This is a genomic window from uncultured Methanobrevibacter sp., from assembly GCF_900314695.1.
GTDB lineage: Archaea > Methanobacteriota > Methanobacteria > Methanobacteriales > Methanobacteriaceae > Methanocatella.
Genome location: NZ_OMWD01000006.1, coordinates 1 through 57,671 on the forward strand (window position 1 = coordinate 1; position 57,671 = coordinate 57,671).

Genomic DNA, 57,671 nt, shown 5'->3' on the forward strand with positions numbered 1-57,671 from the left:
TCAGTAGAGTTGTTAACAGGAGGTGGATTATTGCCAGGAGTATCGGAAGTAGTATTAGCAACATTCACAATAGTAGCATTAGTAATATTAACCTGAGTATAAATCACTAATTGCTTAGTTTCACCATTAGCCAAATCACCAACAATCCAAAGACCAGTAACTGGGTCATAATTACCACTGGAAGTAATATAAATTAATCCAGCAGGCAACTTATCAGTAACTCTAGTATTAACAGCAGCATCAGGACCTTTATTAGTCACAGTAATAGTCCAAGTAATAACCTCACCAGTCTTAACAGACTTCTTAGAAACCTCTTTAACAATATTGTTGGTTTTGTTGGAATCAGGAGTGTCACTGGTTACATTAGCCACATTTAATATTGTGGTGTTAGTAATATTTACGATAGTAGTTATTACTAAACTTGCAGATTTACCATTAGCTAAGTCTCCAACAATCCAAAGACCAGTAATAGGATCATAATTACCGTTAGCACCATTATAGATTAAGCCAGCAGGCAACTTATCAGTAACTCTTACATTCTTAGCATCAGACGGACCATTGTTGGTTACAGTAATAGTCCATGTGATTGTTTCACCGAATTTAGGGTTTTTGTTAGATACGACTTTAACAATTTCCAAATCAGCATCATCGTTTACTTTAGTAGTATTGTTTCCAATGTTGTTGTCAGTATTGTTATCCGGAGTAGTGGAATTAACAACAGCAATGTTTTCAATAGTACCATTTGAAATATCTACAATAGTTCTGATTACCAATTTTACAGTATTACCTATTTCCATATCTCCAATTAACCAAATTCCTCTAGAATAATCATAGACACCAGGACCTTCATGACCAGTGTATCTTAATCCAGCAGGCAACTTATCAGTAACGTTTACAGCTTTTGCTTTGTCAGGACCATGGTTGGTAACGATAATAGTCCAGGTAATTTCATCACCGAATTTAGGAGTAGCATTGGATACCAATTTGACAACTTCCAAATCAGCAACATCATCAACAACAGTAGTATTGTTTGTATCATTCTTTCTGTCACCAGGAGTGTCACTGGTTACGTTTGCAACGTTAACAATAGTCTTGTTGACAATGTTTGCAATAGTGGAAATCACTAACTGTTTAGATTCGCCATTAGCCAAATCACCAATAATCCAAACACCGGTGTCAGGATCATAATTACCAACTTCAGCCTTATGACTATTGTAAATTAAACCAGCAGGCAACTTATCAATAACTCTAGTGTTAACAGATTTATCAGGACCATTGTTGGTAACAGTAACAGTCCAGATTACGGTTTCACCGGTTTTTACAGTTTGTTTTGAAACTTCTTTAACAACAACCAAATCAGCTCTAGGACCAACATCAGTAGTGTTGTTACCAGGAGTACTATTACCCGGAGTATCTGAAGTTGCATTAGCAACGTTTCTGATAGTTGCATTGGTAATGTTAACCTGAGTAGTAATTACTAAACTTGCAGAAGCACCATTAGCTAAGTCTCCAACAGTCCAAATACCAGTATTGTTATTATAATTACCATCGGACTTAATGAATATTAATCCAGTAGGTAATATATCAGTTACTCTGGTGTTTACAGCTGTGTCAGGACCTTTGTTGGTTACGGTAACAGTCCAGGTAATGACTTCACCAGTTTTTACAATTTGTTTTGAAACTTCTTTAACAACAACTAAATCAGCTCTAGGATCAACATCAGTAGTGTTGTTAGCTTCGTTGTTTGTTTTATTTGGGTCATATACGTCATTGGTAACATTTACAATGTTGACTAAAGTTTTGTTGGTCACATTAACCAAAGTGGTTAAGGTCAAGGTTTGTGATTCGCCTTTAGCCAAGGATTTGATGTACCAAGTCATGTCATTTTCATCAAATATTCCATTAGTTTTTGAATAACCGGTTAATACTAAACCAGCAGGCAATTTGTCTTTTACATACACTTCCAATGCAGTGTCAGGACCTTTGTTGGTAACAACGATAGTCCATGTAATTTTATCACCGAATTTAGGATTCTTATTGGATACCAATTTGATGATTTCCAAGTCCGCTTCAGGGTCTACATCAGTAGTGTTGTTAGCTTTGTTGTTTTCAGTATTGTTATCAGGAGTAGTGGAGTTTACTACAGCAACATTTGTAATAGTTGCATTGGTAATGTTCACTAAAGTCTTAATGTTCAATACAGCCTTAGCTCCATTGGTCAAGTTACCGATAACCCAATAACCAGTATCAGGATCATATTTTCCGTTTGAATCGTCACTTTGATAGGTTAATCCTTTAGGCAATTTATCAATTACATAAGCATCAACAGCAGTATTAGGACCATTGTTGGTTACAGTAACAGTCCATGTGATTATATCACCGAAGCGAGGATTTTTATTGGATACAAATTTAATAACTTCCAAATCAGCACTTGCATCTTTAGGAACTTCAATAGTGTCATTATCCTTGTTGTTAGATTCGTTAGTATCATTGGTATCTGTGGTAACTTCTGCAACATTTGTAATGTTTTGACCGGACACATTAACTAAAGTGGTAATTAATAATGTTACCTTATTATTAACAGGTAATTTTCCGATAGTCCAAATACCAGTAGAAGGATTATAAGCACCGTTACTGTTATCACTAATCCATACTAATCCACTAGGCAATATATCATGTACACGTGTATTAACTGCATCATCAGGACCGTGATTTAAAACAGTGATATTCCATACAACTTTATCTCCTTTTTTAGGAGTTGCATTGGATACAGTTTTGATTACTTCCAAATCAGTTTGGTGGCCTACATCGACAGATGCATTATCTTCATTGTTTGTTAAGTCAGGGTCAGGAGTCTGTGAAGTTACATTTACAATGTTGGTAATAAAAGCTTTTGATGCATTAACAGTAGTATTAATGTACAATGCTCTGATTCCGCCTTTTTCAATGTCACCAATATTCCATTTGCCTGTATTCGGATCGTATGTACCATTACCCTTATGGCTTACATAAGTTAAATTAGCAGGCAATATATCAGTAGCGACAGCATTTATAGCAGTATCAGGACCGTGATTTATTACGACAATAATCCAAGTTACATTATCGCCTTTTTGAGGACTTGTATTACTTACAACTTTATAAATAGCCAAATCAGCCATTGGGTCAACATCAGTAGTGTTATTAGCTTCGTTGTTTGAAGTGTCATTGTCCGGAGTAGTGGATGTTACAACAGCAACGTTAGTAATAGTTGCGTTAGTAATGTTTACTCTTGTTGTGATTGTCAAAGTTACGGTTGCATCAATTCCCAAATCACCAATCTGCCAGATTCCCTGAGTAGGGTCATATAATCCAGGACCCTTGTGAGATATATAAACTAATTCAGCAGGCAATTTATCGTTTACAACAACATTTCTTGCGTTGTTTGGACCTTTATTGTGAACAGTTACAGTCCAGTCAATCTCATCACCGTATTTAGGAGTCTTGTTGGATACGAGTTTTATAATTTCCAAATCAGCAATAGCCGGTACGTCAATTGTTTCGTTGTCATAGTTGTTTGTTAAATCAGTATCGTAGGTTGAAGTGGTAATGTTAACTTCGTTAGTGATTTTACCAGTATCAACAACTTGAGTTGTAATATTAAATGAATGTCTTACACCAACATTCAAAGTACCGATAGACCAAACACCAGTATTATGATAGAATATACCGATATCAGGTTCAGTATGTGAAACATACTTCAAACCAGATGGTAATATGTCTTTAACTACAACGTTTCCAGCCACATTAGGACCGTTATTGACAACTGTAATAGTCCAGACAACATTATCATATTTGTTTGGAGTGAAATTATTTACTTTTTTAACTACAGCAACATCAGCTTCAGGAGGGACATTAATTCCATCTTCATCCCTGTTATTAGTTATGTTAGTATCAACAGTGGTTGAATTTACTTCTACAACATTAATAATAGTTTTATCAGTTGCATTTACTTTAGTGTAAATTTCCATGTATTGACTTTCATTTACAGCCATATTTCCAATATCCCATCTTCCGTTAGTTCCTGCATGAGAAATTTGTCCTTTAGATATATATGGCCTTTTTGTTTGAACTAAATCAGTAGGCAAATAATCTATTAAAACGACATTTTCAGCAACATTTGGACCATAATTGGTAACAACAATATACCAAGTTATTTCATCACCATAGTAAGGAGTACTGTTAGATACCCTTTTAACAACGCCAACATCAGCTTCGGTTATAACTTGAGTAAAATCATCAGCATAATTGTTGCCTAAATCACGATCATTAGAAGAATATACTGTAGCGTTATTTGAAATTGATCCAGCGTAGATTGTTACCTCAGTATTAATAATTAATGTAATGGATTCACCGTCTTTTAGAGTACCAATATCCCATCTACCACTAACAGGATTATAGTTAACTCTTGTTGAATTCACGAATATTAATCCAGCAGGTAATTTATCAATTACGTATACATTGAATGCATCATTCGGACCTTTATTTGTTACGGTAATATTCCATGAGATTGTATCGCCGTGATAGGTTTTCCTGGTTGATACTATTTTTTCGATAGTCACATCAGGATTGAAATAAACTGTATCATTATCTTCATTGTTAGTTGGATTAGGGTCCGGAGTTGAAGAATTAACAATAGCTACATTGGTAATGTTATGAGCAGAAATAGTTACTCTGGTTGGAATGATTAAATTTACTATTTCACCAACATCCATATCACCAATTGTCCAAACACCACTAGCTCTATTATAATTTCCTTTAGACGCAATAGTAGTTCCATATATATCAAGGCCATTCGGCAATACATCATTAACATAAACACCCATTGCTTTACTTGGACCGTCATTTTTAACAATAATAGTCCAATTAACCAAATCATCTTTATTTACATATTCAGATGAAGCTTCCTTAAATATACGCAAATCAGCACTAGAAGTAACATTAACTGTAGCATTTACAGGAGGGTAATCCCAAACTCTAGCTGTATTGTTCCAGATACCATCTTTCAATGCAAGTGCCTTAATAGTAATTTTAGCATGAGTTCCAGCAGAAATGTTGGTAATTTCCCAAACCTGTTGATCAGGATAACCAATAAATTTAATCAAATCTGCACCCTCTACTTTGTATTCACCAGCATATCTAATTCCTTCAGGCAATACATCATCTACCCTAACGGTCTCATTATAGAGAGTTGAGCCGACATTATATATTCTAATATAATATTCAAAATATTCTCCAGCGGAAGTATTAGTAACACTAGCCTCTTTGGTGTAGTATAAATCTACATGAATAGTCTTGTTGTCCACATTGTTGGACATGTTCCAGTCCTTTTCATCACAAGTTACATTAACGACATTGTCAAAGGTACCGAGTTCTGTGGTTTTAACTGTCAATGTTAATGTTTCTGATCCTCCATGTGGTAAGAATCCTATATACCATTCATTGTTTATTGAATCATAACTACCTCTTGTAGCTGAAGCTGAAATAAATTTTAAGGATTTAGGAAGAATATCTTTTACTCTAACGTTTGTTGCATTTGTTCCAACACCATATACTCTGATAGTAAATATGGCATTTTCCCCTACAAAGTAAACATCCTTGTTACTTGTTTTTGTAACACTTACATCTACATGAGGCAATATTCTGAATGAAGTTCTATTTTCAATAGCTGTATAAATCGTATCGTCCGGGTGAGAAGCGGTTACATCATACACGCCAGGACGATATTGACCTTCGGACAAGTTTTCCTTTTTGATTGAAAGCAAAACATTACCATACATATCAGTTTTTCCTTCATATTCATAGACCTTGTTTCCCCCATGTGTGATATTTACCTTAATAACCTGATTGTCTTCGCGGGCATCCTGATAGAGATATAATCCACCATGGCTATTTTCGACTCCGTTAACAGGATGAGTTTCATTGATGGTTGTAGTTTTTTTACCAGTAGGATACAAGTCATTCGGCTTCATATAGTAGGTTACGTTATGGAAAGAGATATCCATAATAGACCTATCGTTATAAATAGCATTTATGAGATTGTCTCCACCAACAAGAGTGACATTAACTAATGTTTCCAAATTTTCATCCCAATAGGCTTCTTGAGGTTTAGATTCGGTAAACAAGAAATAACTCCATGCTTGATTATCTTCAAATGTATCGTCAATTAATGTCAAGTCTTCTCCCCTATTGTAGATTGCAGACCCATTACGTGCAGTATTGTGCTTGAATCTTGAATAGGAAATAGTATTGTTTGCACCATCAATATAAACAGCACCACCAAGTCCATAATCTGTATTGGTAGAACTTGGGATAGCATTATTGTAGGTAAAATCGGAATATAAAATTCTTGCATTGTCACCTATGGTATGAACTGCACCACCATGCCTTGAAGCATTGTTATTTGTGAATTTTGTGTTGTAAATGTAAGTGTCTTTACCTTCAACATAAATTCCAGCACCCCCATGGGAAGCAACATTTCCATTAAATATGGAATCAGAACAGTTGAAATAGTTACCTTCAATATATACTGTACCCATATCTGATTGGTGATTTGTGAAACTGGATCCATCTATGGAAGCGTGATTACCTTCCACATAGATTGCAGCACCCTTACCGTTGATAGCAAAGTTATCGTCAAATGTACAGTCAATTGCACTATTATAATGACCGGTAATGTGCACTGCTCCACCTTCTTCAGAACCTGTGTTGTTGTAGAAATAACAATTCTTCATAGTATTGTAATGACCTTGAGTATTATTACCATCTAAACCATGCCTAATACCTCCAACCATGAAAGCAGCACCTTGTTTAGCTGAATTGTTTATGAAATTACAATTTTCAACATTCAAATAATCCTGACTGGAACCTATTGCTCCACCCCATTCAGTAGCTTCACAATTAATAAAATTACAATTAATTATGTTACTATGATGATTTGAATTTGTATTAGTACCATGAACATATATAGCTCCACCAATACCTGCTCTACAATTTATAAAGTCAGAATTGGTAATGTTAACAGTATTACCTGATCTTCCTGCAACACAAATTGCACCAGAATGTCTAGTAGTAGTACAATTATTGAAAAGAGAATTATTAACTTCAGAATTGTACAGAACAAGCATTGCTCCATATTCAAAATAATCCGGATTATATGGATATCTAGAAGTTAAGTTAATGAATTTACATCCTTCAAATTTAGTATAATTAGCTGTACCAAAAGCCATAGGGAAAGACATATTTATAAAATTAACATCAGTAAAAGTAGAATTTTTAAAATTTATAGGCCAACCTGTAGCTGTATAATAAAAATTTTGGAAAGTAACATTAACTAATTTACAATTGTTTATACCAAATCCAGCACTCACCGTAGAGGAAGGATTTAGAACTCCATTAATAATAGTAATAGCCTTATTTGTTCCAAGATTTCCAGGATTAGTTCCATTATAAGTTTTACCACCCAAATCAATTGTATCTCCATCTTGTGCTTTTTCAATCTCAATATGAATATCATGGAAAGTTGTTCCGTTTGGAGTAAAAGTCTTATTAGCACCTAAAACATTATTATTGTTGGAAGCTCCTAACACAGGACCTCCTTTTTTACTCATTTTTAAAGATCCTTTTACGTTAGAATCAGTTACATTAATAATTTCATCTGAACTTGATGATATCTTTTCAACATTCGTATCATCAGCAGACGTCTCCGTATCTATTGTCTCAACTTCCTGAACTGTTGAATCAGGAACTGAAACAACCTGTTCATGTGGAACTAGAGTTAAATCGCTAGCGTCTGCAGTACCATTTTCAACTGCTGAAACAGATCCAACAGCAAAAATCATCGCAATCATTAAAGCGATTACTAAAAGTTTCGCATAAATTTTCATGTTTTACCTCATTTAAGTCTAAATAAATTTTTTATTTAAATTTTCCTGAGAAAAACCTGCATACGAATATTACTTATATATATTAAAATTAAGAATTGAATATGAAAGAAGTATACGATGTATACTAAAAAATATTATCTTTTTAATCATATATAAAGTTTTCTAAAAAATCAACAAAAATAGCTAAAATTGAAATTTTATTAAAATATATTTTTTAATAAAATATCCTGTATAATAAATAATATATTGAGTTAAAATAACTAATTTCTATCAGCCATATGAAAACCATTTACCGATCTAAAATAACTGATATGACACCATTGCCAAATTAAACCAAAACCCAAGCACAAAGAATCATTAACCCTAATAATTCAAAACGATTGAACCGATTTTAGTTATTTAATCCACATATATTTATTACAATTATTCTATCAGAAAAACCCCTGATAAAGGTCAAATTTCATTTCTTCTACAAAACCATCCCAATAAACTCAGACAGTCATTAATATATTCAACAGCAATTTACCATAAAACTACTTAAATTATTCAATCCACATATTATTTATCTTTGATATATTCAACAGCAATTTACCATAAATCTACTTTAATCCACATTATATTAATTTCAATTATTCTATCAGATAAACCCCTGATAAAGGTCAAATTTCATTTCTTCTACAAAACCATCCCAATAAACTCAGACAGTCATTAATATATTCAACAGCAATTACCATAAAACTATACATTACAACAAATTTTCACAAAAAGATCAGCAGCAGTCAAAATCACCACCAAAAAAAAGATTCGACACCAAAAAGTCACAAGAAATAGAAGCATTAAAACAAGGATTTAAATTAAAACAATAAGAAGTAGTTACAAAAAAGATTAAATTCTCATCACCAATAACTGAGTTATCGATGCTAAAAACAAAATCAGTTGTAATCTTATCTGCACAAATAATTACATCACCGTCTACATTATCGGCAAAATTATCCGCAAAGATAAATCTAATATCATTATTGATTAAAAGATTATTTTTTAATTCTAAAACTTTCGTTAAACTACGCTTGAAACTGTTCGTTTTAAAACAGCTAGCTTCCATATACACATCACTAACAACAATGAGATTGTTATAACTAATTTCAGAATTAACTAAAGAACCTTGATTAATAATACTAATATCATCTATTATTTGTTCACAACCACTATCCTCATTGACATCATTACAATTATTATGATTTATATTTTCAACAACGTTTTCACAATATAAATCAGTGATTTTTTCATCATCATTGTTTTCTTCAATGACATCATGAGTTTCAACTACAGAACATTCAGTTTGTTCTGGTATTATTATAATATTAGTATCTTCATCACTTTCCTCAATTTCAGATTGATCTTGAACTGGAGTATCTTGCGAACTCACTTCAATATCATCTGCAACTTCAGAACTAGGAGATACATCTACCTGAGCTTGATTCATTTCTTCAATTGAATCAGTCTCTTCGACAATGACTTCATCATTTGGATCTTCATATTCAATAAAGAAAGCTTCGCTAGAATCTTCCGCAGCAATAGCTGGAAGCAATACTAAAACTAACATAAATAAAATGGATAATTTTAATATTCTAGATTTGAAGTTCATTATCGACACCTTTCATATTTCATTCATTTTTTCTTATATAATATAATTAATATTGTAAAACAATATTTTTCTCACAGTTATTATTGATAATAATTTTCGCAACTACTTCAAATAATAACTGATGTTATGTAATTTTCTTATCATATATATACTTTACAACTAAACATTAAATTTAATATGAAATATACAAACAGTTATCTATTTGATATATTTTATCGAACAGTTCAACATTTAATGAAAAAATAGATATTTTCAAAATATTACAAAGTTAACTGGATATCATTCAATGTTTAAAAAAAATTACATAAAAATATTAAATGATTTCTAGAAATCTTAAAGTCAGAATTTTCTATCAGTAAAATATATTGTAAACAAAATTAATAATTAGCATAAAGTATATAGTAAGTCTATGAGTACTTTGGAAAAGATGAAAATCCTAACAGATTCAGCACAATATGACCTTTGTGACTATGTCAGCCACAATAAGAGTTCACAAGTCAATTTGCCAGGAATCTATGAAGCAATTGGGCATAACGGATGTAAAATACCCCTTTTCAAAACTCTTTTAACAAACAAATGTAAAAACGATTGCAAGTACTGTATCAACCAGTCAAAAAGAAATTTTACCCGTCTTGAACTGTCACCAGAGGAGCTTGCCAAGGCATTTCTTGGATATTATAATAGAGGATTGGTTAATGGTCTTTTTTTAAGTTCAGGCATAAGCGGTGATGTGGATGAAACAATGGAAAAACAGGTTGAAACAGTTAGTATCCTAAGAAAAAAATATGGATATGACGATTACATTCATCTTAAAGTCGTTCCGGGGGCAAGCAAGGATTCCATTAAAAGGGCAATGGCACTGGCAAATAGGGTAAGCATCAATATTGAAGCTGCAACACCATCCGGACTTGCGGAACTTTCATCGACAAAAGACTATAACAAGGATATACTGAAAAGATTATCCTGGATCAACAGTCTACAAAACAAAAGTACAACATATCCAAATTCTACTCACACTACTCAATTGATTGTCGGTGCGAACGGAGAAAGTGACAAGGAAATTCTTGAGAGAATGGAAAAAATATACAAAAAATCAGACTTGAAAAGAACATATTTTTCAGCATTCACCCCTATTGAAGAGACAGAATTTTCAAAAAAAGAGGCATGTTCAACCGATAGAACCGCTAAATTATATAATGCAGATAGCTTGCTTAACGATTATCATTATAATGTTAAGGAATTGATATTTGATGAAAATGACAAGTTATCTTTGACACAAGATCCAAAGATTCTAGCGGCAAAAAATATGGACATATTTCCTGTAGAAATCAACAGAGCACCACTAGTAGAACTTATAAGAGTTCCAGGAATTGGTGTAAAATCTGCACGGGAAATAATTTCTATTCGCAAAAAAATGCCTTTTACATCAGAACAGCAACTTAAAAAATTGGGTGTTGTAGTCGAAAGGGCAAAGCCTTATATAAAAATTGATGGGGAATATCAAACTACTTTTGATTTTTAAGTTTGTAATAGTTTATCTCAATATTTATAAGCCATTACCATTGAATTATTGAAAAAAGAATCAATAATTATTATATGAAAAAAATTATTATACATTGACATCTCAAAAATATACAATATATAATTTCAAGTGTAAAAATAACTATAATAAAATATATTGAATATGAAATTCAAAAAAATAAGTAATTATAAATCTTCAAACAATGCCCAGATTTCAGGATATTTTTTAGAAACAGCTTCCTCTATTAATATAGAAGCTTCCTTTGATATACTGAATTCAGGTTCTGTTTTTCTTAAATATCTAAAAACAGCTGAAGATCTTGATGACCAAAGAGTAATTCTCGGATTTTTATCAACTATTTGTTTAACTTCAGCTATGTGTTCTTCTTGGATTTTGACTTCTGGTGATGTCTGTACGCTTTCTTCGCTACGTATATCGCTATCGTTGTCTTCGGATGTTTTATTAACTTCGCTAATTTCAGTATCTTCATTTTGAGAAACCACCTCTTCAATTTCTTCTTCCTCTTCTTCTACTGATTCTTCTTCTTGAGATGCTTCTTTTTGGACTTCTTCCTTTTGAGATTCCATTTCCGCTTCTATCTGTTCAAAAATATTTTCCTTTTGAGGAGATTCTTCATTCTCTGAAGTTTTCACATCATTGCCGGAATCTTCATTTTCATTTAACATATCTTCAAGTGATTGAGGTGAATTACTATCAAAATCTTCATTATAGAAATCCGGAATTAATGAATCCAAACCTTTTCCAAGACCTTTTCTAGCCATCTAATCCTCTCCATCTCTTTTAAGAATCTCTTTTGCTAATTTTAAATAAGCTTTAGTACCAGTACTATCTGGATCATAAATTAAACAAGGTTTTCCAAAACTAGGGGCTTCAGCCAATCTGATATTCCTTGGAATAATTGTCTTAAACAATAAATCAGTACCACCAAAGTAATTTTTGAGTTCCTTATGTACATCTTTACTAAGTCTAGTTCTCTTATCATATAGAGTTAGGAGAATTCCTTTAATAGGTGTTGGACTTCTAAGTCTTTTTTCAACTAATTTTATTGTATTAATTAAATCAGCGACTCCTTCCAAAGCATAATACTCAGCTTGGATAGGTATCAAAACACTATCGGAAGCTACTAATGCATTGACAGTAATTACACCTAATGAAGGAGGTAAATCAATGAAAATGTAGTCAAATAAAGGTATGACATCTTTTAAGGTATCTTTTAATACAACATGGTAATTTTCACGTTTGGAAAGTTCCATTCCTGCACCACTAAGAGATATATTACTTGGGATAATAAACAAATTTTTTATAAACGTAGGAATTGTTGCTTTTTTAATACTAATATCTCCTATGATAGCATCATAAATTGTATTTTCTATCTTAGTTTTATCAATCCCAAAACTGGTTGTAGCATTAGCTTGAGGATCCATATCGACAACTAAAACAGATTTACCCATTACAGCTAGAGATGTTGCAGTATTTACAACAGTAGTTGTTTTTCCACAACCCCCTTTTTGATTCATAACCGCTATTACTTCACTCATTAAAGAATTCTCCTATATCTGATAAGTTTTAAGTTATCAGTTATGATTTATAACTTAAAAATTTAAAGTTCTAAAGAATAACGTTGAAGTTATCCAGTATATGTTAAAAGGATTAAGTTATTACTTTTAATTTAAAACTTAAAGGAAATAATTTATCAGTTCTAACTTCTAAGGGATAGGAATTAAGTTTTAAGTTAAAACTTCTAAATTATAAAAAATAAGTTTTAAGAAATAACTTATCATAACTAACTTTTAACAAATAAGTTATATTTTATAACTTCTATCTTATAAAGTATTTGTTTTCACAAATAAGTTTTCAGTTATTTGTTAACACTTTGAAGTTATTAGAGATAAGTAATAAGTTATAAGTTATAACAAACAAAAAAATAAAAATAAAAAAATAACAGAATTATGGCAAATTAAAACATAATTAAATCAATAAAATAAATTAAAAAACAAATATCTAATTTTAAAAATTATTAAAAAATTATAAAGAGATAAATAAAAAACAAAAATATTAAAAGAATGATTTCAAGTGTAAAGTTATAACTTATAACTAATATCAAAGAAAAAAAATAATGAAGGATTATTTAGCATCAAGCATATTTCCTTCAAAGTAACTTGCATAACCTTTTAAGTCCAACATTCCATGACCTGAGAAGTTTAAAACTATTGTTTTTTCTTCACCAGTTTCTTTGCATTTAATAGCTTCATCAATAGCAACTTTAATGGCATGAGTAGTTTCAGGAGCAGGCAATACACCTTCATTACGTGCAAAAGTAATTCCTGCTTCAAATACCTCTCTTTGATGAGCAGATCTAGGTTCAATATAACCTTCTTTAGTTAAAAGTGAAACTTGTGGAGACATACCGTGATATCTTAATCCTCCTGCATGAACTGAAGGAGCGACAAAATCATGGCCTAAAGTAAACATTTTAAGCATTGGAGTAAATCCGCTAACGTCACCGAAGTCATATTCATAACTTCCTTGAGTCAAAGTAGGACATGCACTAGGTTCAACAGCAATAAATTGGGTATCAGAATTACCATCAATCTTATCCTTGATGAATGGGAATAATGAACCGGCAAAGTTACTACCTCCGCCTGCACATGCAATCATGACATCAGGTTCCTCTTCAGCAATTTCCAATTGAGTTTTTAATTCCTGGCCGATGACAGTTTGATGTAGCATTACTTGATTTAAAACACTTCCTAAAGTGTATTTGACTTCATCATTAGCCAAAGCCTCTTCCATCGCTTCAGAAATTGCTACACCTAGTGAACCAGGATGGTCTGGATTTTCAGCCAGTATTTGACGTCCGATTTCGGTATTTTCACTTGGAGATGCATAAACATTACCGTTGTAAATGTTCATGATATTTTTCCTGTCAGGCTTTTGGTCAAAAGAAACTCTAACCATATAAACAGTACAATCCAAATCCAATAAATTACATGCAAGAGATAAAGCAGTACCCCATTGGCCCGCACCGGTTTCTGTAGTTAATCTTTCAACACCTTCCTTTTTAGCAAAATATGCTTGAGGAATAGCGGAGTTTAACTTATGGGAACCCGTAGGCGAAGTATCCTCCCGCTTGTAATAAATCTTAGCTGGAGTATTCAAATACTCTTCTAGATTTGTAGCTCTAAATAAAGGTGAAGGACGTCCCATTTTCATATAAAGTTCCCTGACTTCATTAGGGATTTTAATATATCTTTCTTGGGAAAATTCCTGCTCCAATCCGGCTTTGGTAAAAGCTTTTTGAAGGGAAGCAATTTGGTCTTTTCCTTCACTGTTTTTAGGCATTGGAAGTTCAACAGGCAAGTCAGCATTAATATTGTACCATTGTGTAGGCACATCGTCAGATGATAAAGTAATTTTATAATGTTTCATAATAATAGTTGTATTAATGTACTATTTAAATCTTTGTTGTACAAATATGTACACTTTAAATATTAATAATATAAAAAACAATTTAAAAAACATGAGAATTTTAGCTATTGATGTCGGAACCGGAACACAGGACATGATGATTTATGATACAGAAAAAGAACTGGAAAATTCCATAAAACTAGTTTTACCTTCCCCACACCTTTATATCTCCCAACAAATCAGGGAAATTGAAAATGACATCTATTTTAAAGGAGAAATTATGGGTGGAGGAAAAATCAAAAAAACCATATTGGAACACATGGAAAAAGGATACAAAGTAGTGATGGAATCCAAGTGTGCAAAAACAATACGTGATGATTTAAATCAAGTAAAATCATATGGAATTGAAATAGCTGATGATAATAAGGATTATAAGGACTATACAAAAATTACAATGGGCGACATCAACCTTACAAAATTAGCAAATTTTTTATTGGGCTATGATTTGGAATTTGACTTTGACAAGATTGCAATTGCAGTTCAAGACCATGGATACAATGAGAACATGGGCGACAGGGATTTCAGATTTGAAAAAATAAGAGAAAAAATCTCAAATCCTATTTCACCTCTTGAATTTGGTTTTACTGATGACCTTCCGGAATATTATACCAGAATGCAGGCAGTAAGAAGAACAATAAAAAATGAAGGAATAGAAGAAATTCCATTGCTGATGGATACAAAATTCGCGTCAATAGCTGGAATGTGTTACGATGAAATAGCTAAGGAATTAAACAGTTTTATTGTAATTGATATTGGAAACGGACATACTACAGCCGCATCTATTGAAGATGGAAAAATCCAAGGAGTATTTGAACATCACACTTCTAGTCTGACTGGAGAATCTCTGGAAAGATACATCAAAAGATTGGCTTCAGGTGAGATAACAAATAAAGAGGTTTACGATGACCATGGGCATGGAGCACACGTTTTAAATCCGATATCAAAAATCGAAAAGGTTATAGTAAGCGGACCTAAAAGAGAACTGATAGAAAAGACAAATCTTGACTGGCATCATGCAGCTCCAGGAGGAGACGTGATGATGACAGGTACAGTAGGATTAATAAAAACCATATTAGGATAGATAAAATGCTTAAAATGGACTCCCACATTCACAGTGAATATTCACCGGATTCAAACTCAAAAATCGATGATATTTTAAAAACTGCAAAAAAAGAAAATATCGACATAATAGCAATAAGCGATCACAATACCGTAGATGGAACAAGTGAAGTTTTAAGAAAAACAAGAAACACTGATATATTGGCAATTCCTTCCATAGAAGTTTCTTCAAGTATGGGCCATATTCTTGGATTTGGGTGTGAGGAAAACATACCTCGTGATTTAAGTCCTCAAGAAACAATAGATAAAATTCATGATTTGGGTGGTCTTGCAATAATACCACATCCATACTGTTTTTACAGACATGGCCTTCTTCATAAAACAGACTATAAAGATTTGAAAATTGATGCAATTGAAACAAAAAATGCCAGATTTATTGTAGGATACTGTAACAATAAAGCAAAAAATTTATCAATCAAAGAAAATATTCCTGCATTGGGAGCAAGTGATGCCCACTATTTTAAATTTGTCGGCGATTGCTATAGTTTAATAGATTGTGAAAAGGATATAGATGATGTTCTAAAGGCAATAAAAAAAAATTGTGTAGAGGCTCATGGAAAAGGAACATCAAATATTTATCTTTCAAAATATTTATTTGAAAAAAATGTTCTAAAGAAATTTGATTAAAAAGAGATTAATCACTCTTTTCAATTAAAATTTCTATTATAGAAACATTGGTTTTTTCATGGTTGTAGTTTTCAATTTCTTCTGTAGAAATTTGAATATCTGTAACATCAGATTCGGGAACGAATCTGTTACGAACAATTTCAGCGGCATCAACAGCACGACTTATGGCTTTTCCTCTAGCTCTTAAAGTAACGCTGTTGGAACCTTCATTGAACTGTGTGACCACCGCTAAAACATAATTCATTACAGGTTTACTACCAACAAAAATTGTATTATTTTCCATATTAAACTCACCATATAAATATTAGTGATTAATGTATATAAAATTTTACATAGAAATCAAAATATTGAATTAAACAACCTAAAATAAAAATTAAAAATGTTTAAAAAAGATACAGATAAAATATAGATTTGTAAAATCTAAAAAAAGAAAAAAAAATAAAATGAATATTGATTAATTTTTAAATATAAATTGATTTAATCAAGACCTTTGGATCAGAAGCAATTTATTTATAGAATCTAGAACCGCTAATATACTTGCCATTACTATATCCTGGTTTGTTGACCGTCCAGTTGATTTATTGCCATGAGAATCTGAACTGATAACGAAAACTTCAGCCAATGCATCAGTACCGCCTGTAATAGCTTCCAAATTATACTCTTCAAGTTCAACATCGATTGAATCCTGAATCAAATTTCTGATTGCATTTAATGCAGCATCAACAGGCCCGACACCTGTGCTTGCAGTTTCCTTTTCAACCCCATCTATTTCAAGTTTTACCGTTGCAGTAGGAGAAACGATTGCTCCGGAAGACAAACTTAAACCTTTAATGACTATTGGAGTTTCACGAGCGGAACCGAGTTCAGTGGTAGCAATAGCAATCAAATCATCATCTGTGACACATTTGCCGCTATCGCCCAAAGATTTGATTTCTTCGAAAACCTTACAAAACTGATCATCATTCAAATCAATATGGTATTCTTTTAATTTGGATTTTAAAGCGTTTGCTCCAGTGTGTTTTCCTAAAACTATACGTCTTGAATGGCCTACAAGTTCAGGTGACATTGGCTCATATGTATTGGCATTATTTAAAATTCCATGAACATGAATTCCTGATTCATGAGCAAATGCATTGTCACCAACAATCGGCTTATTGACTGGCATTTTAACACCAGTAAAACGGCCAACCAAATGAGATAAACTATATAATCTGGTAGTGTCCAAACCCAAATCTATACCGTAGGCTACTTTAAGGGTAATGACCAATTCTTCTAAGGAGCAGTTACCTGTTCTTTCACCCAAACCGTTGACGGTAACATGAGCCTGATTTGCACCGCATTCAATGGCTGTCAAAGAGTTTGCAGTTGCAAGACCGAAATCATTATGGAAATGTACACTGATAGGTGCTGAAAAGTTATTCCTAATATCAGTTATTAACTCCCGTGTAAAGACCGGAGTCAGAACCCCTACAGTATCCGGAACATCCAAAAAATCAGCACCGGCATCCACAACAGAATTGAAGACTTCAAATAAAAAATCTCTTTCAGTTCTTGTTGCATCCTCTGCAGAAAATTCAACAGTCAAACCATGGTCTTTGGCATATTCAACAGCATTTACAGCAGTTTCGATAATTGCCTGTTTAGACATCTTAAGCTTATAGTCACGATGCAATGGAGAAGTGCCTATAAAAGTGTGAACATAGTCCAAATCTGATTCAATAACTGCATCAATATCCCTTTCAAGAGAACGTGCCAAACCAACCAAAGTTGAATCCAAACTTAGAGAATTAATTCTTTTAGCAGATTCAATTTCGCCTTTGGAAGAAGCAGGGAATCCCACTTCAATTTTATCCACACCCAAATTATTGAGCTTTTGGGCTATTTGCATTTTCTCATCGACAGTAAGGGCCACCCCAGGGGTCTGTTCACCGTCCCTTAACGTTGTATCAAAAATATAAATTTTATCTGAAAGATTCATGTCTTCCTTTTTAATGGTTTCAATATTTTTCATTTAACATCCTCTAAAGATTTAAATCATTTTTTTAATTTTTTAACGACTACAACAGCAACAATTAATACAACAATCAAAACACCGATTGAATAGTATAATTGCATGGATCCTGGAACTTCATATTTTTCAATATTTAATGAATAGAAGTTGCCAGAATCATCACCGAAGAATAAACTGTTTCCATTAATTGCCGGTGAAGAGGTAATTTTAGAGTTGAATAAAAATGTTCCCGGATTATATGTGAACTCTTCCAAACCTGTGTATTTGTTCAATACATAAAAATTACCGTTATTTGAACCGAATGCAATTAAATTTTTCTTTAATGCTGGAGTTGATTGAATCTTATCTCCTGCATGATGACTCCATTTGACAGTTCCATCACGAGTGTCAATACATGTAAGATTTCCCTCATCAGAACCTACAAAGACACTGTTATCATTTTCATCAATGGTTGGAGAAGAGATAATCTTATTGTTTAAATCTACCTTCCAGTTTAAGGCCCCATCGGATTCATTCAAACAGTATAGATTTCCATCAGTGGAACCGAAAATTATTGTTTCGTTTACATAACTAGGTGAAGACAAAATTTCATCACCTGTTGTGTAATCCCAATTCTTTTCTTTGTCTGTTCCAACACTATATAATTTACCGTTATTTGAACCGATATAGATAGAATCATTGACAACAATTGGAGATGACTTGAATTTTCCATCCAATTTTTTATTTAAAACAACTTTACCGTTGTCTTTGTCAAGGCCATATAAATGTCCGTCATCACATCCAAAATAGACAACGTCATCATAGAAAAATGGGGTTGACTGGACATCATTGCAATCATATTCCCATGAAACTTTATGGGTGTTAATATTTACGGCTTTGATTCCATCTTCACATCCAATATATAACCTATTGGAATGGACAATAGGGGATGAATTGGTCTTTGACTTTAAATCAAGTTTCCATTCTTCATGACCTTTTTCCATATTAATAGCTTTTAACATTCCATCATCGGAAACCACATAAATGTAGTCCTTATAAATCGCCGGAGAACAATGGACAGGAGATTCCATATTAAAAGTCCAAAGATTAGTTACAAAACCTGATTCTCCATCCCTGTAAGCTGAATGGTCAACATCTCCAGCAAATGAATCCCAATTTTCAGCAGCGATTGGAGACAGACATAAAACACAAATGATTAAAGCAATTAGCAATTTTTTATACACTTAAAAACCTCCTAAACATCCCTATTAAATCGTTTTACACCAATTATGAAGAATAAAACTGTAAAACCTAATAAAACAACTAAATCTAACCACACATCACCTAAAGTTTGTCCTTTAAGCATTACTCCTCTCATTGCATCGTTCAAATAAGTCAATGGGAAAACGTAAGCTAATTTCTGTAATATCCAAGGCATGGTTTCTATAGGATAAAATACTCCTGAAACAAACATCATAGGCATTGAAAAAGGAAGTGAAATTTGAGCATAATCTTCCTGAGTGGAGGTTCTGGCGGAAAGCATAATACCAAATCCGACAAAACACAGTGCACCAATAACCAAAACAATGAAAGTCTGTAGGAAACCACCCTCAATACTCACATTAAAGAGCAGTACCGCCATGAAAATCAGAATCAATGCTCTAACTAATTCGATTAAAAGTTTTGCAGCAATTTTTCCACCAATTACAGTAGCAACTGAGGTTGGAGTCATGAACAATCTTGCAAGTTCACCAGTTTCTCTTTCACCGGCAATAGTTGCACCCATACCCATCATACAGCTCATCATGATAGTCATTCCTAAAATAGCCGGGACTAAAAAGTCGATGTATTTGATATTTCCATATATTTTGTTAACATGCAAACTTATGTCATCCTTGAAATTGTCTAAAGAGTGAGCAATAGACGGAGTTATATTTGCATCCTGAGTTGAAACACTGGTTTGTGAAGCTACCATATTTGACAATCTATAAAATATTCCCTGAGTTGATGACTCTATAATCTGGGAAGCCATCTGATCGGAAGAATCAAGGTAAAGCGTTACACTCTTCTGATTAGACGAATCTTCATCATAATCCGATGGAAGAATAATTGCAGCCTTTACTTCACCCGATTCTACTCGCTGTTTTCCCTCATCCAAATCATCTATAACCTCGACAACATGATAGGTTTCAGTGTTTTTTATAGTGTCAAGAGTCAAATCAGTAAGGTTACCATCGCTTTGAGAAACAACAACAATAGGCAAATCTGTCATTTCTCCACCCATTCCATAACCGAAAAGCAAAATCATGATAATCGGAAATGCAATAATAGAAACCAATCTTGCAGGATGTCTTTTAAGTGAAATCAATTCCTTTTTAATCATCCACCAAAATTTCTTAGGCTCTATCATCTTCATTCACCTCCGATGTTGACTTAATGAATACGTCCTCAAGTGAAGGTTCTTCAGTACTGACGGATTTGATGATTCCGCCTGAAAAACTTATACCATCCAATACATTTTGAACAGCCATATCATCGAAACTATCGATTCTTAAATTAATACGGCCATTATGGGCTATTTCCATGCTTTTAACATCATCAGAATTTTTTATTGATTCTATGATTTCGTCATCCTGATTTTTCAAAAGAATTGACATCTTCCTTAAGCTGAGATTGTCGATGTCTTCCTGAGTTGAATTTGAAACATCATTTTCATCGGAAATTTTACTTAAGGCTTCAGTCATTTCCTGCCTATTGCTTTCCAAAAGAGAATCCTTAAGACCCTGTGGTGTGTCATAAGCAACTAAATTACCAGTATTGATAATGCCCACATTATCACAAAGCATGTCAACTTCGTGCATGTCATGAGAACATAAAATGATTGTATGTCCGCTGTCATTAAGCTCACGGATCAAATCCCACAATATACGTTTTGTAGTTGGATCAAGACCAATTGTAGGTTCATCCAAAAACAATATGTCCGGCCTATGAACCAAACTTGCCACAAGGGAAGCTTTTTGCTTTTGACCTCCTGAAAGCTGACCAACTCTCTTATCTTTAGCATATTTTATATCAACAAGTTCCATTAAATCTTCAATTCGAGAATCCCTTTCATCCTGTGGAACGCCATAATAATCTGCACATAATTGGGAATTTTCCATTACGGTCAAATCACTGTACAAACTAACCTGCTGCGGAACCATACCCAAAAGATTTCTTACTTCATCCGGATTATTTTGAACATCAAATCCGCCGACAGTGGCCCTACCAGATGTAGGCTGTATCAGACAAGTAAGCATCTTAATAGTTGTGGTTTTGCCTGCTCCATTGGGACCCAACATTCCAAAAATGGTTTTATTAGGGATTTCCAAGTTTAGAGAATTAACAGCTGTGAAGTTATTGCTATAAACCTTTGTTAGATTTTCAGTTTCTATTGCATTTTTCATTGTTAATCTCCAGTCCAGTCATATCACTAAAAAAGGCTATCCATGAAGGATTGGCTAAAACATTATTCATGTGAATTTGAATATCATTTAAAAAATCCTGGCCATCTTCAGTGATTGAATAATATTTAACCCTTTTATTATTTTCGTTAATATTCCACTCCCCAACAATAAATCCCCCTTTTTCCATTTTAGATAGGATTGGGTAGATTTTACTGGAATTAACATTAATATCACATTTAGAATCATTGAAATTAAAGAATTCCTCCAACTTTTTCATGATTCCATAACCATGGATACTTTCTTTTGAAATAATCCACAGGATTAGGTTATGTATAATCCCATTTGAGAAGTTTTTAAAAACTTTTTTATGTGATTCGTTAAATTTTTCGTCAGTCATAATTCACCATATGTCAAAATTTGATATATGTAAACATTTAATATATTATTCCTTACTAATATATAAATATGAAATTAGGTTTTACTACATTAGCTTTATTTATGGAACCTAACAATGACATCATCGATTTAGCTAAAAAACATGGATTTGAAATAATAGAAATTCTTGGAGAAGGTCCTTTTTATGAAAAAGACAATTGTGAATTTAAGGATTGTGGCTTGGATATAAGAATGCATGCAGCAACCGTGGACATTAATATAGCAAGCTTAAACCAGGGAATAAGAGCTGAAAGCATTAAGCAAATGATTCATTGTGGACATTATGCAGAAAGCATTAACGCCAATACCATAACAGTTCACCCAGGTATAATAGGCAGAAATGAACCGCATTTAAGAAAATGGGCATTGGAACAATCTATTGAAAGTATTGGAGAAATTATCGACAATACCAATGTTGAGATTTCAGTTGAAAATATGCCGGTTCGGGGCAAATTTCTGGCAAACACAGTCGAAGAAATCGAAATGATTCAAGAAGCAACAGGCTGCAGCTTAACCATCGATACCGGTCATGGGAATACCTGCGGAAACCTTGAAGAAATGCTGTCCTTAAAAAATATCAGCTATTGTCATTTGAATGATAATGATGGAGTAAAAGACCAACATATTACCTTGGGTGAAGGAACAATGGACTTGAATTTACTTAAAAAAATAGATACAGCTATCATTGAATTAAATAACTTCGATAACATCCTAAAAAGCAAAGAGGTTATTGATAACTTATAATTTATTATTTTTTTACTGGTTATTAGTTATAAGTTATAAGTATTTTTTTATTATAACTTATAAGTTATAAGTAAAAATTTTCAAAAAAAATAATTAAAAATCAATTTTTGTGACTTCAAAAATATCATCTATAACATAATCTGTCTTATCCAACATTTTAGGAGACACTTCTTCCTGCTGTTCAATAGTCAAAACACTAACATCCGCTTTATTAAATGCAATTAAATCATTTAATCCATCACCAACCATCATGACTTTAAAACCAGCATCTTTAAGAATGGAAACAACTTCACCTTTGCCTCTAGTTGAAACTGTTCCATATGCATTGTCCTCGGGAACATCGAGCATATTGGCCAATCTGTTAATTGCTCCTTTTCTGTCACCTGAAGCGATATATATCTCAATTCCGCGTGACTTTAAAGTTTCAATTGTTTCAAAAACTCTAGGGAAGAATTTACCTGCAGACGTTATAGTATATGCAACCTGACCCAAATCGATATCGACAATTAATGCAGATCCATTGCACAGTTCCATGTGGGGAATCTTTTCTCCCAGAATTTCAAAGCCATCAGTGATGTCTGATATAGTAGTTGTAGTTTCATCATCAAGAATGGCCTTAATTTCAGCCTTAGAAACCTGACTGGTAGAAAAGCTGACATCAAAATCTATGTTATACTGCTTAATAACATCGGAAATTAAAGTATTGGAGTCTAATTTCAACAATTTGTTTGTGTTGAATTGAAGTACAACCAATGCCAGAGAATCAGCAGAATCTATCAACTCCAAAGAATTGATGTTAGTAAATATGTCTCCGTTGAAAACATCTTTAATAACTCTATACCGTTCTATTAATGTCCCGGAGTTATCAAATACAATAGCTTTTTTCATGTTTAATTAATCTTTAAAAATAATTATTTATAACTTTGTAAAAAAAACAACTTTATAAACCTTAAAAAATAAAATAATAATATTATAAATTTACGATTATTAAGGTGTTTTAATGAACGTTATTGAAAAATTAAACTCCATAAAAAATGGAGAAATGACAGCTAAAGAAAATGTAGAAGGCTTCATTAAAGTTATCGATGAAAAAAACGAAAGCATTAATGCATTTATTGAATTAAATTATGAAAATGCATTAAAACAAGCGGAAGCTATTGATGCGAAAATAGCAGACGGTGAAGAAGTTGGTGCTTTAGCTGGTCTAGTATTTGGTATTAAAGCAAACATTAATGTGGAAGATTTGATTATTTCTGCAGCTTCCAAAACCCTGGAAGATTACATTGGAAGCTATAATGCAACAGTAGTTGAAGAAATCCTTGCCGAAGATGGAATAATCATCGGTATTTTAAATATGGATGAATTTGCAGCAGGAAGTTCAACTGAAACTTCATACTATGGACCTACCCAAAACCCAGCGGCAATGGGAAGAATCCCTGGAGGTTCCTCCGGAGGTTGTGCAGCAGCTATTGCAGCGGAAATGTGTGACATTTCAATCGGTTCAGATACCGGTGGATCCATCAGAAACCCTGCATCCCACTGTGGTGTTGTTGGATTTAAACCAACATACGGTGCCGTTTCAAGACAAGGTTTACTTGATTTGTCCATGAGTCTGGACCAAATTGGACCGTTAGCTAACGATGTAAGCGGAATTGCACTAGCTTTAAATTCAATTGCAAAATATGATGAAACAGAATGTACCACTCTCGACTGGGATAAACCTGATTTCACCGAAGTTTTAGAAGACACAAGTTTGGAAGGCATGAAAATAGCTGTATGTAAAGAATTCATTGATGTTACAGACGAAGAAATTAACAAAACCGTCAACAAGGCTATCGATAAATTGGTTGATGCCGGAGCAGAACTTGTTGAAGTCAGTTTCGATTACATTGATTTATGTTTACCAACATATTACTTGATTAACTATGTCGAATTCTTCTCTGCAACCAGAAAATACGATGGAAGAGACTATGGTTATAGAATTGAAGAAGTATGTGGTGAAGAAGTTTTAAGAAGAATTAAAATAGGTTCACACATTGCAGAAGCTGAATTCAGTGGAAAATACTACAAACAAGCTTTAAAAGCAAGGTCTGTAATCAGAGGGGAAATCACCGCAATGCTTGAAAATGTGGACTTGATTGTGGGACCAACCGTGCCTAAACTTCCTCACGAAATTGGTTCTGAAATAGAACCTATGGAAATGTATGCCTACGACATATTAACAGTAATAGCTAACCTTGCAGGTATTCCGGCAGGAAGCATTAAAGCTGGTGAAGTGGACAATATTCCAGTAGGACTTCAAATTCAAGCTAAACCATTAGATGATGAAAAAATTATCAAAGCTATGAGTGTTTTTGAAAACACTCAATAAATTATTTTTTTTTTTTTACACTGATTTTTATTTTATTAAATTGAAAAAAGGTTTGGAGCAATTAATATGATATTGGATTCAAAAAGTTATAGAAAGGAATTTGAATATTCAAGCCTTGAAAAGGTTTTGCAAGAAAGGGACAGAATAATTAAATTCATGAAAGACTTTGAAAATGATGAATTGCCGGAAAAATATTATGAACGTGACCCAAGTCCTGAAACAATCTATCTTTTAAACATTGATTATTTAAAGGAAATTTGTGATTTGATAAAAATAAAAATGCAAAAGAAAGAAGATCCAAAACCGAAATTAGCTCCATTTCTTGCAATTGAAAAAATCCTATCAAAACTGGATGATGAAAAACAAAAGCATTTCCTTGAAGATTTAAAAATAAAAGATGAACAATTATATTATGAATATAAGGAATGGAAAGAAGGGGAAAACCTCCTGGATGAACAATCCATGTAAATTTGAAATTCAAACCATCCCATTAAATAGTTTTCAAAACATCATCATCAAATTTTACACTTGAAATACACCTCTAAATTTTATACACTATAAAAAACAATAGAATATAAGAGAGGTTATTTTTATGACAAAAATAGGGCTTGCTTATTTAAATGGGTCTGTTCCAGGATTTGAAGATTTTGGAAATCTACCTACAGATATAGTAAAAGAAAATGGTCTTGTTAATGGTATTAAAGCTTCACAAGAACTGGATGCATTAATCATCCCAGGTGGAACATTAATCGAATCCAATGACATAAACATGGGATTAAATACTGAAATTAAAAAAATGGCCCGTGACGGAAAACCGATTATTGGAATTTGTGCCGGCTTTCAGCTTCTTTCAAACCAGATAGATATCGGAAGAAAATCACCAGTACCAATCGTTAAAGAAGGGCTAGGTTTAATTGACGTGAATTTTTCTCCATTAATTACAAGCGACCGAGTTAAGGCAAAAGTATTTGACAACTCATTTTTAGTAAAAAACCAGACAGAAGATGTTGACGGTTTTCACACTCATACCTATGGTAAAGTTGAAGGAGATGCCAAACCATTATTCTATTCAAAAGTTCAAAGAATGAATTATGGAGATACAAACGAAAAAGGTGATTATAACATCTTTTCTGGAGCATGTAACGATGATGGTAATGTCATCGGTACCATGATTCATGGCATCCTAGATGAAAACCCAATTCTTGTAGAAAACCTAAGGGAACAAATAGATATACAAGACCTCGATGATATTTACAATAGAAATATACATGTCAAAAAATTCCTACAGCATGAAGTAGGAATCAACACAAACATAAAAATACCTGAAATTAAACCTCTCAACAAACCCAAATACTTAATGATTGGAAGTAATGGCTCAGACTCAGGTAAAACTTTCATATTAACAGGCCTTGCAGGTGCAATCAGAAAAAGAGGTTATAAGGTTGCACTGCTAAAAGTAGGTCCTGACGTTCGTGATATCATACCTGGATTGTACCTGACAAAAGGAAAGATGGAAGATTTCGCATCCATAAAAATCGGTCATCTTGGATGGTGTGATATCGAATCTACAGTCGCGAAACTCAACTCATCTGACTATGATATCGTGCTTATTGAAGGTGTTATGAGTGTGTTTACAGGTCTTTTAAATGAAAAAGTACCATTTTCAGCTGCTGAAATTGCAATGTCATCAAACATTCCTATGATTTTAGCTACAGGTGTAAACAAAGGTGGAATTGAATCTGCAGCTATAGACATTGTTTCACATGCCAATATGCTTGAAAAATTTGGAGTTTCAGTTGAGGCAGTTTTGCTCAATAAAGTATATAATGATGATATATTCGAAAATGTAGTACCATATATTAGGAATAATTCCAATGTCGAAAAAGTTCTAAAACTTCCTAAATTAAAAAATGCTGATATGAGAGGATTTATTCCTGAAGTTGAAATTAGATATGAATTATTTACATCATATGCAATGGAATTAATTGAGAATAATTTAAATATTGATGAAATAATCGCAATGGCCCGTGAAGTCGAATTCAATAAAATTTATACATTTGATGAAATTAAAAGTAAAGTGATATAATGGCTCTTAATTTAAGTCCCGAAACAGGCGTTAAACTTACAAAAAAAGATCGTGCACATGTACTGAAAAAAATGAAACAGGGATGGAAAGCAACTTGTCTTATTCCTGACTATATCTTTGATGAAAATGGAGATATTCAGATTGCATCCGACATTAACAGACGTGTGGTAAAGACAGTCAGATTCAAGGATGACGGAATCCATATTGAAAAGGCTTTGAAAACTAAGACATTAAGGATTCCTTGGATAAAAATAATAGCTATAAATCAATCAAAAGAAGTTAAGGACGGTTTGGAAATACAAATGAATGACGGAAGATATGTTGCATTCAGCATTTACAATTCCTATAAAATAAAACAGATTACAGAATTTATAGCTAATTATATTGTAGATAAAAAAAAGAATAATTTAAATTAATTATTCTTCTAAATATTTATTAATGATATCTTCGCCTCTAAGCAAGATTAATCCATTCTCTTCAGCATATTTGCGAGCATCGGCGATTGAAGTAGCCTGTCCGGTTTCACCATCCATCATTTCACAAACTACACATACCGGAGTAACACCTGCAAGTTCACATAATGCAAGACCTATTTCAGTGTGTCCCCTTCTATTTTTTACAAGTCCGTCCGCTCCTCTTAAAAGACAAACATGCCCAGGAGATCTAAAAGTAGCTCCGAATTCATCAAATCTTTCATCTTTCATCATTAAAGCCATTTCACTAATGGTCATTGCTCTGTCATGATCTGTTACACCTGTGAAAGATTTTCTGTGATTGGTCCAAATTGAAAAGGAAGACCTTTCATCATATGGAATATCATTTGGTGCAAGTTCAGCAAGTTCTGGATATTTTTCACATGCAGCTTGCATAATATCAACCATAAACGGTAATTTAATTGCTTCACAAAAATCAGAATGTAGACAGTTACAAATTAAACCACCAGCATCATTTCTCATGGTTGCAATTGATTTAGGGGTTACGAATTCGGAAGCGATAATCATGTCAACTTCGCCTTCCCTATCATCATCATCAAAAACAAGTACGAATTCACCGTTTCTAATAGCTTCTAAAGCTTTATCTAAGTTTGTTTCTTGATTCATAGTAATATCTCCTTATTTACTAGAACCAGGGCTAAAAATAACTACAATCTATTACTTCTCTTCCATCCGGACTATCACCGTCGGTTTTGGAATTTCACCAAATCAACACTTAGTTTGTGCTCGTGGACTTATTTTATCAAAATCACCACCGGTGGGGAATTGCACCCCGCCCTGAGAACGTATTATCAAATATATTAGTCATATATAAAAAACTTTTTGGTAAATCTGTAAAAATATAAAATTAATTAAAAAAATTAGAACTCCAAAGATACAATGTCACCATCGGCAAGATTGTACTCATCCCTTAACTTCTTTTCACAAATGAATTCCAGATAATTTTCTTCATGAGTGGTCTTGGCAGGAAAGACAATAGCTCCATTAACATTATCATTTAATATTGCTTCAATATATTTTACAGCTCCAAATTCAGTATCTGGCTTTATTAAATTTTCACACTCATTTTTGATTTTATTAATCTCGCCAAGATATTCTTCACTAACTATGACATTTAAAGTTCCGGGATATGGAATAAAACCCAAATTTTTTTCAAACTCTTTAGTGTAAAATTCCTGTGATAGAAAATATGATCCTTTCCCCAAACCGCTTACTATTTCACCCTCTATTTTCATGAAAAAACCTCTAATTAAATTACATGTACTAATTGTTAATGTTAAAATATTTAATCATTTTTTTAATTTAGTTGAAATGTAAAATATTTTATTAAAACTTAATCTAACAAATATAGATACATAACTATAATTAACTCATTTTTGTTATAAATATTTTAAAGAAATTTATTTTAACTATCATGAATATAAATACTATCACAAATTATTTTACAGGGTAATATAATGGAAATAAAAACTATCTCATCGGATGTATTAATAATAGGATCTGGAGGGGCAGGTTCCAGAGCAGCAATAGAAGTTGATGATGCTGGTTTAAAACCCCTCATAGTTTCTAAAGGTCTTTCATTTAGATCTGGTTGTACTGGAATGGCTGAAGGCGGTTATAATGCTGTTTTCAAAACTGTAGACAAAGACGATTCAATAGAAGCTCACATGCACGACACCCTTAAGGGAGGAAGTTACCTCAACGATGAAAAACTTGTTGAAATATTAGTCAATGAATCACCAAAAAGATTGATAGATTTGGAAAATTATGGAGCTCTATTTGACCGTCAGGAATCAGGTGAAATTGATCAAAGACCATTCGGTGGGCAATCTTTTAGAAGAACATGTTATCAAGGAGACAGAACAGGCGCAGAATTGTTAAATGCACTTAAAGAAGAAATCATTAGAAGAGATATTGAATGTATTGAAGAAGTAATGATAACATCACTTGTATGCGAAGGCACACAGGTAATAGGTGCATGCGGATTTGATTTAAAAGATTCCAGTTTAATATATTTCCAAGCAAAATCAACAATATTGGCCAGTGGAGGAGCTGGTCAATTATACCCTGTAACATCAAACACATTCCAGAAAAATGGAGACGGATATGCAATAGCATTTAGAGCCGGAGCCAATTTGATTGATATGGAACAAATTCAATTCCACCCGACAGGTATGGTAAAACCAAAAACCAAAAGGGGAATTTTAGTAACCGAAGCAGTAAGAGCTGAAGGTGGAATCCTCCTAAACAAAGATGGTGAAAGATTCATGTCCAAATATGCTCCTGAAAAAATGGAACTAGCCACACGCGATGTTGTTGCTCGCTCAATATATCATGAAATAATTGAAGGAAAAGGAACAGATGATGGAGGAGTCTATTTAGATATTTCTCATTTGGATGACGATTATATTGATGAAAAACTCGAAACAATGGTTTTGCAGTTCGAAAATGTTGGTGTAGACATTAAACATGAGCCAATAGAAGTGGCTCCTACCGCACATCACTTTATGGGTGGTTTGAAAATCAATACTGATGCATCAACATCCCTTGAAAACCTATTTGGAGCAGGGGAAGTTTGCGGAGGAGTTCATGGAGCAAACCGTTTGGGAGGTAATGCACTGGCAGATACACAAGTGTTTGGAAAAATAGCCGGTGAAAGTGCATCCAAAGCCGCCAAACAAACCGATTTAAAAACCAATGAAGAAATGGTTGAAAAAGAAGCTTCAAGAATTGAAGGAATTATCAAAAAAGGTACTATCAAACCACAGGAATTTAAGAACAGAATTAAAAAATTAATGTGGGAGAAAGTAGCTATTGTAAGAGATGAAAAAACATTAAACGAAGCTTTAGGTGAACTTCTAGAAATGCAAAAGGAACTGGACAGCCTTGACGTAAGTGAGAAAAAGCAGTATAATACCGAATTGGTAACAGCTCTTGAAGTAATCAACATGGTTGAAATATGTATTTTAACTGTAAAATCAGCAATACTTCGTAGAGAAAGTAGGGGTGCTCATTTCAGATCTGATTTCCCTGAAAGTCTAGATGAATGGAAAAAAAGTATTGTAATAAATAAAAATAAAATAGAATTTGAAGCTAGATATTAGCTTCTTTTAATTCTTTTAATTCTTTTATAGCCTTTCTAGCTTTGTCATAAATTTCTTGTTCATCCAAAACAACTAATTTTTTATTTTCCATCAATATTTTACCATCACAAATGGTAGTGTCAACATTAGAACCATTAGCTGAGTAAATAATGTTTGAACTCAAATTGGAACTGTTTGGAACCATATTAGCTGAATCAGTATCAATCAAAATAATATCTGCCTTTTTGCCTACTTCAATGGAACCTATCTCATCTTCAAGTCCTAAAGCTTCTGCACCTTTAATGGTTCCCATAGTTAAAGCTTCATCTGAAGATAAGACTTTAGGGTCAAGTGTGGATACTTTCTGAAGCAAGCTTGCAGTCTTAAGCTCTTCAATCAAATCAAGATTATTATTTGAAGAAGCGCCATCAGTACCTATGCTTACGCAAACATCATTTTCAATCAATTTTGAAATAGGAGCGATACCTGAAGCCAATTTCATATTACTGCATGGATTATGTGAAACTTTGACATTGTTTTTCTTTATAATCTCTATTTCATTATCGTTTAACCATACACAATGAGCGGCAACAACATCTGGACCTAAAAATCCTATTTTATCCAAGTATTCAAAAGGTCTTAATCCTTTTTCTTGAGAAACATCATTAATTTCTTTTTCAGTTTCAGAAACATGTATATGAATTCCCATATTGTATTCGTCTGCTAGTTGGCGAACTTTAATCAACAATTCCTCTGATGCTGTGTAAGGAGAATGAGGTCCAAAGAATACTTTGATTCTTCCATTAGCCATTCCATTACAATTTTCATATAATTTAATATTTTCCTTAATTTCATTTTCCCTTCTTTCAGCATCTCCAAAATCAATCATTCCATATGATAAGACTGCCCTGATACCAGCTTCATCTACTGCACGGGCAACATCCTCCATATAAAAATACATGTCACTGAAAGTTGTTGTACCTGATTTGATTAATTCAACGGCACCCAATAATGCCCCAATATAACAATATTCTCCATTAAGATTTGCTTCCATAGGCCATATATGATCATTCAGCCAACTGTCCAAACTTAAGTCATCGGCTAAACCTCTAAACAATGCCATTGATAAATGAGTATGAGTATTAATTAATCCCGGAAGTAATATTTTTCCGGTTGCATCGATTACCTTGTCAACATTTCCTTCATCGATTTCATCAGAAATTTCAGAAATAACATCATTTTTTATTAAAAGGGATTGTTCCTTATTTTCAAAGTTATTCGGATTTAAAATTAATGCATTTTTAATCAATATAGTATTATCCTTCATAATAACACCTAAAAAAAATAAAAAAAGTAGTTAAAAACTTAATTATAAGTTTTTAATAGCTAATTTAATATCATCAGCTTTAATAGTTTTACGTTTTGCTATTTTAGCAACTTGAGTAGCTTCTTTAGCAACGTTACGAGCAACTTCTTCAACGTATGCAGCTAATTCTGCTTTTGCATCTTCACTAACTCTTTCAGCACCAGCTTCTTTGATGATTCTTGCAATAGGAGCTTTTGGTATTTCAGACATAATTTTCACCTCGTAAATTTTATTAAAACTTAAGACTAATTCAATTAATCTTAAGTTAGATATACATTATAATATGACTTAATATTTAAATATTTTGCTTAAATAGTTGACAAAACAAAAAAATAAGAATAAATATTTAAAAGTAGTAAGATTTATAATGATTAATAATACTAAAACCTAAAAAAAAGTATTAAATAACACGATTACAAAAATATAAACATATAAAAAATTGGAAAGATTATAATGAAAATAAAAATTGCTGTTCCTTCCAAAGGACGAATAAGTGAACCTTCAATAAATATTTTAGAAAAGGCAGGATTAGGATTAAAGGACAGAGAAAGCAGAAAATTAATTTCTAAAACTTTTAATAAAGATATTGATGTTTTATTTGCAAGAGCATCAGATATTCCTGAATTTGTTCAAGATGGAATAGCAGATATTGGAATAACAGGTATAGATTTAATAAAAGAAAGCGAAGCTGATGTTATCGAATTGCTTGATTTGAAATTTGGAAAAACAAATTTGGTCTTGGCGGCCCCTGAAGATTCAAACATCAAATCAATTGATGACATTACATCCGAAATGACATTAGCTACAGAATTTCCAACATTAACAAAAAAATATCTTGAAAAAAATAATCTAAATTTAAAAATCGTTAAATTAAGCGGATCTACAGAAGCGGCTCCATTTATAGGTGTTGCCGATTTAATAACTGATTTAACCAGTACTGGAACAACATTAAAAATGAATCACCTGGAAATTGTAGATACATTACTTAAAAGTTCAATAGTTCTTATCGCAAATAAAAAAAGTGTTGAAACTAAAAAGGATTTAATTGATTCAGTCAGTACCAGTATCAAAGGTGTATTGGATGCTGCACGTAAAAAATTATTAATGATGAATGTAAAAACAAAAGATTTGGAGTGTGTAAAAGAAGTTATGCCATCAATGGGTGGTTTAACAATATCTGAAGTATTGTCAGAAGAAGAAACTGTTGCAGCACAAGCAGTAATAGATGAAGATGAAGTTTTTGATCTAGTGAATAAATTAAGGAATGCAGGTGCAAAAGATATACTTGTTGTGCCTATAGAAAGAATAATATAGAAAAGGTGATTAGAATTTTTAAATTAAAAAATATAATTTCCATAAAGGATTTCGATAGGGAAGATATAGATTATATTCTTGAAGAAGCAAGCAAGTTAGAGGATATTGCTAAATCAAAAGAAATTTCTGAAGAATTAAAAGGAAAAATATTAGGTTTAATGTTCTTTGAACCATCAACAAGAACAAGAATGTCTTTTGAAACTGCCATGAAACGTTTAAATGGTGAATGCATTGGATTTGAAACTAGTGGTTCAAGTTCCGTGTCAAAAGGTGAAAGCATTGCAGATACAGCAAAAATGTTTGAAGGATATAGTGATGCTTTGGTAATCAGACATGAACTTGAAGGAGTTTCAAAGTTCATATCAGATATTGTTGACGTTCCAGTCATTAATGCCGGAGATGGTGCAGGCCAACACCCAACACAAACATTGCTAGATTTGTATACCATAAAAAAGGAAATTGGTGAAATCGACAATTTAAAAATAGCATTGATAGGTGATTTGAAATTCGGTCGTACAGTACATTCATTATCAAATGCATTATGTTTATACAATAACGTTAAAATATATTTAGTATCACCGGATAAGCTTAAAATGCCTCAGGAAGTTCTTCACGATATAGATAAGACCAATATTGTTTATGAAGAAGTGAATAACATTGAAAGTATAATTGATGATGTTGACGTGTTATATGTTACAAGAATTCAAAAGGAGCGTTTTGGTGATATCAACGATTATTTAAAAATAAAAGGAGCTTATATAGTAAATAAAAAAATGCTTGAAGGTAAAGATGTTATTGTAATGCATCCATTGCCTAGAATTGATGAAATAGATACTGATGTCGATGATACAAGATACAATAAATATTTCACTCAAGCATTCAATGCCGTTCCTGTAAGAATGGCTATTCTAAAAACATTAATTAAAAACAACCCTAAATAGAGAAAAGGGTTGTTTCAAGTAAATTTTCATCACACTGCAACTTGATGATATTGGTTCTGCCTTTTCCACGACCACGAGAAATTGTATTGGTAGAAATTATTCCCAATAATTCAAGTTCGTTAATAAAGTCGAATATCCTTCTGTATGTAACAGCATCCTGCTTGGATAATTCCTTATATTCATCATATAATTTTCCAGAGCTGATTTCATCACCTTGTTTAGTCAAATTCAATATTGCTTCCAAAACCCTTTGCTGTTGTAAAGGCAATGTTTGAATAATTTCAGTGACCTTATTATGCTCTATTCTATCTTTTGCGATTCTAACATGTTCGCTAGTGACTTTTTCCGCATTTTCATCAAAAGCCAATTCACCAGCATTTTTAAGTAAGTCAAGAGCATATCTTGCATCACCTTCTTCTTTGGCAGCCATAGCAGAACATAATGGAATAACATCACTATCTAAAACATCATCATTGAATGACAATTGAGCCCTTTCAGACAATATATCACTTAATTGATCTGCTCCATAAGGAGGAAATACAATTTCCTTATCGTTCAAACTGCTGGTTACTCTGGATTTGATTAAATTTTTAAAATCAAGATAATTACTAATGGATAAAACGGAAACATTATCTGTCCTTGTTAAAGTGTATAATATTCCATCACCGTCTTTATCGAGCAGGATATCAATTTCATCCAAAATAACAATTAAAATTAATTTTTTACCGAAAGCATTAGTTTTGAAAATATCCCTAAAGGTATTTACGATTTCTCCTTTTGTCCAACCCCTGTTAGGAACATCCCTTCCAAGTTTTTGGCATAATTGAGCAATGACCTGATATTCAGTAGTGTAATCAGTACATCTGATATATTCAACCTTAACAAAAACATTTTTATGGCTTGCTGCATCAATTAGTTGTTCACGGGCAAATTTGGATGCTGCAGTTTTACCAGTACCAGTTTTACCATATAATGTTACATTCGAAGGCGTTACTTGATTTAGTGCATCAACCCAATATTTAGCTATTTGCCTTATCTGTTCTTCTCTGTGAACTAATTTTTCAGGTAAAAATCTGTGATCTAAAGGTTTTTTATCTTTAAAAATGATATTTAAATCAGTTTCATTTTGTTCCATTTCATCGAAAATATTTGCCATTATTAACACCAGTATAAAAAATTATAAGTCAATGTAAAAATTAGAAAAAAACTATAAGTATTAATTCCAGTGTTAATTTATTAAGCAATATCATAAATAAATGTTTTTATTACAATAGTTATTATAAAATAATAAAATTGAAAATTAAAATTCCTTAAAATAAAAAATAGATAACAATAAATCTTAATTTAGAAAAATAACAAAATTTATCAGCTTAATTAATTAAAACGCTTATAATAATAATCTAAAATATAAAACATGAAATAGTAAAATTTCAAATATAAAATAACTATTTCAAGTGTAAAAAAATGACAAAAACAAAAAATATCAAAAGAGAAATTCCATAAAAAAGAAAATTTTAAAAAATTCTAAGAGAGTGAGAGATATGTTTCAAGTGTATCATATTTCATGCAAAAATCAATTTTCAAGACATGGTTTTCAAGTGTAACGAAAATGAAAATTTGATTTAATATCATTAAATATCAAAATGAATGTTAAAATTGGGTTAAATTAAAAATAACGAAAAAATAGAAAAGATAAATTTCAAGTGTTTACAGATGAAATATACCTCTTCAATCTTAATATACCCTCAAAAAGTTTATACTTGAAATGCACCTCTCCCTCATTAAACGAACATATCGTTTTGATTGGAGGATGATACGTTTGGTGAAACTCCACCAAATGCTTTGTCAATTAAGAAAATACAATGTAATTTTGCTTTAAAAACACGTTTAATAGTTTTCATTAATTCGTTTTTTGTTAAACCATCTTCAAAAATAGTATCTGTTACAACAAATTGCTGCAAGAGATCCTGATTGATACTAAGTTCAAAATCAACCAGATAGCTGTTAAGTCCAAATTGTAAATCTAAAATAAAGTTCCTTCTCACTTCAGGTCTTGAAGCAACCATCAAATTGACATGTTCTTGAGCAACCTGAGTAGCACAAGCAATAATAATACAATCTTTTCCTACAGGTTTGACAACATCCATTATATTATCCTTAGGAAATTCAATGATATAGTGAAAATCTGCATTTTCATCAAATTTCTTTTCTATAAGACATTCTTCGTCCATTAACCAGTTTTTAATGTTTTCTTCAAAATCCATAGTATCATCTTTAAAAATTTAATAATAAATTATATATTTTTTTATTATATATAATATAAAGTATGATTGAATATAATAAATTTATTAATGATATTGTTTTTTCTAATGGAGGAAATATTAATTCATTAAATTTATTTTTATTTATTATATTGGCTTTATTGTTTTCACTTGCAATTGATGTCATATATGGTGAACTTCCAGGAAGAATTCATCCTGTTGTGATTTATGGATCAATAATAAATTTCTTCAAAAATATTTTCATAAAAATTAAAAACAGATTATCAGGTCTGTTATTGGTATTGTCCACAACATTGGTTTCAAGTGTAATAATATTTTTATTTTATTTTATTGGAAAAATCAATCTGATATTATTATTTATTATATTTACAATATTATTGTCATCTTCATTTTCTGTAAATATGTTATTACAAACAGCTGTTGATGTTAAAAATGATTTAAATGAAAGTTTAGATAAAGCTAGACAATCAGTCTCATATTTGGTTAGCAGAAACACAGATGAATTAACAGAAAGTTTTATCGTTTCAGCAACTATTGAAAGTTTAACTGAAAACATTACAGATTCATATGTTGCACCAATTTTTTACTATTTCATATTTGGCATTATAATATTATTTTATCAGATAAATGATTCTTTATACTGGTTACTGCTTGTTCCAATGTTATATCGTCTGTACAATACACTTGATGCAATGGTTGGTTATGAAACTGAAGAATTAAAAGACATTGGGTATTTCCCGGCAAAGATTGATGATATTCTAAATTATATTCCATCCAGAATAGCTGGTTTGTATGTTGTTTTATCGGCTTATATTCTTAATTTAAATGGTAAAAACAGTTTCAGGATAATGATGAGAGATGCAAGAAATTGTCCAAGTCCAAACTCTGGCTATACAATGGCATCCACTGCTGGAGCTCTTGATATTAAGCTTGTTAAAAAAGACACCTATGTTTTAGGTGATGAAAATAAGGAAATTGAAGTTGAAGATATTGAAAAAGCAGTAAAATTGTCTAAATTAGCAATTATTTTATTTACATTTACAATAATCTTATTATTAATATTGATGAAAGTGATATTATGAAAATCGCAATAATTTCAGTGTCAGATAAAGGTCAAAAATTGGCAGTCACATTAAAAAATAAATTAGATGTTGATTCAACAGTCATAAAAACTGATTTATATCATAAAAATGTAAAAAAATATTTTTCAATACTATTTTATGAATATGATGCGATAATAGCAGTAATGGCATCTGGAATTTTGATTAGATCCATTGCACCATTAATAGAATCAAAAGTATCTGATCCTGCTGTTTTAAACATAGATGACAATGGAAATTTTGTAATATCCACATTGTCAGGGCACTTGGGTGGTGCAAATGAATTGACCAAAAAGGTATCCAAATTGATTAATGCAACACCTGTGATTACCACTTCCACTGATGTTAACAAAAGGTTGGGAATTGATGTTTTGGCAAGAGATCTTTACCTGTCTATCGATAATACAGATGAAATTTTATTTTTCAATAAGTCAATTTTAGAAGGAAGACAAATTTCATTTATTGTCAATTCTGAAAAAAATTTAGATTATTTATATAAATATTTGAAAAATAATACACATGAAATTGATGTCTCTATTAATTATTCATCAAAAATAAATACAGATGAAATCCATGTATTGTTGCAAAATCATAAGATTATTTTAAAGGAGAGAAAAATTGTTGTTGGATTAGGATGTAAACGTGGAAAAGAATGCAATGATTTATATTATGGATTGAAAAAGTCATTGAATGATTTAAAAATGGATATATCAAGAATAAACATGTTTGCATCTGCTGAAATTAAAAAAGATGAAAAAGGTATGTTAGAATTATCAGATAAATTAAATGTTCCAATCAATTTCGTTGATTTGGATAAATTAAAATTATTCGAGTCAAATGATATACAAAAATCTGAATTTGTAAAATCTAAATTTGGAATCTATGGCGTTTGTGAACCTTCAGCTTTAATTACAGCAGGTTTTGATTCAAAATTGATTTATAAAAAAACTTCTTATGATGGTGTTACAATAGCAGTTGCTATTTCAAAATATTAATAAAATAAAAAAAGAAATTAGATTGATTCTAATTTTGATAAAACTTCCCAAATTAAAGTTCTAGCATGAACTGGAATATTTGGATCGTTACTTATTTCATCTAATTTTCCTAAAACTGTACTTATTCTTACAGATTGGTCTTGCTCTTCATCGTGTAAAAGTTCATTAGAATCTTTAGCTGCCTCTCTAATATTACGTGGTACAGTATTATTCTCAGTAATGTACTCAAGAATCTCGGATACTTCATCGATTGTTTGATTGCTCATAACTACTCCTCCCAAAAATATTATTAAAAACAAGTCAAATGTGTATTAAATACTATATATTTTATCCTACACTTAAATAGTTTTTGGTGTTATGAATTAATTTTTTAATGCGGTGATTATAGTAAAATTTATATTAAATTAAATATCAATTATTATACATGTCAGATATAAGTAAAACTACTATAAATCTACCCGTTGATTTAAAAAAAGAATTAAAAAAAATTGCAATCGATGAAGATACTTCATTATCCGGATTAATCCTTAAAATGATTGAAGAAGGAATGGATAATAGAAAAAAATCTAATGTTTTTTCAGGTGAAGATTAAATTCCATCTTCAACTGAATTTAACATCAATGTTATAAACTGACTTTTTGCAATTTCCTCAACAAAAACTGCAAGCAGTTCCGCTTCTTTTAGATTATCGCTTACACAAATTACTCCATGATTTTTCAATACTAAAACGTCTTCAGTTCCAAGACCTTCACTGGCACTTTTAGCCAATTCGTCGCTTCCTGGTTTTTCATAATCTATTTCAGATAAATATGGAGTTTTTATTTCACCAAAACCCTCATACCTTTTGATTTTTTTAGATGAATGGGCAAATCCTGTAGCATATGGAGAATGTGTATGGACAATACCATTAACATCAGGTCTTTTTTTATAGATTTCCAAATGCATGTTGACTTCTGAGGAAGGTTTTCCTTTAGTCAATACATTTCCATCAAGATCAACCAATACTATGTCTTCTTCATTTAGTTTAGACAGAGATTTTAATGTAGGGGTTATGGCAATTATATCACCAATTTCTCCTTTAAATCTCACACTAATGTTTCCAGCTTTTCCTGAAACTAATCCTTTATCATAAATCTCATTTGAAATTTTAATTATTTCATCAATATTCTTTTTCATTAAAAAACCTCATCATAAAAATTTAAAATGCTTATATTTTCCTTTATGAAGTACAGGAACTTCAGCAGGAGTTGGTTCAATGTTATAAATTTTCTGGAACTCTGTTTGAGTCTGGAAAGTACCTGAATTAATCATATGTATTCCTTTAAATCTTCTATATGTATTAATGTGAACGTGTCCTGTATGGAATACATCAGGTACTTCGTCAATAACTAAATAATCTTCAAGTTCTGAAGCTAATGGTGTTCTTTCTCCATAAATTGGAGCTAAATGTCTTTTTTGTAATAATTCTTCCATCAATAGGTCATTTCTTTCGTGAGTAAATTCTTTTACAGCCATTACCAAATCATCAAAACTACGTCCGTGGTATATTAGGACATTGATTCCATCCAATGAAACTACACCAGGATTTGAAATAAATTCAACATTATCCAATTCATATAATGCTTTAGCATATTCTTCAGGTACAGCAGGCTGAGGTTCAGCGACTCTTGATGCATCGTGGTTTCCAGGAGCAATAATGATTTTGATATCGCTTCTGACATTTCCCAAGAATCTGGCTGCTTCGTTGTATTGCTCTGTAATGTCTTTAATTGCAAGCTCTTTTTCCTGGTTTGGATATACACCAATTCCATCTACAATATCCCCACCGATAATAAGATATTTAACATCTTCAGCCACTCTTCTTTGTTCTTCAGTACCATAATCACAGTTAATCCAATCAATGAACCTTGTGAATGCGTCTTCAAGGAATGTTAGACTGCCGATGTGAACATCAGATAAGAATACAATTCCAAAGTCCATTTCCTTTTCGGGAACTCTTAATACACCCGGATTGATTATTTGTTGGCCAAAAGCGAAGTTATTGTCGTCACTTTTGTTTGCAATTACTCCTATTACTTCGTCCCTAACTAATTTTTCAGCTTCAGCAAACAATTCATCATTGTTGTTGGAGAATAACACGGATATGCTTCCGGTATCATCCTCGAAATCAACGATTTTATGGCCGTTTTTACTTGATCTGATTTCTTTAACCATTAAAATCATGCTCAAACTGTCTTGAGAATCATCAATATCAGCTACTTTAATAGGCTTTCTAAGTTCAGGTCTTTTGGATAATATGTTATATAATTTTTCATATCTGCTTTTGAAATATGAAATTAGGTTTTCAAGTTCTCCGCTGGTGTATGATTTTTTACTGGTATCCTGAATGATTTCGAAATCATATTCAACATTAGATTTCTCTAAGTTTCTTTTAAATTTAATTTTTTCATCTTTAACAGTTTCTGAAGCTTCTAAAATGGCTTCATTTACATGTTTTTGCTTAACATCACTATCTTTTTTCAAATTTTCCATTGAAACAGGTTTTTCTACTTGTGGTGTTTGGTTTTCTATTGGTTTTATAGGAGTTTTTTCTACTTGTGGTGTTTGTTCTGTTTTTGGTTTGCTTTGATTTTCTATTGGTTTTATAGGAGTTTTTTCTACTTGTGGTGTTTGTTTTTCTATTGGTTTTTCTGGTGTTTGTTGTGTTTTTTGTTTGGTTTGGTTTTCAATTAGTGTTTCCTGATTATCTTTTTCAGTTATAGGATTACCTGTAATTTCATCAACTATTTCACCACTGACTGATACTAAATCTTTTGATGTAAATTTATCGCTTTTTAATTTGACTATCAGTGAAGATGCAAAATCAATAGGATTTTCTGCATTAATAACTTTATTATAAGCTTCAGGTGATAGGTTGATTCCCTTTTTTGCAAATTTTAATAGAATTTTATTAGTTGACATATTAGTTAAAATTTTTATTTTCTATATTAATAAACTTTGAGAATTTTTAATCCTAATGTTTATTTTCATTCGTTATATTTATTATATATTAAAAATAAAATTTAAATCATTATAATGTACTTATTATAAGTAAAATGATTGTGATAAAAATGGCAAGTAAGGTACTTAGAATTATTTTAATTGTTGTATTATTTATTATATTCTTTGAAGTGGGACTTGTTAGTTCATATACCATTGTAACTTCCGAAGCTCCTAATGTTCAAGGGCTGATAGATATGCAAATTTCAAAAATAGCTGGAATGTTTACTCCAGAAAAAGTAAATAATATGTTAATTAAAGATCCAAGTCCTGTTAACATTACTAATAAAAAAGATGTAGCCTTGAAGATGGAGTCAATGTCGCAGGTCGATGGTGTTAATGTTGATTCTATGAATGTTACAACTTACGATGACACTAGTAAAGGCAATTTTACAGTAACTATAGAAGCTTTAGGTTATGCATCTCCTAATTCAAACTCAGGACAAATTGTTATTAGTAAAGTCCCATCCTATAAGATTATAGCAAAAGGAAATGCATCCTACAAGGAAAATGGACTTACAGTTGATGAAAGGACAATAGTAATAAATTCAATCTTAAAATTGCATAATAAAACTGGTGATACATCATACACTAATTATAACAGCAGTAACAGTTATAATACTGCATACACTGATTACAGCGGCAGCAGTAACAGTTATAATACTGCATATACTGATTATAGTAGTAGCGGCAGTAGTAGCAGTAGTAGCAGTAGTAGTGGCGGCAGCAGTAACAATAGCTATTAGTTATATTAGGTTGATACAATGATTAATGTAATTGGAATTGGTCAGAATAGGGATAACATGACCTTGGGGGCTATTAAAGCCATCGAGGAATCTGATGTTATTATAGGTTATAAAAAATATATTAATCAGATTGAGGATTTAATTTCCGGTAAGGAAGTTATCAAAAAAGGAATGGGCGATGAGATAGCGAGAGCTGAATTTGCCATTCAAAAAAGTCTTGATGGCCAAACAGTTTCATTAATTAGTTCTGGAGACCCTGGTGTTTTTGGAATGGCCAACGTATTGTATCAGATTGTTAGTAAATATGATGATGTTGAAATTAAGGTTTATCCTGGAGTATCCGCTTTGAATTATGCTTCCAGTCACTTAGGAGCACCGTTGCATGATTTTGCAGCTATCAGCTTAAGCAATATATTGACTCCACTTTCCGAGATAGAAAAGAAATTAAGGTATGCGCTTGAGGCTAACTTAATAGTTGCTGTATATAATCCAATTAGTAAAACACGTAAAGAACCATTCAGAAGATTTAAACAATGTGTTTTAGATATTAAAGGTGAAAATGCATTAATTGGTATTATTGATAGTACGTATGAGCCTCCAAAAGCAACAATCGTTAAACTTAAAGATTTAACAGAAGACATTGTTAACATGTCTTGTACATTAATAGTCGGAAACGATTTGACTTATGAGCAGGATGGAAAACTTGTAACACCTAGAGGATATGTTATAAGGTCTAAAATTCATCCATTATCACAAAATCATTATGAAAAATTTTTAAATGGCGAAATTGCACATGGACCTAACCGTGAATGTGAGTTCTATCCATGTCACTATGAAGGTCAGTACTGTGATTTCTGTTATTGTCCATTTTATCCATGCGGAGATTCTTCAACTGGCGGGGAATGGATTAAAGGCAAAGGCGTTTGGAACTGTAAGGAATGTATGTGGTTACACGATAAAGAGACAGTTGAATGCTTAAGAGAACCTTTAGAAAACATTTTAGAAGAAGTTGAAGATTTGAAATCAAAGAAAAAAACATTATTGAAACTTAGAAAAGCATGTTTATTGCATGTCAATCCAAACGACTTATGAGGTAATTTAATTGTCAATCAAAAATCTTTTAATTGAAATGAAGAACATGTCGGAATTAATGGTTGATTTAGCTTATTCCGCTGTATTGTTCAACAGTAAGACTGCTGCTGAGGAAGTCATTACATTAGAAAATGAAGTCAATGCAATGAATTATGAAATTAAAAAAGAATCATTAGTTGCTGCCAGATCATATGAAGATGCTGAAAAATTAACAGCATTACTTGAAATTGCCGAAGCTACAGAAAGTATGGCAAATGCAGCAAAAGATTTAGCTGATTTAGTATTAACTGGTTTTAAACCACATCCAGTATTTAAAATGGTTATGGAAGAATCCGATAAAAGTATTGTTAGAGTTACTATAGATGACTCATCAGAATTAGCTAATAATACATTAGGTGATTTGCTTTTAGTGAATCGTACAGGTATGAGAGTAATTTCTATTAGACGAGGTGTATCCTGGATTTACGGTCCGGATAAGAATACAATGCTTTTAGCAGGTGACACATTAATTTTAAAAGGAACAGATGAGGGCGCTGATTTGCTTGAAAAATTAGCTGCAGGAACTTGTTCATTAGATGACATTCCAGATGAATTAGAAGAATAATTATAGAATATTGAGTGATAAAAATGATTAAGGGTAGTGATATTTGTGAAAAGCAAACAGAAGAAGATTCGCAGTTCACTATCTACTCAAGCGTTCTCTGATTTTTACGGAGAACATAAATCTATTTTAAAAGAAGGATTAATCGCTCTTTTAATTTGTGCTATTGGTGATTTAATAGCAGGTATTATTTTAGGTAAAATGACCTTTTTCCTTGAAACATTTCCGGGATTGTTAGTAATGATTCCTGGTGCTATTGGGATGAGGGGAAATATTTTTGGTTCTTTTGCTTCAAGATTATCAACCAACCTCCACATTGGTATAATATCACCTAAGTTTGAAAGGTCAGAAGAATTAAATCACAACATATTTTCTTCTTTTGTATTAACTTTAGTTCTATCTTTATTTTTGGGTATCGTTGCTAATTTAATGTGTTTGTTATTACATTATCCTGCAATGTCATTGATAGATTTCATTTTGATTAGCGTAATTGCAGGTGTTATTTCAAATTTAATAATGTTGCCGATAACCATGTTCATATCATTTAAAAGCTTTCAGCATGGTTGGGATCCAGACAACATTACAAGTCCAATAATTGCTGCATTCGGTGATTTGTTTACTTTGCCAGCTATTATTATGTCTCTTTTTATATTGCAGCTGTTAAGTGTCAATTGGATTATAAAAGATGCAGCACTTATCGTTATATTTTTAATTGTAATAGTATCATTTATTTACTGCTACAGATTATCATATGAGACTAAAACAATTCTATCACAATCCACTCCTGTTTTGCTTTTATGCTCCTTTTTAGGATGTTCTGCAGGAGGAATATTAAATGGTGCGGTTGAAACATTGCTCTCCAATCCAAGTCTGTTGACATTGATACCATTGTTTTCAGGAGAATGCGGAAGCTTAATTAGTATTTTGGGAGCAAGACTATCATCAGGAATTCATTCTGGTTTAGTGGAGCCAATAAGAAAGCCTGAGGGAGAAGCTTTGCATAACTTTGCAGTCTGTTTTATTTTAGCCATTGTCATTTTCCCATTTATAGGAATACTCGCTGAAGGTTCATCTTTGGTATTTGGCGTTACTGGAGTCGGATTTGAAAAAATAATTCCAATTTCTGCATTGTCCGGACTTATTTTAGTCACTATAATGGTATTTTTAGTCTATTATATTTCAATAACCTCCTACAATCATAATTTAGACCCGGATAATATTGTAATTCCAATTTCAACAAGCGTTACAGATTCAATTTCAAGTCTGATTTTGATTTCCGTGTCACTGATGTTGTTAAGCATTTTTATTTAATTAAATCTAATACCAGGCCTTTAAGATAAATTCGCAGTCATTAGTTCTAAAGTAATCATAGTTTATATTGTTTTCATCAAATCTTTTTGGAAGTTGAACAAGCACAGCCTTTGCATTGGGCTTGTCAAAGTGAATGAAGATTATGGCGCTCGTATCGTCATAGAACTCAATTTTATTGTTCAAATAGATTTCATCATATCTTACCGGTTCCCATGATTTATCTTTAACGAGCCTTGTTGAACCCATAAAATAGTTTAAATCATATTTTTCATCTTCATCAATGAGTAAATAGTAGTCAAATGCTCTTAAATTTCCTTTGAATACTTTAAAATAATCACAGCTATGGGAATTTTGGTCATGATTGCGATTGCATTTACCGTCATTTTGAAAATCCTTTAAAACATATTTTTTGAAAAAGTCACATTTTACCATCCTATTTACTGAATGAATTTTATTTGAAGATTCATCATTTCCAATTTTTACACTTGAAATACTACTCTCCTTTGGAATCAGTTCAATCGATGTTTTGATTTTGGAGTTGAAGAGGTTTTTCGTTACAAACTTGTTGTAGTCACTTCCCATTGCAAGTAATTTAGCATAAGAAACACTATTTGGAATAACCTGTCCTTCTTCATTAACAATTGCAAGACCGGGAGTTCCTTTTTTATTTACTTCCCAATTTGGAGGAGTTCCTGGATTGTTTATTAGATTGACTACAGATTCTTCAAGCAGTGTTTGAATATGTTCGTTTTCACTTTGTCTTACTATTTTTTCTGTACTGATTTCATTCAAGGAAAGAACGATTCCCATCACCATTAAAAGGATTATTATAATGACCCCTATTTCAAGTGTAACATTTCCCTTATTATCCATTCTCTTCACTCCCAAGACCGTATTTTTTCTTATGGGATGAATCTAAAATCAGGCTGTTCCAATCATCCGGGTTTATTTTTTCACCATTATAATGATCTGAAAAGACTACATGGTCACTACAGGATAATGATTCGTTTTTAAGTGGCGTATGTGTTTGAATAAATACTTCCATACCATAATGAGGACATTTTCCTTTTCCTTCAAGTCTACATAAATAACAGCTTCCGTCAGCACTTTCATGGAAATATCCTTTGTCTAAACAATCTTTCAATACTCCCGGGTCTCCATGATGAATATAAGGGTCATATGGGCATTTTTTGATATACAATGGTGCAGTTGCTTCAATGTATGATTCAGGTGATTTCAAATGATGCAAGACCATATATCCTGCTATTGCATTTTTGTAGTGAATTTTATTGTCATATGTTAAAATTCCGGAAGCTATTGTTAATTTTGCAAGTGGCAGTGGATCTCTTAAACCCTCTATCGATGCATTTTTTTCTATGGTATTTGAGTATTTAATGTCATCCTTTTTCACGTTTAATTTTACTTTGAAGAGTATTTTCCAGGGAGTTTCTGTGTTTTCAACTGATAATACTTCTGATGAGATATCCACTCCATATTTTTTTTCTAATTCCTTATTTTTTTCTTTTAATATATTATTCAAATTTTTTTTAATCTGATTTTTGCTGTTGAAAACGGGCAAACCGTTGTATACCTTTTGTGTAGCTTCAGCTATTGCATCCCTTCCAAGAACTTCCAGATTTCTCGAATAGTCGTCAATAATATATTTGAAATTATTATTTGATTTTAATTCGATATTTCCATTTTCAATGTAATTTATACTTGTTATTATAAAAATTGATATTAATAACAAGGATACAATTAAAATGGCTACACTACCTACTAACATATTGCCTTTAGAGTCAATTTTCATAATATTTAACTTGACAATGTTTTTATTAATTTATTTCTCAACTGCGACTCCATGATTCTGCATAAATGTGTATTACATTTTTTGAAATTAAGTGAAAATAGTAATAAAAAAAATACTTATTTATATTATTGATTAGAAACTATACTTATTAGAAAATATATGGAGGATTTACATGTCAGATACTGTAAGAACATGGCGTCATATACAACAAAGATACAATCTTATTGGTACCAAATGTACCACCTGTGGAGAATTATTCTTCCCATCTCGTGTAGTTTGTCCTAATTGTAGAAGAAAAGGAAATCTTGAACCTTTCCAATTTTCAGGAAAAGGTAAAATTCACACATTTTCAGTAATCAGATCCGCACCTGATAACTTTAAAAAATCAGCTCCTTATGCTGTAGCTGTTGTTGAACTTGAAGAAGGTGCTAAATTAACTTCACAACTTGTCGACTGTGATGTTGAAGATATTGAAATCGGTGACGATGTGGAAATGGTATTTAGAAGAATCAGAGAAGATGGAGAGGATGGAGTAATCTCCTATGGATACAAATTCAAAGTTATCAAATAATACTGCTGTTATTTTAGTAAGTCATGGAAGTACATTGCCTTACGCAGAAGAAGTATTTGTTGAAATTAAAGAGAAATTTATCAAAAAAACCGGTCTTGCAACTGAAATTGGTTATATGAAGGTTTCAGAACCTACAATTGCAGGAGCTGTTGAAATTTTAAAAGATGAAGTTGATGATTTAGATAAAATCATAGCTTTACCTGTGTTTTTAGCTCCAGGAATTCATACCAATATTGACATTCCACAATTGTTGGGTCTCGAGCCTTTGGAAGAAGATCCAAGATGTCCGGATGGAAACTATCCTCCAGAACATTACTTGTCCATTGCTGATGATGTTGACTTTGATGGGGAAATTGAATTATTAAGTTCAATTGGGCCTCGTGATGAACTTTTGGATATTATTGATAAAAGAATCAATGAAGCATTAGCGGAATCCAAATTAGATGACAATGCTAAAACTGGAATTCTGCTTGTAACTCATGGATCAAGATTAAATTATAATAAAGAGTTTGCTACTGCATTATACGATAAGTTTGAAAAGACTTGTGATTTGCCTTCAGGTTTTGGATTTATGGAATTATGCGGTCCAAGCATTCCTGAATCAATCAATAAATTAGTTGATGAAAACGGATTGGAAAGATTGGTTGTTGTACCTATCTTTATTGCTCCTGGAATGCACACAACTCATGATATTCCTCATATTTTAGGATTCTTGGATGACCATGAACATGAACACTCACATTCACATTCCCACGGCCATGGTCATGACCACAGTCATGATTTGACTCCTGTGGAATTTGACGGTGAAATTCTTTATCCCGAACCTATTAAAGCGGATGATATATTAATTGATATTTTAGTTGACATGACAAATGAAAAATTATAATAATTTTTCATATATTTTTTTGAAATATTTTCTATTCAAGATAACTTAACTTAATTTAACTTAAAACTTATAATGGATGATTAATTATGTCTGATAAAAAAACAGGAATTTTATTATTATCCCATGGGTCTAGATTAGACGATGGTGAAGAAGTAATTAAAGCTTATAAAGATATGTATGCTGAAGAATTTCCAGACATGCCTGTAGAGTATGGATTTATGGAAATTAGAAAACCAGGTATTCCTGAAACTATTAATAAATTAACTTCTGAAAACGATTTGGAAAAAATTATTGTTGTACCTGTATTTGTTGCTCATGGACTTCATACTAAAAGGGATATACCTGAATTATTAGGTATTGAAAGCGATTTTGATGAAGAATCAGTATCCGGCGGTCATCATCACCACCATCACGGACATGGCCACGACCACGGACATCATCATCACCACCATCATGACCATGATGAAGAGACATTTGAATTTGATGGTGAAATCGTATTGACAGACCCATTAGGCATCGATACACGTTTATACGAAATAATTAAAGACAGAGTTTCAGATAATTTATAGTTCTGAAACATTTTTTTACTTTTTTTTCTTAAGATTTATTTATATTGAAATAAATATTAATATTCATGTCCCTAAAAGTCTCTGATATCGGTGAAAAGGAACTCGTTAGATACATTATTGCTAATTCAAGATGTATTACTCCGGATGACACTGCAATAACTGCTTTTAATAATACTAATTTGATTTCAACATGTGACATGCTGATTCAATCAAGGCACTTTCCTGAAAACATGTCCTATTATGATATGGGTTTTAAAGCCGTTACTGTTAATGTAAGTGACCTTGCAGCAATGGGAGCTGAACCGTTGGGTTTTTTACTGGCAATTGCTCTTCCCAAAGATTTGGACATAGATTCATTTAAGGAAATTCTTGAAGGAGTTTTGAAAGCTTGCGATTATTATGAAATCCCTTTAATTGGTGGGGATACTAATGAATCTTCGGAAATTATCATTACAGGCACGGCATTAGGATTGACTGAAAAGCCGATAATGAAAGATACTTATCAAAAAGGTGATTTGATAGCCGTAACCGGTGATATTGGATTAGCCGCATTGGGTTTTGAATTAAGTGATTTAGACAATATCTATCCTAAACATGCTCTAAAACCAAAAGCCAAAATAAAAGAAGGGATAATTCTTAAAGATTTTGCAACTTCGGCAACCGATATTACTGATGGGCTTGCAAGTGAACTATATGAGATTAAAAAGGATAATTATGGATTTATGATTTATGAGGAAATGTTGGGCATTTCCGATGAATATAAAAGATTGGCAGACAATTTAAATCTGGATTACCTTGATTTGATATTGCATGTCGGCGAGGATTTTGAATTGCTTTTTACCATATCAAAAGATAATATCGAAAAATTGCCGTTTGACTATAAAGTAATTGGTGAAGTAACAGATTCTGATGTAGTTGAACTCACTTTGGAAAATGGATTTGTTGAAAGAATAGAAAATAGAGGTTATGAGCATTATGTTAGTGAGTAATGATTTATTTAAAAAAAGTTCAAAAACACAAAAGATTCGTTGTGAGATTTGTGCCAACTACTGTAAGATATCTGATGGTAATGTTGGAATCTGTAGACAACATAAAAACATTAACGGAGAGCTATTTGATGAATCATATGGAATTGTTTCATCGTTAAGTCCTGATCCTGTTGAAAAAAAGCCTTTGAATCAATTTTTACCTGGCACATTTACCTACTCGATTGGAGGTTTTGGGTGTAACATGACATGTTTGCATTGCCAGAACTATATGATATCTCAGGAATATGATAAAAATTCAAGGGGTATTAAAATAACACCAGAGGCAATTGTGGAAAACGCACTTAATTATAATTGTAAGTCAATTGCTTGGACCTATAATGAACCTACGATACACTTACCTTTCTCCAAGAAAACTTCACTGCTTGCAAGGCAAAAAAACTTGAAGGTAATCTATGTAAGCAACGGGTATTATTCTGGAAAGTCACTTGAAGAGGTTTTGACATTTGTCGATGCATTCAATATAGACTTGAAATCCATGTCCAGTGATTTTTACAAAAAGGTCTGTGGTGCAGACTTGGACGTCGTTTTAGATAATTTAAGAAGAATATATCTGGAAGGTAAACACTTGGAAATCACCAATTTAATAATTAATGATTATAATGACTCAATCGATGAAATTACCCAGCTATGTGATTTTGTAGTCAGTGAACTTGGTCCCGAAGTCCCACTTCATTTTTCAAGGGCTTTTCCTTATTATAAAATGAATGATATTTCACCTACAAGGCCGGAGATTTTGTATAAAGCAAAAGAAATTGCACAGGAAAAAGGAATTGAAAATGTTTATTTGGGTAATATTTAAGTTTTTTTTTAAAAAAAGTAAAATTAAAAGTTAGTTTATTCTCCAAAACTAACTCTTTCGAATTTTTCTATTGTTTTAAGTGATTTTGTTGCGTCAACACCGATTTTGGTAGTTGTTCCATCACTTTCAGCTACAGGATCCAAAGAGGAACCGCGCACGTTCGGAACGATCATGATGTCACGGTCACCTTTAACACGTGTAGCTATTGCATATTCAACATCTTCAGCATCAAATATGTTCACGTCAGTATCCACTGCAACGCAATGTTTTAGTGAAGGGTGTGCAGATAATGCAGCCATAATAGCATTTTTACCGTCACCTTCAGTCTGCTTGTTGATGGATACTACGGCATGCAACCAGCAGCAGCCTCCTTCAGTCAAGACAACATTTTCAACTGTAGGAACAGCATTTTTAACTGCTTTATATATTCTTGGCTCTTGTGGAAGGCCTTGCAACAATTTATGCTCAAATCCTGCAGGGATAATTGCATGATAGCAAGGATTGTCTTTTTTAATATGCATTTTTTCCAGATTGATTATTGGCTGGTCACGGATAATGTCATAAGTATCGGTCAAGTCTACAAATGGACCTTCAGCAACGGTTTCGGTTACTGATATTTTACCCTCTAAGATAATGTCAGCTTGGGGAACTTCCAAGTCTCCACATTTGATTAATTCAAGTTCACCATCCTTAAATGCATTGGCCACTTCCATTTCGTTGTAGTCAATTGGTATTGAAGTGGTACTTGCAAGCAAAATTGCAGGATCCATTCCAATTGCTATTGCAATATCCAAATCTTTTCCCGCTTTTTGAGCATTTTGGAAGTAAGTGTAGAGGTTTCTAGGCACGATTCTAATGACTAGCCTTTTGTTGTCAAGCACCATCATACGGTGGATTGAAGCATTTTGAATTCCTGTTTCAGGGTCACGTGCAAATACAACACCTGCAGTGATATATGCTCCTCCATCACGTTTGTAATGAGTTAAAATAGGAATTTTATCCAAATTTACATCTAAATTATCATATTCTGAGAAGTCTGTAAATTTATCTACCTTAATTGGTTTTTCCATGGCTTCGATAATTTTTTCAGTAATTTCAGATACTTCACAATTAATTGATTTGGCTATTTTATCTCTGGTATTACAAATTCCTGTAATAACAGGCATATCATATCCTTTGACATTTTTTACTATGACTGTATCTTTAGGATATTGTCTTAATACTTTTGAAACTTCAAATTCACTGGAAAGTTCATCTGTAATTTCAATAATGTTGTCTCCTTCAAGTTTCATGTTATCACTATAAGTTAATTTTTTTGTCTTTTAATTTTCCTAAAAGTTCTGTAATATATGGATTGTCAATAGCAAGAATTTCACCTGCAAGGACTGCTGCGTTTTTACCGTTGTTAATTCCAACAGTTGCAACAGGAACTCCCGGAGGCATACTTACAGTTGTAAGCATATAATCTTTATTATTTTCATTAGTACATGGAACTCCAATAACCGGCCTGTCTGTCAGTCCCACTAGTCCTCCTGTTACCTGTGAGGAGGTTGAACTTATTCCAATGAAAATTTTTGCATTTTTCATGCATTTGACATAATTTGTGAATTTTTTAGTGGATCTTATCGGACAGACTACTTTAATATCATGCTTGATTTTAAGTCGGTCTAATATGGTTCCAACTTTTTTTGCAGTTCCAACATCGGTTTGCCTTCCAGCAATAATTACGACTTCAGCGTCCTGATTTTTTATACATGCGTTAGTGGTTTCATCTATTTCAACATCGTTGATTTCAAGGTTTTTAATTCTTAAAAAATCATTTTGAAGATACTTTCTTTCAATCTTTTGAACAATATCTTCATTGCTCTGCTTGACTTTTTCAGCATAATCCTTTCTTAACTCTATTACCTTTTGGCGAACCTCTTCATCATGAAGTCCGATATACTGAGCAGCTAAAATTGCGGCATTGTCTCCTCTATCGATTCCAACAGTTGAAATAGGAGAAGGATAAGGCATTTGAACAATGGATTCGAGCGCATCTATTCCATTGGTTTTAACATCCACTGGAACTCCTATAACAGGTCTTGGTGTATAGGCGGCTATTGAACCCGGTAAATGCGCTGCCAAACCGGCAATACCAATAAATACTTCAATTCCTGCATCAGTACCCTGACTAACAATTTCTCTAACTAGGTTAGGTGTTCTGTGGGCTGAAGCTATTTTCAAGCTATATGGTATTTCAAGCTTATCTAAAATATCCATACTTTTTTCAGCAATAGCAATGTCTGACCCACTTCCAAGAATAATCATTATTTTTGGTGTCATTCAAAAATCCCTTCTAAAATAAAAATTTATTTATGTATTATAATATTGTCTTTTAAATATTTAAATTATCATTGATAGGTTAATCCTTTTTCTTTTAATATCTACATCCAGAACTTTAACATCAACTATATCTCCAACACTAACAATATCTAACGGGTGCTTTACATATTTATCAGCTACCAATTGTGATATATGAACCAATCCGTCCTGATGGACTCCAATATCTACAAACGCTCCAAAATCAACAATGTTTCTAACAGTTCCCTGAGTTATCATTCCTATCTCCAAATCTTCAAGTGTCAATACATTTTTTCTAAGAATAGGTTTTGGCATGTCCTCACGAGGATCCCTGCCGGGCTTTTTAAGTTCGCTTATAATGTCCTTTAATGTTTCCATTCCAATGTCCAATTCTTCTGAAATTTCTTTTAAGTCAACTTTGTCAAATTTTAAGGATTTTGAGCCGATATCGCTTGTGGAATAGTTTAATTTTTTCAATAGCTTAAAAGTGGCGTCATAGGATTCAGGATGTATTGTGGTATTGTCCAATGGGTACTCTGGATTGTCTATTTTTACAAACCCGGCACACTGTTCGTAAGTTTTTTTACCAAGTTTTTTAACATTCAATAATTCTTTCCTGTTTTCAAAGCTTCCGTTTTCTTCCCTATAGCTAATAATATTTTTGGCGGTTGTATTGCCGATTCCGGATACATAATTAAGTAAACTTACAGAAGCGGTATTCAGGTCGACTCCAACTTCATTCACTACCTTTTCCACAACACCGCTCAGGGATTCTGACAATTGCTTTTGGTTCATGTCATGCTGATACTGACCTACACCGATTGATTTCGGATCAATTTTAACAAGTTCAGCCAGCGGGTCTTGAAGTCTTCTTGCAATTGAAACGGCACTGCGTTCCCCTTCTGAAAATTTAGGAAATTCCTCATCAGCCAATTTTGATGCAGAATATACGGAAGCTCCGGCTTCATTAACAATAATATATTCCACATTTGTTCCTTTGATAATGTCAGAAACAATTTGTTCGGATTCTCTTGAAGCTGTTCCATTTCCAATTGCTATCACGTTAATGTCATATTTGTCAATTAAATCACGAACGGTTTTAATTGATTCTTTAACTTTATTTTGAGGTTCAGTTGGATAAATCAGTGCAGTATCTAAAACTTTTCCAGTTTCATCAATGATGGCAAGTTTACATCCTGTTCTAAATGCAGGATCCCATCCTAAAATTGTTTTCCCAACAAGAGGACTTTCCATCAATAGCTGATTTAGGTTTTTGGCAAACACTTCAATTGATTTTTCTTCAGCCTTTTGTGTTAAAAAATTCCTGATTTCCCTTTCGATTGCAGGAGAAATCAATCTTTTATAAGAATCCTCCACTGATTCCTTTATTATTGGTGTGGTGTATCTGTTATATTCTATTTTTTCCGGAATGCTTGAGATATTTTTCAGCATATGTCTGTTGAGATATTTTATTATTTCATCAACTTCACATACAACTTTTCCTTTAATTATTCCCTCTTTTTCAGCCCTGTTAATTGCTAAAATCCTATGTGGAGGGATTTTTCTTAAATCTTCACTGTAATTGTAATAAATCTCATATTCTGATGATGAATCCTTATCTTTGGCTTTTGTTTCTATTTGTCCGGTGTAGAATGTGTTTTGCCTGATTTTTTTTCTGAATTGGGAGTTGTCTGAAATTATCTCGGCAATAATATCCTTTGCACCATCTATTGCATCTTCGGCAGTATTGATTTCTTTTTCAGGGTCAATGTATTTTTTAGCTATTTTTTTAATGCTTTCTTTAACGTCCTGTGCTAGAATTATTTGAGCCAATGGTTCCAATCCTTTTTCACGGGCAATTGTTGCTCTTGTTCTTTTTTTGCTTTTGAATGGTCTGTATAAATCATCAAGTTCAACTAATGTATTTGCATTTAAAATACTGCTTTTTAAGTCATCATCAAGTTTTCCAAGCTCATCGATTCGTTTTATGATTTTTTCCTTTTTGTCTTCCAGGTTTCTGAGATATTTTAGCCTTTCGTCAAATTTCCTTAAAGTTTCGTCATTCAGTGAACCTGTAACATCTTTTCTATATCTTGCAATGAAAGGTATTGTATTGCCGTCATCGATTAATTTGATTACTTTTTCAACTTGCCAGTTAGTTAAATTTAATTCATTTTGAAGTGTTTCTACTATCATCAAATAACTACCTTTTAAATGTGTATATTAAGATTAACCTTTAAAATGTATAGATAACTTTTAGGTTTTCGTATTATTTTAAGGTATGGTGTAAAACTAATATATTTATAGTACTTAAATGACATATTTATAAATAATTAAACTTTCAGGTGAATTTATTGTATTGGTTTTTTGTAATAATTGCATTTTTGCTTGCTAGTATAAAAACTGAAAAACCTAAGAAATACCAAAAGGTTTCAGTAATTATTCCTGCATATAATGAGGAAGATACTGTAGCTAAAGTTGTAGAAGTAGTTAGAAACGTGTCGTTTGTTGATGAAATCATTGTTGTTAATGATGGTTCATCTGATAAGACCAAAGAGGAAGCTATTAAGGCTGGAGCTATAGTTATTAATCATGAAACCAATAAAGGTAAGGGTGAAGCTTTATACACTGGTTATAAGCAAGCTGAATGTGATGTTATTGCATTCATTGATGCGGATATTTATAACTTAACTTCCAAAAAAGTAGAATCAATGATTATGCCAATTTTGCTTGGAGATGCTGAGATTACTAAAACTAAATTTTCACGTGTTAGCGGACGTGTAACTGAACTTACGGCTAAACCGTTGCTCAATTTCTTTTTCCCTGAAATTTCTTTTGAACAGCCATTGAGCGGTCAGTTTGCAGCACGTAAAAGTACATTAAGAAAAATTAATTTTGAAAAGGATTACGGTGTGGATGTAGGTATTGTTATTGATGCTGATGTGCTTGGAATTTCTATCATGGAAATTGACATTGGTGAAATTGAACATGACATGTCTCCGCTTTCAGATTTAAATCTGATGGCTAATGAAGTTGTTAGAACAATTATAAGTCGTGCTAATAAGTATGGTAGAGTTTTAATGATTGATGAAATTGGTTATTTCATCCGTATGTCTGTTGTTGGCCTGTCTTTAATTATTCTTGGTTTATTTACTGTATTCTTTGTAAAAATGGTTCCCCTTGCAATTGGGGTCATTATTTCTGTTGCAGGAATTATAATAGCAATCTATTACCTTATTAAAGTTATTGTAAAATCTATTGTAATATTTAGAAAAACTCCTGGATTTAGCTTATTAAAATCTTTTGTTAAAATTCACTTCCCTCTGATTATTTCAATAATTGTATTGCTGTTAATGATTTCAACATTTATTGGTGCAGCACACTTTGAGAATGGTGTATTGTCAATCGAACCGAACTCCAGAAATTTAATTATCTATGCTGACAATGCCCGTGCTGATAACTCCATATCTGTTAGAGGTCCATTTACTGTTGATGTAGCAATTGAAAATGAATCGGAACAAATCCGTATGCCTTCAGAGGCAATGATGACATTGGGAATTAAAGTCAATGACACGATTCAAATTGGTGGGGGCGAGTATATAGTTAATGAATCAAGAGATGGTGATGATGATATTATCAGAATGCCTAATCAAGCTAGAAAGATTTTAAACCTCGAACCAGGTTATATAATTCAAAATAGTCGTTTAAAAGAAGTATTCGATCAGTCTATTGTAAGCCAGGTCAGTAAAAGTAAAAATATTTCCTGCACTGAAAAGTTCATTATTTCCCAGAAAGACTATAACTCTTCTGATTTTGAAGTATTCTTGGGTAATGTTTCAATAGCTAATTCATCTGGTGTATTTAGAAGCAATAGCTCTTATTCA

The 57,671-nt window shown here is 32.2% G+C and carries 50 protein-coding genes and 1 riboswitch (1 of these 51 running past the window's edge); of the genes, 24 read left to right on the forward strand and 26 right to left on the reverse strand.

Annotation, left to right across the window (positions count from 1 at the left end; all coding sequences use genetic code 11):
* Together QZN45_RS02500 and QZN45_RS02505 are read right to left on the reverse strand one after the other, a co-directional pair.
* Positions 1 to 7,922, reverse strand: a 7,922-nt coding sequence (locus QZN45_RS02500; protein ID WP_296810870.1) for a hypothetical protein, incomplete at its 3' end; no start/stop codon positions are given.
* Positions 7,923 to 8,691: 769 nt separating this feature from the next.
* Positions 8,692 to 9,567: a hypothetical protein gene (locus tag QZN45_RS02505; protein ID WP_296810873.1), complete on the reverse strand. Its 876-nt coding sequence runs from the start codon at positions 9,565 to 9,567 to the stop codon at positions 8,692 to 8,694.
* A 409-nt stretch (positions 9,568 to 9,976) separates the two neighbouring features.
* Between QZN45_RS02505 and QZN45_RS02510 the strand changes: the two genes are divergently transcribed.
* Entirely contained in the window at positions 9,977 to 11,089 is a 1,113-nt protein-coding gene (locus tag QZN45_RS02510) for a radical SAM protein (RefSeq protein WP_292609627.1), read from the forward strand.
* Between the two features lie 185 nt (positions 11,090 to 11,274).
* On the opposite strand, the gene QZN45_RS02515 is transcribed toward QZN45_RS02510, so the two are convergent.
* The 3 genes from QZN45_RS02515 to QZN45_RS02525 all read right to left on the reverse strand — a co-directional run bounded on the left by QZN45_RS02515 (position 11,275) and on the right by QZN45_RS02525 (position 14,539).
* Positions 11,275 to 11,871, reverse strand: a complete 597-nt coding sequence (locus QZN45_RS02515; RefSeq protein WP_296810877.1) for an AAA family ATPase — start codon at positions 11,869 to 11,871, stop codon at positions 11,275 to 11,277.
* A complete protein-coding gene (locus tag QZN45_RS02520; RefSeq protein ID WP_292609630.1) occupies positions 11,872 to 12,648 on the reverse strand; it encodes a ParA family protein in 777 nt (258 codons plus the stop codon).
* 586 nt (positions 12,649 to 13,234) lie between these two features.
* Positions 13,235 to 14,539, reverse strand: a complete 1,305-nt coding sequence (locus tag QZN45_RS02525) for a TrpB-like pyridoxal phosphate-dependent enzyme (RefSeq protein WP_292609632.1) — start codon at positions 14,537 to 14,539, stop codon at positions 13,235 to 13,237.
* A gap of 91 nt (positions 14,540 to 14,630) precedes the next feature.
* Here QZN45_RS02525 and QZN45_RS02530 point away from each other — a divergent pair, with 91 nt between their 5' ends.
* Positions 14,631 to 15,659 (forward strand): DUF1786 domain-containing protein, encoded by a 1,029-nt coding sequence (locus QZN45_RS02530; protein WP_296810879.1) that lies wholly within the window; start codon positions 14,631 to 14,633, stop codon positions 15,657 to 15,659.
* Between the two features lie 5 nt (positions 15,660 to 15,664).
* Positions 15,665 to 16,324 (forward strand): PHP domain-containing protein, encoded by a 660-nt coding sequence (locus QZN45_RS02535; RefSeq protein ID WP_296810882.1) that lies wholly within the window; start codon positions 15,665 to 15,667, stop codon positions 16,322 to 16,324.
* Positions 16,325 to 16,331: 7 nt separating this feature from the next.
* Here QZN45_RS02535 and albA read toward each other — a convergent pair whose 3' ends face one another.
* The 6 genes from albA to QZN45_RS02565 all read right to left on the reverse strand — a co-directional run bounded on the left by albA (position 16,332) and on the right by QZN45_RS02565 (position 22,157).
* Positions 16,332 to 16,607 (reverse strand): DNA-binding protein Alba, encoded by a 276-nt coding sequence (gene albA, locus QZN45_RS02540; protein WP_292609637.1) that lies wholly within the window; start codon positions 16,605 to 16,607, stop codon positions 16,332 to 16,334.
* Between the two features lie 198 nt (positions 16,608 to 16,805).
* Positions 16,806 to 18,335 (reverse strand): 2-isopropylmalate synthase, encoded by a 1,530-nt coding sequence (locus QZN45_RS02545; RefSeq protein WP_296810885.1) that lies wholly within the window; start codon positions 18,333 to 18,335, stop codon positions 16,806 to 16,808.
* Positions 18,336 to 18,358: 23 nt separating this feature from the next.
* Positions 18,359 to 19,558, reverse strand: coding sequence for a PQQ-binding-like beta-propeller repeat protein (locus QZN45_RS02550; RefSeq protein ID WP_296810888.1), 1,200 nt, complete (start codon positions 19,556 to 19,558; stop codon positions 18,359 to 18,361).
* Positions 19,559 to 19,569: 11 nt separating this feature from the next.
* Complete coding sequence (locus QZN45_RS02555) at positions 19,570 to 20,724, reverse strand: ABC transporter permease (RefSeq protein WP_296810890.1); 1,155 nt, start codon at positions 20,722 to 20,724, stop codon at positions 19,570 to 19,572.
* The gene (locus QZN45_RS02560) at positions 20,711 to 21,760 is read right to left on the reverse strand and encodes an ATP-binding cassette domain-containing protein (RefSeq protein ID WP_296810893.1); all 1,050 of its coding nucleotides are present in this window, start codon (positions 21,758 to 21,760) and stop codon (positions 20,711 to 20,713) included. Before QZN45_RS02560 ends, QZN45_RS02555 begins: the two co-directional genes overlap by 14 nt.
* Positions 21,738 to 22,157, reverse strand: a complete 420-nt coding sequence (locus QZN45_RS02565; protein ID WP_292880749.1) for a PadR family transcriptional regulator — start codon at positions 22,155 to 22,157, stop codon at positions 21,738 to 21,740. The genes QZN45_RS02560 and QZN45_RS02565 overlap by 23 nt, the downstream gene beginning before the upstream one ends.
* 68 nt (positions 22,158 to 22,225) lie before the next feature.
* Between QZN45_RS02565 and QZN45_RS02570 the strand changes: the two genes are divergently transcribed.
* A complete protein-coding gene (locus tag QZN45_RS02570) occupies positions 22,226 to 22,939 on the forward strand; it encodes a sugar phosphate isomerase/epimerase (protein WP_292880747.1) in 714 nt (237 codons plus the stop codon).
* 93 nt (positions 22,940 to 23,032) lie between these two features.
* On the opposite strand, the gene QZN45_RS02575 is transcribed toward QZN45_RS02570, so the two are convergent.
* Positions 23,033 to 23,827, reverse strand: a complete 795-nt coding sequence (locus QZN45_RS02575; RefSeq protein WP_292880745.1) for an HAD family hydrolase — start codon at positions 23,825 to 23,827, stop codon at positions 23,033 to 23,035.
* A 112-nt stretch (positions 23,828 to 23,939) separates the two neighbouring features.
* Between QZN45_RS02575 and gatA the strand changes: the two genes are divergently transcribed.
* The 4 genes from gatA to QZN45_RS02595 all read left to right on the forward strand — a co-directional run bounded on the left by gatA (position 23,940) and on the right by QZN45_RS02595 (position 27,812).
* On the forward strand, positions 23,940 to 25,310 hold the full coding sequence (gene gatA / locus QZN45_RS02580) for an Asp-tRNA(Asn)/Glu-tRNA(Gln) amidotransferase subunit GatA (protein WP_296810897.1): 1,371 nt from the start codon (positions 23,940 to 23,942) through the stop codon (positions 25,308 to 25,310).
* 66 nt (positions 25,311 to 25,376) lie between these two features.
* Positions 25,377 to 25,778, forward strand: coding sequence for a hypothetical protein (locus QZN45_RS02585; RefSeq protein WP_292609658.1), 402 nt, complete (start codon positions 25,377 to 25,379; stop codon positions 25,776 to 25,778).
* A 124-nt stretch (positions 25,779 to 25,902) separates the two neighbouring features.
* A complete protein-coding gene (locus QZN45_RS02590) occupies positions 25,903 to 27,396 on the forward strand; it encodes a DJ-1/PfpI family protein (protein ID WP_292609660.1) in 1,494 nt (497 codons plus the stop codon).
* The gene (locus QZN45_RS02595) at positions 27,396 to 27,812 is read left to right on the forward strand and encodes a hypothetical protein (protein WP_292609662.1); all 417 of its coding nucleotides are present in this window, start codon (positions 27,396 to 27,398) and stop codon (positions 27,810 to 27,812) included. Before QZN45_RS02590 ends, QZN45_RS02595 begins: the two co-directional genes overlap by 1 nt.
* Here the strand turns inward: QZN45_RS02595 and ribB are convergent, their stop codons facing one another.
* Positions 27,813 to 28,496: a 3,4-dihydroxy-2-butanone-4-phosphate synthase gene (gene ribB, locus QZN45_RS02600; protein ID WP_292609664.1), complete on the reverse strand. Its 684-nt coding sequence runs from the start codon at positions 28,494 to 28,496 to the stop codon at positions 27,813 to 27,815.
* Between the two features lie 50 nt (positions 28,497 to 28,546).
* Positions 28,547 to 28,680, reverse strand: a riboswitch (FMN riboswitch).
* 70 nt (positions 28,681 to 28,750) lie between these two features.
* A complete protein-coding gene (locus QZN45_RS02605; protein ID WP_292609666.1) occupies positions 28,751 to 29,125 on the reverse strand; it encodes a DUF120 domain-containing protein in 375 nt (124 codons plus the stop codon).
* A 222-nt stretch (positions 29,126 to 29,347) separates the two neighbouring features.
* Here QZN45_RS02605 and tfrA point away from each other — a divergent pair, with 222 nt between their 5' ends.
* Entirely contained in the window at positions 29,348 to 30,994 is a 1,647-nt protein-coding gene (gene tfrA, locus QZN45_RS02610) for a fumarate reductase (CoM/CoB) subunit TfrA (RefSeq protein WP_296810904.1), read from the forward strand.
* Here the strand turns inward: tfrA and QZN45_RS02615 are convergent.
* Both QZN45_RS02615 and QZN45_RS02620 read right to left on the reverse strand, forming a co-directional pair.
* Positions 30,984 to 32,300 carry an amidohydrolase family protein gene (locus QZN45_RS02615; RefSeq protein ID WP_296810908.1) on the reverse strand — a complete coding sequence of 439 codons (1,317 nt, stop codon included), beginning with the start codon at positions 32,298 to 32,300 and terminating at the stop codon, positions 30,984 to 30,986. The genes tfrA and QZN45_RS02615 overlap by 11 nt on opposite strands.
* A 42-nt stretch (positions 32,301 to 32,342) precedes the next feature.
* Positions 32,343 to 32,552, reverse strand: a complete 210-nt coding sequence (locus QZN45_RS02620; protein ID WP_330048216.1) for a histone family protein — start codon at positions 32,550 to 32,552, stop codon at positions 32,343 to 32,345.
* A 240-nt stretch (positions 32,553 to 32,792) separates the two neighbouring features.
* On the opposite strand from QZN45_RS02620, the gene hisG reads away from it, so the two are divergent.
* Together hisG and pyrB are read left to right on the forward strand one after the other, a co-directional pair.
* Positions 32,793 to 33,653 carry an ATP phosphoribosyltransferase gene (gene hisG, locus QZN45_RS02625; RefSeq protein WP_292609672.1) on the forward strand — a complete coding sequence of 287 codons (861 nt, stop codon included), beginning with the start codon at positions 32,793 to 32,795 and terminating at the stop codon, positions 33,651 to 33,653.
* Positions 33,654 to 33,658: 5 nt separating this feature from the next.
* On the forward strand, positions 33,659 to 34,594 hold the full coding sequence (pyrB, locus tag QZN45_RS02630; protein ID WP_292880709.1) for an aspartate carbamoyltransferase: 936 nt from the start codon (positions 33,659 to 33,661) through the stop codon (positions 34,592 to 34,594).
* Here pyrB and QZN45_RS02635 read toward each other — a convergent pair.
* Complete coding sequence (locus QZN45_RS02635; RefSeq protein WP_292609676.1) at positions 34,587 to 35,750, reverse strand: Cdc6/Cdc18 family protein; 1,164 nt, start codon at positions 35,748 to 35,750, stop codon at positions 34,587 to 34,589. The two genes, pyrB and QZN45_RS02635, sit on opposite strands and share 8 nt — an antisense overlap.
* A 625-nt stretch (positions 35,751 to 36,375) precedes the next feature.
* Positions 36,376 to 36,858: a DUF2299 domain-containing protein gene (locus tag QZN45_RS02640; RefSeq protein WP_292609678.1), complete on the reverse strand. Its 483-nt coding sequence runs from the start codon at positions 36,856 to 36,858 to the stop codon at positions 36,376 to 36,378.
* 62 nt (positions 36,859 to 36,920) lie between these two features.
* On the opposite strand from QZN45_RS02640, the gene QZN45_RS02645 reads away from it, so the two are divergent.
* Together QZN45_RS02645 and QZN45_RS02650 are read left to right on the forward strand one after the other, a co-directional pair.
* Complete coding sequence (locus tag QZN45_RS02645; protein WP_296810912.1) at positions 36,921 to 37,958, forward strand: cobalamin biosynthesis protein; 1,038 nt, start codon at positions 36,921 to 36,923, stop codon at positions 37,956 to 37,958.
* Positions 37,955 to 38,971 (forward strand): cobalt-precorrin 5A hydrolase, encoded by a 1,017-nt coding sequence (locus tag QZN45_RS02650; protein WP_296810915.1) that lies wholly within the window; start codon positions 37,955 to 37,957, stop codon positions 38,969 to 38,971. Before QZN45_RS02645 ends, QZN45_RS02650 begins: the two co-directional genes overlap by 4 nt.
* Before the next feature lie 17 nt (positions 38,972 to 38,988).
* Here the strand turns inward: QZN45_RS02650 and QZN45_RS02655 are convergent, their stop codons facing one another.
* The gene (locus tag QZN45_RS02655) at positions 38,989 to 39,237 is read right to left on the reverse strand and encodes a UPF0147 family protein (RefSeq protein WP_292472567.1); all 249 of its coding nucleotides are present in this window, start codon (positions 39,235 to 39,237) and stop codon (positions 38,989 to 38,991) included.
* Between the two features lie 158 nt (positions 39,238 to 39,395).
* On the opposite strand from QZN45_RS02655, the gene QZN45_RS02660 reads away from it, so the two are divergent.
* The gene (locus QZN45_RS02660) at positions 39,396 to 39,563 is read left to right on the forward strand and encodes a Met repressor (RefSeq protein ID WP_292472566.1); all 168 of its coding nucleotides are present in this window, start codon (positions 39,396 to 39,398) and stop codon (positions 39,561 to 39,563) included.
* On the opposite strand, the gene QZN45_RS02665 is transcribed toward QZN45_RS02660, so the two are convergent.
* Both QZN45_RS02665 and QZN45_RS02670 read right to left on the reverse strand, forming a co-directional pair.
* Entirely contained in the window at positions 39,560 to 40,147 is a 588-nt protein-coding gene (locus tag QZN45_RS02665; RefSeq protein WP_292472564.1) for a class II aldolase/adducin family protein, read from the reverse strand. The genes QZN45_RS02660 and QZN45_RS02665 overlap by 4 nt on opposite strands.
* A 12-nt stretch (positions 40,148 to 40,159) precedes the next feature.
* Positions 40,160 to 41,932: a DNA-directed DNA polymerase II small subunit gene (locus QZN45_RS02670; protein WP_292472571.1), complete on the reverse strand. Its 1,773-nt coding sequence runs from the start codon at positions 41,930 to 41,932 to the stop codon at positions 40,160 to 40,162.
* Between the two features lie 149 nt (positions 41,933 to 42,081).
* Here QZN45_RS02670 and QZN45_RS02675 point away from each other — a divergent pair, with 149 nt between their 5' ends.
* Genes QZN45_RS02675 through QZN45_RS02690 form a run of 4 tightly spaced genes read left to right on the forward strand, consistent with a single transcriptional unit; the run spans position 42,082 to position 45,760 of the window.
* On the forward strand, positions 42,082 to 42,756 hold the full coding sequence (locus tag QZN45_RS02675; protein ID WP_292880694.1) for a hypothetical protein: 675 nt from the start codon (positions 42,082 to 42,084) through the stop codon (positions 42,754 to 42,756).
* Between the two features lie 18 nt (positions 42,757 to 42,774).
* Positions 42,775 to 43,848 carry a precorrin-3B C(17)-methyltransferase gene (gene cobJ / locus QZN45_RS02680; protein WP_296810921.1) on the forward strand — a complete coding sequence of 358 codons (1,074 nt, stop codon included), beginning with the start codon at positions 42,775 to 42,777 and terminating at the stop codon, positions 43,846 to 43,848.
* A 10-nt stretch (positions 43,849 to 43,858) separates the two neighbouring features.
* The gene (locus QZN45_RS02685; protein WP_292609693.1) at positions 43,859 to 44,452 is read left to right on the forward strand and encodes a potassium channel family protein; all 594 of its coding nucleotides are present in this window, start codon (positions 43,859 to 43,861) and stop codon (positions 44,450 to 44,452) included.
* Between the two features lie 45 nt (positions 44,453 to 44,497).
* Positions 44,498 to 45,760, forward strand: coding sequence for a magnesium transporter (locus tag QZN45_RS02690; RefSeq protein ID WP_292880689.1), 1,263 nt, complete (start codon positions 44,498 to 44,500; stop codon positions 45,758 to 45,760).
* A gap of 6 nt (positions 45,761 to 45,766) precedes the next feature.
* Here QZN45_RS02690 and QZN45_RS02695 read toward each other — a convergent pair whose 3' ends face one another.
* A complete protein-coding gene (locus tag QZN45_RS02695; protein WP_296810924.1) occupies positions 45,767 to 46,633 on the reverse strand; it encodes a hypothetical protein in 867 nt (288 codons plus the stop codon).
* Positions 46,626 to 47,570: a hypothetical protein gene (locus QZN45_RS02700; RefSeq protein ID WP_292609699.1), complete on the reverse strand. Its 945-nt coding sequence runs from the start codon at positions 47,568 to 47,570 to the stop codon at positions 46,626 to 46,628. The genes QZN45_RS02695 and QZN45_RS02700 overlap by 8 nt, the downstream gene beginning before the upstream one ends.
* A gap of 172 nt (positions 47,571 to 47,742) precedes the next feature.
* On the opposite strand from QZN45_RS02700, the gene QZN45_RS02705 reads away from it, so the two are divergent.
* The 5 genes from QZN45_RS02705 (at position 47,743) to amrS (ending at position 51,444) form a co-directional block, all read left to right on the forward strand.
* Positions 47,743 to 48,141, forward strand: coding sequence for a Zn-ribbon domain-containing OB-fold protein (locus tag QZN45_RS02705; protein WP_292880683.1), 399 nt, complete (start codon positions 47,743 to 47,745; stop codon positions 48,139 to 48,141).
* The gene (gene cfbA / locus QZN45_RS02710; protein WP_296810927.1) at positions 48,113 to 49,027 is read left to right on the forward strand and encodes a sirohydrochlorin nickelochelatase; all 915 of its coding nucleotides are present in this window, start codon (positions 48,113 to 48,115) and stop codon (positions 49,025 to 49,027) included. The genes QZN45_RS02705 and cfbA (QZN45_RS02710) overlap by 29 nt, the downstream gene beginning before the upstream one ends.
* Before the next feature lie 83 nt (positions 49,028 to 49,110).
* Entirely contained in the window at positions 49,111 to 49,596 is a 486-nt protein-coding gene (cfbA, locus tag QZN45_RS02715) for a sirohydrochlorin nickelochelatase (RefSeq protein WP_292609730.1), read from the forward strand.
* 65 nt (positions 49,597 to 49,661) lie between these two features.
* A complete protein-coding gene (gene thiL / locus QZN45_RS02720) occupies positions 49,662 to 50,585 on the forward strand; it encodes a thiamine-phosphate kinase (protein WP_296810930.1) in 924 nt (307 codons plus the stop codon).
* Entirely contained in the window at positions 50,572 to 51,444 is an 873-nt protein-coding gene (amrS, locus tag QZN45_RS02725) for an AmmeMemoRadiSam system radical SAM enzyme (RefSeq protein WP_296810933.1), read from the forward strand. The genes thiL and amrS overlap by 14 nt, the downstream gene beginning before the upstream one ends.
* A 35-nt stretch (positions 51,445 to 51,479) precedes the next feature.
* Here amrS and QZN45_RS02730 read toward each other — a convergent pair whose 3' ends face one another.
* From QZN45_RS02730 to QZN45_RS02740, 3 genes are read right to left on the reverse strand one after another with little or no spacing between them, the layout of a single operon-like run.
* Positions 51,480 to 52,736 (reverse strand): UbiD family decarboxylase, encoded by a 1,257-nt coding sequence (locus QZN45_RS02730; protein ID WP_296810934.1) that lies wholly within the window; start codon positions 52,734 to 52,736, stop codon positions 51,480 to 51,482.
* Between the two features lie 7 nt (positions 52,737 to 52,743).
* Positions 52,744 to 53,769 (reverse strand): 5-(carboxyamino)imidazole ribonucleotide mutase, encoded by a 1,026-nt coding sequence (purE, locus tag QZN45_RS02735; RefSeq protein WP_296810937.1) that lies wholly within the window; start codon positions 53,767 to 53,769, stop codon positions 52,744 to 52,746.
* A 60-nt stretch (positions 53,770 to 53,829) separates the two neighbouring features.
* Entirely contained in the window at positions 53,830 to 55,983 is a 2,154-nt protein-coding gene (locus tag QZN45_RS02740) for a Tex family protein (protein WP_296810940.1), read from the reverse strand.
* Positions 55,984 to 56,141: 158 nt separating this feature from the next.
* Between QZN45_RS02740 and QZN45_RS02745 the strand changes: the two genes are divergently transcribed.
* Positions 56,142 to 57,671 carry the 5' portion of a glycosyltransferase gene (locus tag QZN45_RS02745; protein WP_330048215.1) on the forward strand. 165 nt of this gene lie beyond the right edge of the window, so 1,530 of the gene's 1,695 nt are visible here — the first part of the coding sequence; the start codon lies at positions 56,142 to 56,144; its stop codon lies off the right edge, out of view.

Excerpts from the sequence above, each read along its gene's own strand:
- QZN45_RS02505 (WP_296810873.1), bottom strand. The coding sequence starts at position 9,567 with ATGAACTTCAAATCTAGAATATTAAAATTATCCATTTTATTTATGTTA.
- QZN45_RS02510 (WP_292609627.1), top strand. The coding sequence starts at position 9,977 with ATGAGTACTTTGGAAAAGATGAAAATCCTAACAGATTCAGCACAATAT.
- QZN45_RS02515 (WP_296810877.1), bottom strand. The coding sequence starts at position 11,871 with ATGGCTAGAAAAGGTCTTGGAAAAGGTTTGGATTCATTAATTCCGGAT.
- QZN45_RS02520 (WP_292609630.1), bottom strand. The coding sequence starts at position 12,648 with ATGAGTGAAGTAATAGCGGTTATGAATCAAAAAGGGGGTTGTGGAAAA.
- QZN45_RS02525 (WP_292609632.1), bottom strand. The coding sequence starts at position 14,539 with ATGAAACATTATAAAATTACTTTATCATCTGACGATGTGCCTACACAA.
- QZN45_RS02530 (WP_296810879.1), top strand. The coding sequence starts at position 14,631 with ATGAGAATTTTAGCTATTGATGTCGGAACCGGAACACAGGACATGATG.
- QZN45_RS02535 (WP_296810882.1), top strand. The coding sequence starts at position 15,665 with ATGCTTAAAATGGACTCCCACATTCACAGTGAATATTCACCGGATTCA.
- albA (WP_292609637.1), bottom strand. The coding sequence starts at position 16,607 with ATGGAAAATAATACAATTTTTGTTGGTAGTAAACCTGTAATGAATTAT.
- QZN45_RS02545 (WP_296810885.1), bottom strand. The coding sequence starts at position 18,335 with ATGAAAAATATTGAAACCATTAAAAAGGAAGACATGAATCTTTCAGAT.
- QZN45_RS02555 (WP_296810890.1), bottom strand. The coding sequence starts at position 20,724 with ATGATAGAGCCTAAGAAATTTTGGTGGATGATTAAAAAGGAATTGATT.
- QZN45_RS02560 (WP_296810893.1), bottom strand. The coding sequence starts at position 21,760 with ATGAAAAATGCAATAGAAACTGAAAATCTAACAAAGGTTTATAGCAAT.
- QZN45_RS02565 (WP_292880749.1), bottom strand. The coding sequence starts at position 22,157 with ATGACTGACGAAAAATTTAACGAATCACATAAAAAAGTTTTTAAAAAC.
- QZN45_RS02570 (WP_292880747.1), top strand. The coding sequence starts at position 22,226 with ATGAAATTAGGTTTTACTACATTAGCTTTATTTATGGAACCTAACAAT.
- QZN45_RS02575 (WP_292880745.1), bottom strand. The coding sequence starts at position 23,827 with ATGAAAAAAGCTATTGTATTTGATAACTCCGGGACATTAATAGAACGG.
- gatA (WP_296810897.1), top strand. The coding sequence starts at position 23,940 with ATGAACGTTATTGAAAAATTAAACTCCATAAAAAATGGAGAAATGACA.
- QZN45_RS02585 (WP_292609658.1), top strand. The coding sequence starts at position 25,377 with ATGATATTGGATTCAAAAAGTTATAGAAAGGAATTTGAATATTCAAGC.
- QZN45_RS02590 (WP_292609660.1), top strand. The coding sequence starts at position 25,903 with ATGACAAAAATAGGGCTTGCTTATTTAAATGGGTCTGTTCCAGGATTT.
- QZN45_RS02595 (WP_292609662.1), top strand. The coding sequence starts at position 27,396 with ATGGCTCTTAATTTAAGTCCCGAAACAGGCGTTAAACTTACAAAAAAA.
- ribB (WP_292609664.1), bottom strand. The coding sequence starts at position 28,496 with ATGAATCAAGAAACAAACTTAGATAAAGCTTTAGAAGCTATTAGAAAC.
- QZN45_RS02605 (WP_292609666.1), bottom strand. The coding sequence starts at position 29,125 with ATGAAAATAGAGGGTGAAATAGTAAGCGGTTTGGGGAAAGGATCATAT.
- tfrA (WP_296810904.1), top strand. The coding sequence starts at position 29,348 with ATGGAAATAAAAACTATCTCATCGGATGTATTAATAATAGGATCTGGA.
- QZN45_RS02615 (WP_296810908.1), bottom strand. The coding sequence starts at position 32,300 with ATGAAGGATAATACTATATTGATTAAAAATGCATTAATTTTAAATCCG.
- hisG (WP_292609672.1), top strand. The coding sequence starts at position 32,793 with ATGAAAATAAAAATTGCTGTTCCTTCCAAAGGACGAATAAGTGAACCT.
- QZN45_RS02635 (WP_292609676.1), bottom strand. The coding sequence starts at position 35,750 with ATGGCAAATATTTTCGATGAAATGGAACAAAATGAAACTGATTTAAAT.
- QZN45_RS02640 (WP_292609678.1), bottom strand. The coding sequence starts at position 36,858 with ATGGATTTTGAAGAAAACATTAAAAACTGGTTAATGGACGAAGAATGT.
- QZN45_RS02645 (WP_296810912.1), top strand. The coding sequence starts at position 36,921 with ATGATTGAATATAATAAATTTATTAATGATATTGTTTTTTCTAATGGA.
- QZN45_RS02650 (WP_296810915.1), top strand. The coding sequence starts at position 37,955 with ATGAAAATCGCAATAATTTCAGTGTCAGATAAAGGTCAAAAATTGGCA.
- QZN45_RS02655 (WP_292472567.1), bottom strand. The coding sequence starts at position 39,237 with ATGAGCAATCAAACAATCGATGAAGTATCCGAGATTCTTGAGTACATT.
- QZN45_RS02660 (WP_292472566.1), top strand. The coding sequence starts at position 39,396 with ATGTCAGATATAAGTAAAACTACTATAAATCTACCCGTTGATTTAAAA.
- QZN45_RS02665 (WP_292472564.1), bottom strand. The coding sequence starts at position 40,147 with ATGAAAAAGAATATTGATGAAATAATTAAAATTTCAAATGAGATTTAT.
- QZN45_RS02670 (WP_292472571.1), bottom strand. The coding sequence starts at position 41,932 with ATGTCAACTAATAAAATTCTATTAAAATTTGCAAAAAAGGGAATCAAC.
- QZN45_RS02675 (WP_292880694.1), top strand. The coding sequence starts at position 42,082 with ATGGCAAGTAAGGTACTTAGAATTATTTTAATTGTTGTATTATTTATT.
- cobJ (WP_296810921.1), top strand. The coding sequence starts at position 42,775 with ATGATTAATGTAATTGGAATTGGTCAGAATAGGGATAACATGACCTTG.
- QZN45_RS02695 (WP_296810924.1), bottom strand. The coding sequence starts at position 46,633 with ATGGATAATAAGGGAAATGTTACACTTGAAATAGGGGTCATTATAATA.
- QZN45_RS02700 (WP_292609699.1), bottom strand. The coding sequence starts at position 47,570 with ATGAAAATTGACTCTAAAGGCAATATGTTAGTAGGTAGTGTAGCCATT.
- QZN45_RS02705 (WP_292880683.1), top strand. The coding sequence starts at position 47,743 with ATGTCAGATACTGTAAGAACATGGCGTCATATACAACAAAGATACAAT.
- cfbA (WP_296810927.1), top strand. The coding sequence starts at position 48,113 with ATGGATACAAATTCAAAGTTATCAAATAATACTGCTGTTATTTTAGTA.
- thiL (WP_296810930.1), top strand. The coding sequence starts at position 49,662 with ATGTCCCTAAAAGTCTCTGATATCGGTGAAAAGGAACTCGTTAGATAC.
- amrS (WP_296810933.1), top strand. The coding sequence starts at position 50,572 with ATGTTAGTGAGTAATGATTTATTTAAAAAAAGTTCAAAAACACAAAAG.
- QZN45_RS02730 (WP_296810934.1), bottom strand. The coding sequence starts at position 52,736 with ATGAAACTTGAAGGAGACAACATTATTGAAATTACAGATGAACTTTCC.
- purE (WP_296810937.1), bottom strand. The coding sequence starts at position 53,769 with ATGACACCAAAAATAATGATTATTCTTGGAAGTGGGTCAGACATTGCT.
- QZN45_RS02740 (WP_296810940.1), bottom strand. The coding sequence starts at position 55,983 with ATGATAGTAGAAACACTTCAAAATGAATTAAATTTAACTAACTGGCAA.